General features: G+C 66.3%; 48 protein-coding genes and 1 pseudogene (2 of these 49 only partly in view). 20 read left to right on the plus strand and 29 right to left on the minus strand.

The window, feature by feature from the left end:
* Window positions 1-2028: the 3' portion of a transglutaminase TgpA family protein gene (locus tag LWC34_RS32360; RefSeq protein WP_233729083.1), read on the plus strand. It extends 531 nt beyond the left edge of the window; the window shows 2028 of its 2559 coding nt (coding positions 532-2559); its start codon lies off the left edge, out of view; it ends in the stop codon at window positions 2026-2028.
* 269 nt (window positions 2029-2297) lie between these two features.
* Here the strand turns inward: LWC34_RS32360 and LWC34_RS32365 are convergent, their stop codons facing one another.
* The gene (locus LWC34_RS32365; protein WP_233729084.1) at window positions 2298-2696 is read right to left on the minus strand and encodes an SCO2097 family morphological protein; all 399 of its coding nucleotides are present in this window, start codon (window positions 2694-2696) and stop codon (window positions 2298-2300) included.
* Window positions 2697-3118: 422 nt separating this feature from the next.
* Window positions 3119-3748, minus strand: coding sequence for a DUF742 domain-containing protein (locus LWC34_RS32370; protein WP_233729085.1), 630 nt, complete (start codon window positions 3746-3748; stop codon window positions 3119-3121).
* A gap of 310 nt (window positions 3749-4058) precedes the next feature.
* Between LWC34_RS32370 and LWC34_RS32375 the strand changes: the two genes are divergently transcribed.
* The gene (locus LWC34_RS32375) at window positions 4059-5375 is read left to right on the plus strand and encodes an ISL3 family transposase (protein WP_233724452.1); all 1317 of its coding nucleotides are present in this window, start codon (window positions 4059-4061) and stop codon (window positions 5373-5375) included.
* A 474-nt stretch (window positions 5376-5849) separates the two neighbouring features.
* Here the strand turns inward: LWC34_RS32375 and LWC34_RS32380 are convergent, their stop codons facing one another.
* From LWC34_RS32380 to LWC34_RS32415, 8 genes are all read right to left on the minus strand, one after another.
* Entirely contained in the window at window positions 5850-7427 is a 1578-nt protein-coding gene (locus LWC34_RS32380; RefSeq protein WP_233729086.1) for an IS1182 family transposase, read from the minus strand.
* Between the two features lie 62 nt (window positions 7428-7489).
* Entirely contained in the window at window positions 7490-9502 is a 2013-nt protein-coding gene (locus tag LWC34_RS32385; RefSeq protein ID WP_233729087.1) for a bifunctional copper resistance protein CopD/cytochrome c oxidase assembly protein, read from the minus strand.
* Window positions 9503-9518: 16 nt separating this feature from the next.
* Window positions 9519-10115, minus strand: coding sequence for an MFS transporter (locus tag LWC34_RS32390; protein ID WP_233729088.1), 597 nt, complete (start codon window positions 10113-10115; stop codon window positions 9519-9521).
* A 34-nt stretch (window positions 10116-10149) separates the two neighbouring features.
* Window positions 10150-10755: an IS630 family transposase gene (locus LWC34_RS32395; protein ID WP_233724349.1), complete on the minus strand. Its 606-nt coding sequence runs from the start codon at window positions 10753-10755 to the stop codon at window positions 10150-10152.
* Window positions 10734-11225 (minus strand): winged helix-turn-helix domain-containing protein, encoded by a 492-nt coding sequence (locus LWC34_RS32400; protein ID WP_233724673.1) that lies wholly within the window; start codon window positions 11223-11225, stop codon window positions 10734-10736. The genes LWC34_RS32395 and LWC34_RS32400 overlap by 22 nt, the downstream gene beginning before the upstream one ends.
* A 252-nt stretch (window positions 11226-11477) precedes the next feature.
* Window positions 11478-12935, minus strand: coding sequence for an IS1380 family transposase (locus tag LWC34_RS32405; RefSeq protein ID WP_233722402.1), 1458 nt, complete (start codon window positions 12933-12935; stop codon window positions 11478-11480).
* Between the two features lie 308 nt (window positions 12936-13243).
* Window positions 13244-13438, minus strand: coding sequence for a hypothetical protein (locus LWC34_RS32410; protein WP_233729089.1), 195 nt, complete (start codon window positions 13436-13438; stop codon window positions 13244-13246).
* A 711-nt stretch (window positions 13439-14149) separates the two neighbouring features.
* Window positions 14150-14983, minus strand: a complete 834-nt coding sequence (locus tag LWC34_RS32415) for a PP2C family protein-serine/threonine phosphatase (protein WP_233729090.1) — start codon at window positions 14981-14983, stop codon at window positions 14150-14152.
* A gap of 18 nt (window positions 14984-15001) precedes the next feature.
* Between LWC34_RS32415 and LWC34_RS32420 the strand changes: the two genes are divergently transcribed.
* Together LWC34_RS32420 and LWC34_RS32425 are read left to right on the plus strand one after the other, a co-directional pair.
* A complete protein-coding gene (locus tag LWC34_RS32420; RefSeq protein ID WP_233729091.1) occupies window positions 15002-15886 on the plus strand; it encodes a cyclase family protein in 885 nt (294 codons plus the stop codon).
* Between the two features lie 16 nt (window positions 15887-15902).
* The gene (locus tag LWC34_RS32425; RefSeq protein WP_233729092.1) at window positions 15903-16298 is read left to right on the plus strand and encodes an acyl-CoA thioesterase; all 396 of its coding nucleotides are present in this window, start codon (window positions 15903-15905) and stop codon (window positions 16296-16298) included.
* Between the two features lie 4 nt (window positions 16299-16302).
* On the opposite strand, the gene LWC34_RS32430 is transcribed toward LWC34_RS32425, so the two are convergent.
* The gene (locus tag LWC34_RS32430) at window positions 16303-16836 is read right to left on the minus strand and encodes a GNAT family N-acetyltransferase (protein WP_233729093.1); all 534 of its coding nucleotides are present in this window, start codon (window positions 16834-16836) and stop codon (window positions 16303-16305) included.
* Between the two features lie 117 nt (window positions 16837-16953).
* Here LWC34_RS32430 and LWC34_RS32435 point away from each other — a divergent pair, with 117 nt between their 5' ends.
* From LWC34_RS32435 to LWC34_RS32455, 5 genes and pseudogenes are all read left to right on the plus strand, one after another.
* Window positions 16954-18168, plus strand: coding sequence for a GNAT family N-acetyltransferase (locus LWC34_RS32435; RefSeq protein ID WP_233729094.1), 1215 nt, complete (start codon window positions 16954-16956; stop codon window positions 18166-18168).
* A gap of 73 nt (window positions 18169-18241) precedes the next feature.
* On the plus strand, window positions 18242-19036 hold the full coding sequence (locus tag LWC34_RS32440) for a hypothetical protein (protein WP_233729095.1): 795 nt from the start codon (window positions 18242-18244) through the stop codon (window positions 19034-19036).
* 407 nt (window positions 19037-19443) lie between these two features.
* Complete coding sequence (locus LWC34_RS32445) at window positions 19444-20274, plus strand: transposase family protein (protein WP_233729096.1); 831 nt, start codon at window positions 19444-19446, stop codon at window positions 20272-20274.
* A 226-nt stretch (window positions 20275-20500) separates the two neighbouring features.
* Window positions 20501-20734, plus strand: coding sequence for a hypothetical protein (locus LWC34_RS32450; protein ID WP_233729097.1), 234 nt, complete (start codon window positions 20501-20503; stop codon window positions 20732-20734).
* 44 nt (window positions 20735-20778) lie between these two features.
* Window positions 20779-21403: pseudogene (locus LWC34_RS32455) on the plus strand (HAD family hydrolase).
* On the opposite strand, the gene LWC34_RS32465 reads toward LWC34_RS32455, so the two are convergent.
* Window positions 21391-22200 (minus strand): Fpg/Nei family DNA glycosylase, encoded by an 810-nt coding sequence (locus LWC34_RS32465; RefSeq protein WP_233729098.1) that lies wholly within the window; start codon window positions 22198-22200, stop codon window positions 21391-21393. The pseudogene LWC34_RS32455 and the gene LWC34_RS32465 sit on opposite strands and share 13 nt — an antisense overlap.
* Before the next feature lie 12 nt (window positions 22201-22212).
* Window positions 22213-22680 (minus strand): ribose-5-phosphate isomerase, encoded by a 468-nt coding sequence (locus LWC34_RS32470; RefSeq protein ID WP_233729099.1) that lies wholly within the window; start codon window positions 22678-22680, stop codon window positions 22213-22215.
* A gap of 41 nt (window positions 22681-22721) precedes the next feature.
* Here LWC34_RS32470 and LWC34_RS32475 point away from each other — a divergent pair, with 41 nt between their 5' ends.
* Window positions 22722-23411, plus strand: a complete 690-nt coding sequence (locus LWC34_RS32475; protein WP_233729100.1) for a 2-phosphosulfolactate phosphatase — start codon at window positions 22722-22724, stop codon at window positions 23409-23411.
* Window positions 23408-24076, plus strand: a complete 669-nt coding sequence (locus LWC34_RS32480; protein WP_233729101.1) for an MBL fold metallo-hydrolase — start codon at window positions 23408-23410, stop codon at window positions 24074-24076. The genes LWC34_RS32475 and LWC34_RS32480 overlap by 4 nt, the downstream gene beginning before the upstream one ends.
* Here LWC34_RS32480 and LWC34_RS32485 read toward each other — a convergent pair.
* Window positions 24048-25478, minus strand: coding sequence for an aldehyde dehydrogenase family protein (locus LWC34_RS32485; RefSeq protein WP_233729102.1), 1431 nt, complete (start codon window positions 25476-25478; stop codon window positions 24048-24050). The two genes, LWC34_RS32480 and LWC34_RS32485, sit on opposite strands and share 29 nt — an antisense overlap.
* Before the next feature lie 56 nt (window positions 25479-25534).
* Window positions 25535-26164, minus strand: a complete 630-nt coding sequence (locus LWC34_RS32490; protein ID WP_233729103.1) for a DsbA family oxidoreductase — start codon at window positions 26162-26164, stop codon at window positions 25535-25537.
* A gap of 89 nt (window positions 26165-26253) precedes the next feature.
* On the opposite strand from LWC34_RS32490, the gene pepN reads away from it, so the two are divergent.
* Window positions 26254-28818 carry an aminopeptidase N gene (gene pepN, locus LWC34_RS32495; protein ID WP_233729104.1) on the plus strand — a complete coding sequence of 855 codons (2565 nt, stop codon included), beginning with the start codon at window positions 26254-26256 and terminating at the stop codon, window positions 28816-28818.
* Window positions 28819-28900: 82 nt separating this feature from the next.
* Here the strand turns inward: pepN and LWC34_RS32500 are convergent, their stop codons facing one another.
* From LWC34_RS32500 to LWC34_RS32515, 3 genes are all read right to left on the minus strand, one after another.
* On the minus strand, window positions 28901-29398 hold the full coding sequence (locus tag LWC34_RS32500; RefSeq protein ID WP_233729105.1) for a DUF5130 family protein: 498 nt from the start codon (window positions 29396-29398) through the stop codon (window positions 28901-28903).
* Complete coding sequence (gene ctaJ / locus LWC34_RS32505; protein WP_233729106.1) at window positions 29385-29636, minus strand: aa3-type cytochrome oxidase subunit CtaJ; 252 nt, start codon at window positions 29634-29636, stop codon at window positions 29385-29387. Before ctaJ ends, LWC34_RS32500 begins: the two co-directional genes overlap by 14 nt.
* 958 nt (window positions 29637-30594) lie before the next feature.
* Window positions 30595-31173, minus strand: a complete 579-nt coding sequence (locus tag LWC34_RS32515) for an HNH endonuclease (RefSeq protein ID WP_372496743.1) — start codon at window positions 31171-31173, stop codon at window positions 30595-30597.
* Between the two features lie 269 nt (window positions 31174-31442).
* Between LWC34_RS32515 and LWC34_RS32520 the strand changes: the two genes are divergently transcribed.
* The 3 genes from LWC34_RS32520 to LWC34_RS32530 all read left to right on the plus strand — a co-directional run bounded on the left by LWC34_RS32520 (window position 31443) and on the right by LWC34_RS32530 (window position 34418).
* Complete coding sequence (locus LWC34_RS32520; protein ID WP_233729108.1) at window positions 31443-32405, plus strand: mechanosensitive ion channel family protein; 963 nt, start codon at window positions 31443-31445, stop codon at window positions 32403-32405.
* 12 nt (window positions 32406-32417) lie between these two features.
* Window positions 32418-32801: a globin gene (locus LWC34_RS32525; protein ID WP_233729109.1), complete on the plus strand. Its 384-nt coding sequence runs from the start codon at window positions 32418-32420 to the stop codon at window positions 32799-32801.
* Window positions 32802-32873: 72 nt separating this feature from the next.
* Window positions 32874-34418, plus strand: a complete 1545-nt coding sequence (locus LWC34_RS32530; RefSeq protein ID WP_233729110.1) for a glycoside hydrolase family 13 protein — start codon at window positions 32874-32876, stop codon at window positions 34416-34418.
* On the opposite strand, the gene LWC34_RS32535 is transcribed toward LWC34_RS32530, so the two are convergent.
* The 10 genes from LWC34_RS32535 to LWC34_RS32580 form a co-directional block, all read right to left on the minus strand.
* Window positions 34415-34675 (minus strand): hypothetical protein, encoded by a 261-nt coding sequence (locus LWC34_RS32535; protein WP_233729111.1) that lies wholly within the window; start codon window positions 34673-34675, stop codon window positions 34415-34417. The genes LWC34_RS32530 and LWC34_RS32535 overlap by 4 nt on opposite strands.
* 59 nt (window positions 34676-34734) lie before the next feature.
* The gene (locus LWC34_RS32540) at window positions 34735-35385 is read right to left on the minus strand and encodes a DUF8010 domain-containing protein (RefSeq protein WP_233729112.1); all 651 of its coding nucleotides are present in this window, start codon (window positions 35383-35385) and stop codon (window positions 34735-34737) included.
* The gene (locus LWC34_RS32545; protein ID WP_233729113.1) at window positions 35386-35811 is read right to left on the minus strand and encodes an acyl-CoA thioesterase; all 426 of its coding nucleotides are present in this window, start codon (window positions 35809-35811) and stop codon (window positions 35386-35388) included.
* A 21-nt stretch (window positions 35812-35832) separates the two neighbouring features.
* Window positions 35833-40806, minus strand: coding sequence for an NAD-glutamate dehydrogenase (locus LWC34_RS32550; protein WP_233729114.1), 4974 nt, complete (start codon window positions 40804-40806; stop codon window positions 35833-35835).
* A 141-nt stretch (window positions 40807-40947) separates the two neighbouring features.
* Entirely contained in the window at window positions 40948-46812 is a 5865-nt protein-coding gene (locus tag LWC34_RS32555; RefSeq protein WP_233729115.1) for a diguanylate cyclase domain-containing protein, read from the minus strand.
* Between the two features lie 9 nt (window positions 46813-46821).
* Window positions 46822-48498 carry an energy-dependent translational throttle protein EttA gene (ettA, locus tag LWC34_RS32560; protein ID WP_233729116.1) on the minus strand — a complete coding sequence of 559 codons (1677 nt, stop codon included), beginning with the start codon at window positions 48496-48498 and terminating at the stop codon, window positions 46822-46824.
* Between the two features lie 75 nt (window positions 48499-48573).
* The gene (locus LWC34_RS32565; RefSeq protein ID WP_233729117.1) at window positions 48574-48975 is read right to left on the minus strand and encodes a single-stranded DNA-binding protein; all 402 of its coding nucleotides are present in this window, start codon (window positions 48973-48975) and stop codon (window positions 48574-48576) included.
* 181 nt (window positions 48976-49156) lie between these two features.
* On the minus strand, window positions 49157-50053 hold the full coding sequence (locus tag LWC34_RS32570; protein ID WP_233726357.1) for an IS5 family transposase: 897 nt from the start codon (window positions 50051-50053) through the stop codon (window positions 49157-49159).
* A 315-nt stretch (window positions 50054-50368) separates the two neighbouring features.
* Window positions 50369-51931, minus strand: a complete 1563-nt coding sequence (locus LWC34_RS32575; protein WP_233729118.1) for an IS1182 family transposase — start codon at window positions 51929-51931, stop codon at window positions 50369-50371.
* 212 nt (window positions 51932-52143) lie between these two features.
* A complete protein-coding gene (locus LWC34_RS32580) occupies window positions 52144-53427 on the minus strand; it encodes a DNA polymerase IV (protein WP_233729119.1) in 1284 nt (427 codons plus the stop codon).
* Between the two features lie 312 nt (window positions 53428-53739).
* On the opposite strand from LWC34_RS32580, the gene LWC34_RS32585 reads away from it, so the two are divergent.
* From LWC34_RS32585 to LWC34_RS32595, 3 genes are all read left to right on the plus strand, one after another.
* The gene (locus LWC34_RS32585) at window positions 53740-54093 is read left to right on the plus strand and encodes a YidH family protein (RefSeq protein ID WP_233729120.1); all 354 of its coding nucleotides are present in this window, start codon (window positions 53740-53742) and stop codon (window positions 54091-54093) included.
* Window positions 54090-54416, plus strand: coding sequence for a DUF202 domain-containing protein (locus LWC34_RS32590; protein ID WP_233729121.1), 327 nt, complete (start codon window positions 54090-54092; stop codon window positions 54414-54416). The genes LWC34_RS32585 and LWC34_RS32590 overlap by 4 nt, the downstream gene beginning before the upstream one ends.
* 218 nt (window positions 54417-54634) lie before the next feature.
* Entirely contained in the window at window positions 54635-55903 is a 1269-nt protein-coding gene (locus LWC34_RS32595) for an IS110 family RNA-guided transposase (RefSeq protein ID WP_233723845.1), read from the plus strand.
* Between the two features lie 76 nt (window positions 55904-55979).
* Here the strand turns inward: LWC34_RS32595 and LWC34_RS32600 are convergent, their stop codons facing one another.
* Window positions 55980-56699: a class I SAM-dependent methyltransferase gene (locus tag LWC34_RS32600; protein WP_233729122.1), complete on the minus strand. Its 720-nt coding sequence runs from the start codon at window positions 56697-56699 to the stop codon at window positions 55980-55982.
* 82 nt (window positions 56700-56781) lie between these two features.
* Between LWC34_RS32600 and LWC34_RS32605 the strand changes: the two genes are divergently transcribed.
* Both LWC34_RS32605 and LWC34_RS32610 read left to right on the plus strand, forming a co-directional pair.
* Window positions 56782-57627, plus strand: coding sequence for a ParA family protein (locus LWC34_RS32605; protein WP_233729123.1), 846 nt, complete (start codon window positions 56782-56784; stop codon window positions 57625-57627).
* Window positions 57620-57671, plus strand: partial view of a DNA-formamidopyrimidine glycosylase family protein gene (locus tag LWC34_RS32610; protein ID WP_233729124.1) — the 5' portion only. 773 nt of this gene lie beyond the right edge of the window; only the first 52 of its 825 coding nucleotides appear in the window; the start codon lies at window positions 57620-57622; its stop codon lies beyond the right edge, outside the window. Before LWC34_RS32605 ends, LWC34_RS32610 begins: the two co-directional genes overlap by 8 nt.

The raw sequence follows: 57671 nt of genomic DNA on the forward strand, positions 1-57671 counted from the left end.
TGCGTGTACGCGGTCCCAGCCTCGCTCGCCGACGACATGCTGCCGTGGTGGTCGTTCGTGCTCGGCGCCGGTTCGTACGCCGTGCTCCTCGCCGTTGACGGCACGCACCGCCACCAGGTCTGGCGAGGCCATTCACCGCGGTCAGGCAACAGCGGCGGCAACAACGCCAGCGCGCCCGTCGCGCTCGTATCGGTGGCTGTCGTGCTTGCGTTGATCGTCGGCGCGGTCTTCACACCCATCGGCACGGTCGGGCAACTGCCCGGAAATGTTGGTGCGGGCGGTCTCGCATCCGGCGGCTTCTCGCTGAAGGCGTTCACGAAGCTGCGCGGAATGCTGGACCAAAAAGGCAACCAGGAGATGTTCCGCATCAGGGGACTGACCGACAACCGGCAGTACCTGCGGGCGACGACGTTGAAGACGTACATCGCGAACCAAGGCTGGGACCTCGGGCCAGGCATGCCCAACGGCAGGCCGTTGAACACGGAACTGCCACTGGAACCAGGCAGAAGCCCGAGTAGCGAGACGACGAGAGTCGAGATCGAACCGATCAACTCGGAGGACAACTGGGCGCCGGTCTACCCATCGCCACGGTTGATCGAAGGCCTGCCGGGTGATGCTCGCTTCGACGAACTGAGCGGCGCGGTCTACACCCGAAAGCCCCGGAAGTTCAGCCCGTACGTCGAATTCGTCGACCTGAACCAGCCAACCTACGAGCAGCTGCGCCAGTCACCGAGCGCAGGAAACCAAGTCGGCACCCAGTACACGGAGTTGCCGCCGCTCGACCCACGAGTCACCGACCTCGCGCGCCAACTGACGGCGGACAAAACAAACCAGTGGGACAAAGTTCTGGCGTTGAAGAACTACTTCGGCCCGCAGAACAACTTCACGTACAAACTGCAGACGGCGGCGGCAAGCGACCAAGACGCGTTGGTCGACTTCCTGTTCAACGGCAGGGCGGGCTTCTGCGAGCAGTACGCGTCAGCGATGGCGGTGCTCACCCGCGCGGCAGGCATCCCAGCCCGCGTGGCGATCGGCTACACATCAGGTTTCCTGGCAGGAGACTACCGAACGATCTCAACGCAGGACGCCCACGCATGGGTCGAGGTCTTCTTCCCGCAGTATGGCTGGATCACGGTAGACCCCACGCCGCTGACCGACGGCCGCGGCTACATCCCGCCGTACATGAACGCCCAGGGAAGCTCCTCCTCCGGCCCATTGCCCAACGAGAGCAGCACCGCCCCCACGGCCCCAGAGGACTCGGAAAGCAGCGCGGCCCCCAGGGCCCCAAACGACGACCCGTCACAGCCGGACCAGGGCGTCACCGAGTCACAGGACTCACTGGCGTGGAACGGATACGCGAGCATGGCCGCGGCAGGCGGTGCGACAGTGTTGTCACTGCTGTTGCTCACCGGCCTAGGTGTCGCAGGGCTCGGTCTGACCGGAGCGTCCCTCACTGCCCGAAAACGTCGGCAGAGAACAATCCTCGCCACCATAGCTACAGTGCTGTGGCTGCTGGCCGCGGTATTCGCCGCAGCGCTCGTCAGCTGGTGGCTAGCCGTCCCGCTGTTCCTGATCGGCCTATCCACCTTCCCCGCGCTAACCAGATACTGGCGCCGAAGAGATCGCCTCCAGATGGTCTACGGCAGCACCTCGGAAGCACCTATGGCAGCGTGGGATGAGGTGATGGCGGAGTCGTGGGACCGTGGCGCGAGCGCGCCATCGACCGACACCGTCCGCATGACCGCCCGACGGTTGGTCCGTGAACACTCGTTGGACGACTCAGGCAAGGACGGACTACGCAAGATGGTCACCATCCTCGAACGCTCTTGGTACGGCGGAGGAGGTGCGCCGGATCCCGAACTGCCGGAGGCCGTCGAACAAGTGCGTGACAGTATGAAACGCAACGCGCCACTGTCCTTGCGCGCCAAGCTCTTCCCGCGATCGGTGATGAAACCCCGCAAGCCTCGAAAGAGCGGCCGCTCGGACGATCCGCCCGCGAAGGGTTTCGAGGCAGCACCGTCGACCTGACAATCGGGCCCCTGAGTTCGCCTCAGGGGCCCGACTTTGTGTGGACCACCTCAGGTCAGTTGATCTTCGACACGCGGACTTGTCGTACCCCGTCGGTACGCTGGATACCCGGGGGCCGAGGGCCGAGGGCCGCGCTCCGGCTGGCCGCAGAACCCATCCATGCCGGTTTCTGCCCAGTCGAGTGCCCGCTGCAATGCCCCTCAGCGCATGCGTAAGGGCCACCTGCAGGCGTGTTTCCGCCGCGCGGTGGCCCTCGGGACGCCGTGGGGTCAGTCTTGCTCGAAGCGCTTGCGGAAGCGCTCCTCCATTCGTTGTGAGAACGAGCTCCGGCCTGCGGGGCGACTCTTACCGTCGCCCTCGGCCTGAGCAGCTGCGCCATCGTTGCCCCGCCGGATGGCGGTCAACGTGATTAGCGCGCCGAAGAACATGACTAGGAAGCCGAGCAGGCTGACGGCTGGAAATCCTCCAAACCAGAACTCTTGCACGACGACACCCAGTACCAACAGGGCGACGCCAACCACGAACAGCGCTACGCCCTGGACCCGCCGCCTGCGCGACGGACGCCTCAGGCGCGCACCGCGCACAGTGGAAGCGAACTTGGGGTCTTCGGCATAGAGCGCGCGCTCGATCTGATCGAGCAGTCGCTGCTCGTGCTCGGAGAGTGGCATCTTTCCTCCTCCGGCACAGCTCTCACGGGCGCCGGGCGATTGCGGCCGCCGTACCCGGCGGGCGCCCCATCCCTGGGGCGTCACCTCAAGGATACGAGCCCCGCGCCTGCTCGACTACCCGATCCTGCACTCTCCCGCAGGGTCTTGCCAACACATCGCGACACAGACGAGGATGCCCGCCGGACAAGGACACGCAATCGGCGGAGTCAGCGGGGCGTTCGGGGACGCCAAAGCCGCCGTGTCCAGCGACGATGACGTTCGGTGACAGTCTGTGTCCAGCGGGTGGCCGGTCGCCATCGCTCGGGTGAACCTGTCAATTTCCTCAAGTGAGTCGCGGCACGCGGTTGGGCGTGTCGGACCAGGGACGCTTGGCCGCACTTGGGCGCGCGGCACCGCACCGGGTTTAGCCGGAATTGTTGCGTTCAGAGATTTCTGAGTCCCGTGAGGACTCTTTCCATCAAGCTCAGATCGGGCCGCTCGCCGTTCGCCGACTTGGGCCGGTGAACGACCACCATGCTGGCCGACGCCATATCACCCAAAACGACACGGGCGACTCCAAGCGGTAACGACAACAACGCGGCGACCTCCGCGACCGAACGCGCCGACAAGCAAAGATCCGCGACCGAACGATGGTCATGGGTCATTGTTGAACCAATTCGCGCGAGCGTTGTGCGATTTGTCGAGATCAACGCCTCAATCGGCAGGTCATACGCCGTTTCGGTACGTCCACCGGTCCACGCGTACGGCCGGACGATCGAGCGGGTCCGGTCGACCTCGGTCCACTCAGGCTCGGGTTCGGGCAGCCAGCCACCCTGTTGTTGCGGGATATCCGCAGGTGGCAGCGTTGGCAACGGTGGCGGCGGCGGTGCGTCAGCCCGCTGGAAACGCGCACCTGCCGGGCCTGTCCCTGGCTTCGCCGTGGGCACGGCGGGCTCACCCCACTCCTCCTCAGCGTGCCCGCCAACGGCAGGCACGTGGCCAAAGCGCGCCCCAGTGCGCCCGACCTCGTTCTTTCGCCGATCAGATCCAGCCACGTGTGTCACGTCCCCCATGCCGGATTCCCAATGTTCCATCTGAAGAGAAGGCCAAAACGTTAGCCAGAATGGGAACGCCAGGGGTAACGGCGCTGTTTCGCGGTCGTTTTATCCCAGTTACTGAAATCCCGAACTCCGCCATCCGGGTGATAAATACGATGGTGTACCACATGCGCCAGACGGGTATGTATCAGACGAAAGTGGCTCTTCGAACTTGGCCGGGGTTTGACTGGGTCGTGAGGTTTCTGCCCAGTGTGAGGGCCCGTGGCTCTGTGCGTGATCATTTCTGTTGTCTACGCAGGAAGATCACGACAGAAGAGCCACGGGCATGGTTAACGATACGACCCGTCTGCTGGGCCTGGCCGGCCTGGTTGTCGTTCGGGTCGATGAAGCAGCACACGGTGGGCCGGTGGTCCATCTGGTCACCGCAGACGAGCAGGCCCGTGCTTGCCCGGGATGCGGCGTGACAGCGACCAGGATCAAGGAGTGGGTGACCACACAGCCGAGGGATCTGCCGGTGGTTGGCAGACAGGTCGATCTGCGGTGGCGCAAACGTCGCTGGCACTGTGACCAGCAGGACTGCGGCAGGAAGACGTTCACCGAGGCGGTCGAGCAGGTTCCGGCGCGGGCCCGGGTGACCGGTCGGTTGCGGCGGGCGGCCGGTGCGGCGGTGGCCGATGGTGGGCGCACGATCGTGCAGTCCGCTCGGGATCACGGCTTGTCCTGGCCGGTGGTGTCGGCCGCGTTCACCGCCCACGCCGCCGCGGTGCTGCCGGACAGGCCAGACCCGGTGGCGGTGCTGGGGATCGACGAGATCCGCCGGGGCCGTCCGCAGTGGACCTGGAACGACGACCAGCAGTGCTGGGAGGTCACAGTGGATCGGTGGCATGTCGGGTTCGTGGACCTCGCGGGCGGGCAGGGCCTGCTCGGGCAGGTCGAGGGCCGCACCAGCGTGGCCGTGCGGGACTGGATCACCCAGTGGGACCAGGCCTGGCGCCAGGGCATCCGGGTCGTGGCGATCGACATGTGCACCGTCTTCGCCGCCGCGGTCCGCGCCGTGTTACCACAGGCCAGGCTGGTCGTGGACCACTTCCATCTCGTGCAGTTGGCCAACCAGGCCCTCACCGAGGTCCGTCGCCGGGTCACCCTGCAGGTGCGGGGCCGGCGAGGCCGCAAAGGCAACCGGGAGTGGGAACTGCGCAACCGGCTGACCCGCTCGGCCGCCCGGATACACGAGAAACACCTCGACCCGATGATCGACGACCTGCGGGCACTCCCGACGGGGATCGGCACACCGATCCTGACCGCGTGGAACGCCAAGGAAGACCTGCTCGACCTGCTCGACCTGGCGCGCACCCACCCGGACCGGGCCGTGATCTGGCCCCGGCTGTCGCGGTTCTACGAGCGGTGCGCCACAGCCGGCCTGCCCGAACTGGAGCGACTGGCCAGCACGGTCTCGGCCTGGTGGCCCGAAATCCTCGCCTTCCTCGACACCGGCATCACCAATGCAGGATCCGAGGGCACCAACCGGGTCATCAAAACCGTCGCCCGCGACGCCTACGGCTTCCGTAACCCGGTCAGTCAACGTCTGCGCACCCGCTGCGCCACCACCCGCAAAGGCCGAGGATGCCTCAACCCCGCATAACTTCGAAGAGCCACGAAAGTCCGGGTCAGATAGGCACGAGTTCGCCCGGAACCGGTTACGCGACCATGGGGTGCCGCCTCTGCGGCCAGACGGCCAGTGGCAGAAGCTCGCCGACCGGCGGCGACGGCCTTGACCGAGCCGCCAGATCGAGTTGTCGCTCGGTTTAACGGTCGGGGCAGCTAGTGGTGTGTCTCGGAGCGTTGCTGGGTTTATTCGGCGGATCCAGGTTTTCGCTGGGCGTGCCGGACGAAGGTGCCTGTACCGGGGGCGCCTTTGGCCAGTGCTGCCCAGAGGAAAATCTGGCTAGGAGGCCGCTGAATTAGGGTGGTTTGCGGGTTGGTTGTCACCGAGTGATGGCAGGCGAGGACCTGGGCCTTGCTGATTCATGGGTGATGCTGGGCGTTCAGGGAGCCCAGGGCGGTTGCTCGACGAGGTTCACAATCCCCAAGACTGGGGGTTGGGCCGTGGTTTCCCTCAGGTAGCCAGGGTCCAAGCGCCCGCCGTATGGGTCAGGCCGCGACCGATGAGGTTGCGGAGGTTCAAGGCTGCGGTGCGGCGTTTGAGCCAGGCGTTGTTCTTGCCGGTGCCTAGATATCGGAGTTTGAGACGTCGGCCACCGCGGCTGGCGATCTGGGAGATGACCCGTTCCACGTTGGGGCGGAACGTCCTGTAGCTCTCGCGCAGTTCGGGCTTGTCCGCCCAGTCGCGTCGGGCTTGGCGCAGCAGGTCATCTCGTGGGTGCAGAACGATTTTACGGCCGGTCTTGGACGTGGTGCACTGTGCACGCAGTGAGCAGGCACGACAGAGAGCGCCAAAGGTGGCGACCCGGGTCCGGCTGATCGGGCGGGTGATGTCGTTGGGGCAGGTGACCGTGCCCGCTTGCTCGTCCACGGTGAAGTCGTCCACGGTGAAGTCGTCCACGGTGAAGTCGCCCTCGACCGGAGCCCGCAGCGGCTTGGGCTTGATCACCGCCTCATGCCCGGCATCGTCGATCCCACCGCGTAGATCCCCTGTGCCATAGGCGGAATCGCCGTACCACGCGCGCTTGCCGTCCTCGGCGTCGAGGAACTCCTCGGCCACAGCGGGGTCGGAGTTCTCCGTGCCGGCGGCCGTGGTCACCTTCTCGTCGGTGACGATCCCGGTCTCGGGCTCGGCCGCCACGTGCGCCCGATACCCGTCCCGCCGGTTCTCCGGGGACTTGCGGGTATGCCGCGCATCCGGATCCACTGTGGACACCACCCGGTCCGGGGCGACCTTGCGGGCGATCCGCCACCGCCCATCAGTGCCGTCACTGCCCTCGGCGGGCTCGACATCCTGACCGGCGACCAACGCCAGCAACGCCAACGCGAACTCCGCGTCGCCTTCCAGTTCGGTATCGGCCAGCGCCGCCACCAGCGCGTTCGCATCGTTGACCAGCGCGGAGACCAGCGCGTCCCTGGCGGCCGGGTCGTCCCAGTCGATCCTCGGCTTGTCCGGCCGACTGTAGTCATGGCCGGTACACACCTTCGCGATCTGCCCCGCCGCGCCGGGCACCTGCCGATCCACCCGCCGGATCGCCGAGATCAGCTGGGTGATGGTGTCCTGGGTGGCGACCGCGTCGGCCAGGATCGTGGAATCCACCGCCCGCTTGCGGCGGCCACGCAGGATCCCGGTCTCCTCGACGACCGTGCGCACCGCGTCGTTGATCCGATGCGGCCGCCCCGAGGTGGCCAGTCGTTTGCGCCAGTACACCAGCGTCGAGGGGTCGAATCCCTTGTCGTCCAATGCCATCCCGGTCGCGACCTTCCACCGCAGGTCACACCGGGCCGCCTCAGCGGTCTCCCGATCCGAGAGATCATGCAGGGTCTGCAACACCAGGATGGAGGCCATCACCGACGCCGGGATCGAGGGCCGTCCCTTGCCCGAGGGGAACAGATCCTCGAACTCTCCATCGGGGAACAGATTCCGGCGATGCCCGGCCAGGAACGCGAACATGCTCCCCGCCGGGACCAGATGACCGACCAGCGCCTCCGCGTCCAGCAGCTCCCGATCACCACGCTCCACACCCTGCATGAAACGATTCTCCCAGCTCAAACCCACATCCTGGGGCGACACGCCGATTATTCAGCGGCCTCCTAGCCGCGCTTTCCGCCGTTCATCTTGTCGAGCATCGCGTTGTAGGCAGCCAGTTCCGCTTCTCCGTCGGCGTCCGCCTTGCGGTCGCGGCGGCGGGCTTCTTTCTCGTCCTGGCGGGCCCATTGGACCAGCAGCGCGACCAGCACGACGATCAGCGGCAACTCACCGGCCGCCCAGGCGATACCGCCACCCAGGCGCTGGTCGGACAGCAGGTCACTGGCCCAAGGCAGCGCCAGCGAACGATAGAACCGGTCGCCGATGATCTGCTGCATGCTCATCAGGATCACGCCGAAGAACGCGTGGAACGGCAGCGACGCGAAGACCATCGCCAGGCGCCCGACCGGCGGCAGGCGACGTGGCGCTGGGTCGATACCGATCACCGGCCAATAGAAGATGTAGCCGGTGATCACGAAGTGCGCGTTCATCGCCAAGTGCGCCCAATGCAGATCCAGCGCGCTGTCGAACAGGCCCGAGAAATACAGCATGTAATAGGAGCCGACGAACAACACCAGCGCCACGACGGGATGCGTCAGCAGGCGCGCCAGCGGCGAATGCACGAGCGCCACCAGCCATTCACGGGGCCCAGGCGGATTGTCCTTGCCCGCGGTTGGCAGCGCGCGCAGTGCCAGCGTGACCGCTCCGCCGAGGACCAAGAGGATCGGCGCGAGCATGTTCAGCATCATGTGGCTGATCATGTGAATGCTGAACATCGACGGTGAGTACCGGCCGATCCCGGACGATGTCGCCAGCAGGATCGTCGCGCAGCCGCAGAGCCAGGCGACCGTGCGGCCGACCGGCCAGGCGTCGCCGCGGGCCTTCAGCCGTCGCACACCGAGCAGGTAGAGCACCGCGAGCGCGATCGCCGCCGTGCCGTAGATCAGGTCGAAACGCCAGTCCACCAACGCTTTCAGGAACGTCGGCGCACCATCCAAGGTGTATCCGATGCGCAGTTCGACGTTGTTCGGCTGGGTGACGGCCTGCTGCGGTGGCGGGGTTCGGGCCAGCGCCGCCGCGATGCCGATAGTCATCATCATGACCAGCACTTCGAACGCGGCCAGCTTCACCAGCGCGCGTCCGGAACCCGTAGCGACAGCGGTCGCGACACCGCGTTCGCGCTGGAAGTACCCGAACACCCCGAGCGCGAGCAGCGCGACGATCTTGGCGACGACGAGCAGGCCGTAGTTGGTGCTGAACAGGTCGGCCACCGGCAGCCGCACCAGCGCGTTGATCACGCCAGACGCGGCCATCACGATCCAGCACGCCAGTGCGACCTTGGAGAATCGGCTCGCGGCCAGCCCGAGGTGTTCGCCCTTGCGCCTGCCGTGGGCCAGCAGCGCGACCAGCCCGCCAACCCACAGCGCGGCGGCGATCAGGTGCAGCAGCAGGCTGTTGGTCGCCAGGTCGTGCTGTCCACCGCTGGATGAGTGGCCGCTGACGCCCAGCGGGAGCAGACCTCCGACCGAGACGAAGAACAGAACCGTGGCCCAGCCCCACGTCAGCACAAGCCGTGTGCCGACCGCGACGAGGAACGCGATCGCCGCTGTGACGAGCCATGTGTTCGTCAGCTCCGCGGCGCCCGCCAGGTCGACAAGCGTCTGGATGTCGAACAGCTGCGACACCGGACGGCCGAACGTATCAGCGGTCGTGAACGGAATGGACAGCAGCGCGCTGACGCACCAGATGACCGACGCCCACCCGGCCATACGCACGGCCGCGTAACCGTCGGGCGCGAGCACACCGGACTGCTGTGGCGGGGCCATGAACGCGGCGAACAGCAGTGAACCGATCACGAGCACGGCACTGATCTCGGCCACCACACGCAGCGTGATCATGCCGTACGCGGTGAACGCGCCAGGGTTGGGAACACCTGCCAGATAACGGTCGCTGACGAGCGCGAACAGCGCCGCCGCAACGAGCACCGCGAGGACACCGCCGACCGCTAGCAACGGTCCGACACGAGCACGCGCTCGCTTCGTACCGGTCGCCTGCGGTGGAGAGTCGGTGGAGGTCACAAGCTGAGAGTAGTGGTCACGCGGTGGCGGTCTCGACGGCCTGTTGACGGGTTTGCTGTTCCCGTCGCCGTGCACGGTTCGCCAGCAGAGTCAGCGGCGCCATGGCCCACGCGATGACCGCGGCCACGCCCAGCGCTACGGGCAGGGATGTGACTGAGGCGATCCCGCCGATCATGGGCGGGCCGAGCAGGAAACCGCTGTATGCGATGGTCGTCACAAATCCGAGCTCGCGTTCGCCACCGCCGCCGTCAGCTCGTCGCCCGACCGCGCTCGCGAGTTCCAATGCGACTGGGAATCCGTACGCCAGGCCCATACCGGCCAACGCAAAACCGATGTACGTGAACGCCGGTACGGGTACGAGCACGGCGATGAACAACCCGAGTGCGCCAATGGTCGAGCCGCCGATCAGCATGCGCTGCGAACCCCAACGGGTCTCGGTGCGCTCGCCGAGCAGGCGCGCGATGGCCATGGATATGGAGAACCCGGCGTAGATCAATGCTGCTTGTGCTTCGCCTATCCCGCGCTCGTGCACGCCGAAGAACGCTGACCAGTCGACGCTCGCGCCCTCGGCGACCGACGAGCACAACGCGATGAAACCGAGCAGCCACAGCACTGGGCGCTTGATTACAGATCTTGAAAGGCCAGGATTACGGCGGTTGTGGTTCGAGGTTCAGTCTGGTGTGGGCGAAGAACGCGTCGATCAGCCCGGGTCGGTACTGGATGCGTTTGAGTCGGTTCTTCACGATGGCGGTGAGCTGGTCGATGCCGTGCACGATGAGGTTTCCGAGGTTGCGTTTGACGTGGGACCACACGTGCTCGGTCGGGTTGAGGTCCGGGGCGTAGGGCGGGAGTTGGATCACGTGTAGCCAGTCGCGGGCCGCGACCAGTTTGCGCATCGCGTGACTGGTGTGCGTGTTGAGGTTGTCCCAGATCAACACGATCGGGGCGCCGAGCTGCTGGTGTGCGGCGTCCAGCAGGGCGGCGTAGTCGGTTTCGGCGAAGCTGCGCCGTTCCCCCTTGCGGCCGCGGTGGGTCCGGACACGGTAGATCAACCGGGGCCGGTGCCCGGGCCGGACGCATACCAGCCCGGCGACCGATACCCGGCCCGAACCCTTGCCCGACACCGGGATCTGTGGTGTCTGGCCCCGGCGGCCCCAGGTGCGGGCTTTCGGCGGGCGCAGCGTTTGCCCGGCCTCGTCCTCGAAACACAGCCAAGCACCTTGCTGCGCCGCTACCGTTTTCCCGCCGGCCATACCTCCCGCCGCCAGGTGGCGATCGCCTGCTCGTCGCGCTCGATCGCGCGGTGGGCGGGTACTTGTGGCGAGAACCCCATGCGGTGCAGCAGATACGACACCCCGTGCAGCGTGTAGCGGGTGTGAAACAGCCGGGCGATCAGATCGGCGACCCGAGCCAGGGTCCAGCGCTGATCCTCGCCGAACCCATGCACGGCTGGGCCTTGTTCCACAGCCTGGGCCAGCCTGTCCAGTCGTGGCTGGTCCAGCCGGCAGGACGATCCGCCCGGTCCCTTCGACGCCAGCCCTGCCTCACCCTCGGCACGCCATCGACGCCGCCAGGTATAGACCGCGTTGGTGGATACCCGCAGTCTGCGGGCGATCTCGGCGGCCGGCACGTCCTGGGCGAACCATTGGGCCGCCTGCAACCGGACAGCTTCGCGTGTGGCCCTGCCCCGCTCGGAAAGGCCACCTCCATCCGCGTACCTCATCCATCCCTGCGTAGATCATGAATCGATCAGGATCCGGGAGGACACGCCGCCCAAGGACAAGATCAACCCTGGCCTTTCATGATCTGTAGCCTTGATCATTCACGTGGGTGACGTGTCCGCCTGTGCCGGTTCGGATGTTGATCTTGAGTTGGTTGCTGTGTGGTGATGGTCAGGGTTCGAGCCCGGCCGCCGGTGTTGGCTGGGCGCCGGGTTGGGGGGCGGGCCTTTCAGGTCGAGGGGCAGGGACAGGGGTCATCGAGTTGGTGGTGGCAGGGCCAGCGCTGCCCGGAGGCAGGCGGCGAGAGGGTCGGCCCAGGGCCAGGTTTCCGGGATTTTGATCTTGCGTTTGCGTTGGCCGCGGACGATGCGGGCGGCGGTGTGCAGTAGCCGGTAGCGCAGGGTTTTGGGTTCGGCTTTGGCGAGGGTGCCCTCAAGGCAGAGCAGGCGCAGCCAGGCGAGCAGGTCGATGGCGATGGTGGCGGCCAGACACCAGGCCCGGTTGATCTCGATCTTGGTGGAGGGCAGGTGACCGAGGCCGGTTTGCTTGCCGCAGCGGACGTGGTCCTCGACTCGGGCGTGCGGGCGGTGACGGGCTTCCAGGAACTGGACGGTGGCGCCCGAACCGCTGCCCGGGGTGTTGGTGGCCACCAGTTGGTAGCGCCAGCCGTCGGCTTCTTCGAACAGGGACAACTGTGCGCCGGGGTGGGGTTTCTCACGACGACAGATGATCCGCAGATCGGCCGGCCAGTTCTCCAGTTGGTCCCCGTCGGGGTGGTGACGTAGTAGCGCGGTCAGTTCCACCACGCCGGCTTTGTCCAGCGGCCGAGGATCGCCGTGGTGATCGAGCACTGCCTGCCATGCCTTCGCGGGGACACGGCCGATCGCGGCTCGTTCCCGCGCACCGAGTTCCCAGCCGACGCTGTAGTGCGCCTGCCTGCCTGGCTTGGCGTTCAGCGCGGTGATGTACTTGATGAGACCGTGGGAGGCGCCCGCGCCGTCCACGGTGACTAGAAGGTTCCTTCGATGTTTCGCCGGGATCTGGGCGATCGCGGCGTCGAGGACCTCGAGGTGATCAGCTGTCGTGTTGGATCCGGCGCTTCCTGTGCGCAGCAACAGGGCCAGCGATTCGCCGGTGTTGTCACACATGGCCAGCAGCGGATGATGACCGAAGCTGCCCTTGTAGGTTCCCGCGGCGAGTTGTTTGTCCGAGTGCGCGATCACCAGCGAACCATCCAACCGGACCACCACGGTCGTGCCCAGATCACGGTCGGCCACCCGCGACGGCGGAATCCGGCCGTGCCGTCGCTCGATCAACGACCACACATGCTCGCGGATCCGGGCACGCACACGGGCGATCTTGTTGCGCTGCACCTGACCGACCGCGTCCAACGTGCGCCACAACGTCGGATCTGAGGCGACCGGCCCGAACAGTTCGGCCTGATCGCGCAGGACAGCCAGATCCGACAGGACCCGCCCGCCGTCAGCGATCAACACCGCGGTGTCGGCGAACACCCGGCCACGGTCATGCACCGGCATGAACCCACGCCGCGCCATCGCCCGCGACAAGCCTTCCGTCAACCCGGTGCGGTCGGCCAGCAACCGCACCGCCGCGGTCCCGGCATGACTGACCACGCCACGCCCACCGACTTCTACCGCCAGATCCCGCGACCACCCAGTAACATCCACGTCGAAAGTGCTCCAGAGCTTCATGGGTAAGAACAGGCATTAGCAACCTCATCTTCCCAGCTCAGGAGCACTTTTCCCTGTTCCGACACGGCGCCCGAATCAAGATCGCCATGAATACTCAGGGCTAGAGGATCAAGGAGCGCCGCCGCTGGCGACGCGCGTACCGCACGCGGCGCGGGTGCCGTCCATCGCGACACGACCGGGCTCCCGCTTCGCTACACCCGGTCGGTCGCCCGGACAGGCCCGCGCCGCCGCGTAGGTTGGCGAAGCCAGTGGCGGCGCGCATTGAGCCATCGGCCAACCGTGTTGTGGCTTGTATGCCAAGCGCGACGTCAGCCTTGATCGTCTAGGCGCTTACGTTCCTTTTCGATCTCGTCCTGTTGCCTGTGAAGTCTGACCCGTTCGGATGGCATGTCGGTCTCAACGATCGGCTCGTCGAGAGGGAACTCTTCCAACCGCTGAGTGATTCCACGGCTCTGAGCTGCGAGTTCGCTGAGAGGCTTATGGTCACGGTCCTCATTGGTCATAGACGCGAGTGTGCGCCTGTCAGGGCCACAGAAGGGCTGCAGTTTGGGTTGCAGTTCGGCTTCGTTCAGGGGTCGTTCAGGCCAGATTACGCACCCCCTCTGACCTTGGACTGACGATTTCGGACTGTCCTGAATGGGTGTCTGGGGCAGCTCGTAATGCGTAGGTCACGGTATGCCGCCGCGTTGGTGAGCCGAGCATGCAGCCGAAGCAATTGGATCGGCTGAGCACTAGAGATCCCTCATTTCTAATCGTTTAGCACCGGGACACCGGCATCAAGGGCGCCTACGGCGTTGCTGCGCAATGGACGCAAGCGCCCACCCTTGACACCGGTGTCTCGGTGCTAACGGGCGGCAAGGGCGAGGGGAAGGGGTCGGGCAGGGACTGACCGAATCACCTTGATCGCGCCCGTGACGGAAGAGGCACCATGAGGAGCAATCGGCAGCCTGGACCCGGTCAGGCCGTCCTCTGGACGCACCACGAGCTGACGCAGGTCTACGCCAGGACAGGCCAGCGGAGCACGCGGCGAGTCGTGCCCCTCGCGTGCCCCATATGGCGGTCAACAGCGGTCAATCACGGTCCTTCAGGGCACCGATCGCCCGGGAACCCGCAGGTCAAGGGTTTGCCTGGTCGGTGCCAAGATCACGGCCCGATCTTCCAAGCTGGTCATGCGGGTTCGATTCCCGTCACCCGCTCCACCTCTTCCCCGCTGGTCAGGCCTTTGCGGTCTGTCCCATGGCCTGGGTACGCGCACCTTTCTCTTTCGCGCTTCGTCGTCCTGGCCATGGGATGACCATTGCCGTGATGTTGTCGTGGCCGCCGCAGTCCAGTGCGTGTTGGACGAGGGCCTGCACGGTTTGCTCTGGACTGTCGGCGATCTGGTGTCGGATGGACTCCGCGTCGGGTAGGTAGCGCCAGAGGCCGTCTGTGCACAGCACGAATGTTCCTGGGGTGGTTGGGTGGAGGCTGCGAATGTGCGGCGTGGATGCGGGGGCGTCGGCGCCAAGCCAATTGGATAGGGCGTCGAGGTCTCCTGTGTCGTCCTCGGTCAGCAGGATCGCGGGGCCTTCGGCTGGGATCCAGTAGGCGCGACTGTCGCCGATCCAACTGGTCCAGATTCCGGATTCTCCTGCTATTCCTGCGATGTACGTGCATGCGGGTGCTGATTCCGGTGTGCCTAAGGCGGATACGGCTTGGGATGCGCGTGCTGCCGCTTTTTCCAGTGCGGCTTCGGGGAGGGTGTTGGCTTCGAGTTCTGTTGCCAGGACTTGTGATGCTGTTGCGGCGGCGACTTGGGCGGCTCGCTCTGGGCGGGGTGACATTGAGACTCCGTCGCAGACGACGCCGATGGTCCATGGGTCCGCGTCGAGGAGGGCCATGGCGTCGGCGTTGATGCCTCTGCGCAGGCCGCGGTCTGTTACGGCGGCCGCGCCACTTTTCACTGCGAGCTCGATGTGTGCGCGGTAGCGGGGTTGGACCGCTCCGCATTCCCAGCAATGGCCGTCTGGTGCGACGACTCCGCCGCATTCGACACAGGCGGTGTGCATCGGATGAGAATATTGGTCATGAGCGAGTGGCGGGTGCAGTTCGACGCGAATGTGACCTTCAGCAACGGCGGGGCTTTGCAGGCTCAGGAGTTCCGGCTGGACATCCCTGGCGCGGACATCGATGACGCCGCGCTGGCCGAGCTGTTCGTCCGGCATCTCGGGTTGTTGATGGTCGGCGACGTCACCATCGCCAACAAGGCCTTCATTCAGGAGCCGCACAAGGGATCCCGGGGTGTCGAGGTTTCCGCGGCCAAGCGGCGGGTGTTCGACTTGAGTCATGTCATCGAGCACGGCATGACCACGCACACCGGTCTTCCCGGCCCGGAGATCAGCGACTGGTTGTCCTTTGCGGACTCACATCGGAATTATGGCGCTGGCACCGAGTTCCAGATCGGGAAGATCAGCATGGTCAGCAATACCGGCACCTATGTGGACAGTCCTGCGCATCGTTTTCGGGACGGCGCCGACCTTTCCGGGCTTGACATCGAACGTCTTGTCGACGTCGAAGGGATCACCGTGCGCACGGGCGAACGCGTGATCGACCGGAAACTGCTGCTGGCTTACCAAGTCACCGGCAAGGCTGTTCTCATCAACACCGGTTGGGATCGGCATTGGAGCACCGAGACGTACACCAACGGGCAGCATCCGTTCATTACCAAGGATGCCGCTGAGTGGCTCGTCGAACAACGGCCCGCGGTGGTGGGAATCGATTCGATGAACGTGGACGACACCGGCGATGGGACCCGGCCAGCACACACTGTTTTGCTGCGTGCGGGCATTCCGATTGTCGAGCACATGAACAACCTGGACGCGCTGCCGCCACACGGTTTCCGGTTCCACGCCGCTCCGCTGGCCATCAAGGGCATGGGCACTTTCTCTGTCCGCGCCTACGCGCTGACCTGATACGTAACAATGTGGCATGTTCGTTCATCGGATCAGGGTTCGCTACAGCGAGTGCGACCAGCAGGGCGTGATGTTCGTCGGGCACTACATGTTCTATTACGACGTCGCGTTGACCGAGCTGTGGCGCGCGCATGTCTGCAGGTATCAGGACATGGTCGAGAAGGGCGACGACATGATGGTCGCCGAGTCGCGCCTGCGGTACGTGCGTAGCGCCCGGTTCGACGACAATGTCGATATCGAGATTCCGATCCACCATCTGGGGACGACGAGCGTGATCACCCGTCCGGTCTTCCGGGTCGACGGCCAGGTCATCACCGAGGGCGAGGTTCGGCACGTGTTCATCGATCCGTCCGCGAATTCCAAGAAGCCGATTCCGGACTACGTCCGCACCGCTTTGTCCACAATGGAATAAGTTCTCAGTGCCGCAGGTGCCGGATGCTGCGGACGTACTCCAGTTCCAGCACCGGTCTGCCGTCGCCGTAGTCCCATTCCCGGCGGCGGCCGGAGTCGCGGAAGCCTTCCTTGCGGTAGAAGTGCCGCGCGCGATTCGCACCGGACAGTGTCCACGCCCTGATGTCGCGATGCCGTTGATCAGCAAGGGTTTCCTGGACACGAGCCAGCAATGTGGACGCCACACCCGCCCCCCACGCGGCCGGTCTGGCGTAACACGCGAAGATCTCGCCTTTGCCGTCGCCTTCCTCCGCCGGCCCGAAATGGCTGAACGCCATCACCCTGTGGCCGCGCTCGGCAACGAGCACGGTTCCGGGCGAGTCCGGATCGCTGAGCAGGTCCGCCCATTGGCCCCGGCGGACTTCCACCTGCGCGGCCAGGAACTTCGATTCGAACAGGTCGCGATACGCGACACGCCACGCCTCGGCGTGCACCTCACCGATGCTCGCCACGTCCTCGGTCCGTGCTTCACGCACCAGAGTCAGGGTGTCCAGGCGCATGGATCCCTACCCAGTCTCAAGTCAAGTCGTTCGCCCAGTTCGCCGCAAAGTGCGCACACCATACGTCCACCGGAAACTCAGTGGCAATGTTTCGCCAGTTCGAATAAGAAGACTGGCGTGTCAGAGCCGACGATCCGCCTCGCGACCGATGCTGACTTCAACGACGTACTGCACATGATCCGCGCCGCGTTCCTCGAGGAAATCGCGGACAAGGACGACGAGTGGTACCGCACGGAATGGGAGCCCGACCGGCTGCACCTGGTGCACGACGGCGACGAGCTGATCGGCACAGCGGCCGTCCTCACCCTCGACATGACGTTCCCAGGCGCGGGGCCGCGGCCGTTCGCGGCGGTCACCACCGTCGCAGTGAAACCTGGGCACCGCAGGCGTGGCGTGATGACGAAGTTGATGCACGCGCAACTGCACGGTCTGCACGAACAGAGCCGTGAGCCCGTCGCTGCGCTCTGGGCGTCCGAGGGCGGGATCTACAGCCGCTTCGGGTACGGGTTGGCGTCGCACTACCTGCGGGCGCACACGCCGAAAGGCGCCGCGTTCCGGCCTGGCGTGGACGTCGGCAAGGACCGTGTCCGCGTCGTGTCACGTGACGAGGCGATGCCGTTCGTGACCGAGCTGTACGACCGGGTCGCACCGCAACGGACCGGTTGGCTTTCGCGCAACGAGCGCGGCTGGACCCACTACCTGTGGGACACGCCGACGTTCCGCGACGGTGCCTCACAGCTGATATTCGCGATTCACCCGGACGGGTACGTGATTTTCCGGACGAAACGGAAATGGGGCGATCGCGGTCCGATCAGCGACCTGAACGTCTTGGAACTGGCAGCGTCGACTCCGGTCGGCACGGCAGCGATCTGGCGTTTCCTGCTCGATTTCGATCTTGTCGCCGAGGTCGAGGCGCCGATTCCGCAGGACGATCCCTTGGTCCATCTGCTGAAGGATCCGTACCAGGTCGTGCGTAAGCAGAAAGACTCGTTGTGGGTCCGAATCGTCGACGTGGATCGCGCGCTGGTCCAGCGCAGGTACTCCGCGCCACTGGACACGGTGTTCGAGGTGACCGACGAGCTTTGCCCGTGGAATCAAGGCAGGTGGCGGTTGGTCGTCGACTCGGCAGGCGCCGCGACGGTCGAGCGGACCGACGCGGACGCGGACCTGCTCGTGGACACAGCCGACCTGGGTTCGGTGTTTCTCGGCGGCGTCCAGTTGAGCACCTTGGCCGCGGTCGGCAGGGTCCGTGAACTCAGGCCCGGAACTCTCATTCCGGCGGCCCGGGCGTTTCTCGGCGACCAGCAACCGTATTGCCCGGAGGTGTTCTGACCCACAGGGCGGCGGGAACTGGCGAGGTGGCTTCCGGCGTTGTCCAATTTGAGGACTTTCGAATGGAGGCGCCGTGACCACTGGCATCGTGCTGGTTGTAGTGATTGTGGTTGTGGCCGGACTGATCTTCATGGCGGCCAACAAACGCGCGACAGCTCGGCGTAACGAGTTGGAGAACGCCAAGGCCGACGCGCGACGCTGGGTCGAGCGGCTCGGGGGTCAGGTGATGGCGCTGACCGGGACCGACGAGGCGTCCAAGCAGGCGCTCGCCGACGCGTCCGAGCGCTACACCGCGGCCGGGTCGCAGATGGACCAGGTGCGGACGGTCGAGCAGGCGAGGCTCGTGACCAAGACCGCGCTCGAGGGTCTGTACTACGTGCGCGCGGCGCGCGAGGCGATGGGCTTGGACCCCGGCCCTGCGCTGCCCGAGGACCGCGAGCAGATCGATGCGGGTCGCGTGACCGATGACCGTCGGGTGAACGTCGAGGGTCATGAGTACGCGGCGTCGGCGCGGCCGGGTTCCGGCACGCCGTACTACTACCCCGGTGGTCGCGTCGCGGGCCGTCCGGTGCCTCAGGGTTGGTACAGCGAGCCGTGGTGGAAGCCCGCGCTCATCGCTGGCGCTTGGGGCGTCGGTACGTTCTTGTTGTTCGACGCCATGTTCTCCGGCATGGTCGGCATTCCGGACGCTGCGGCTTGGGAATCCGGTTATGACGCCGGTCAGGCTGACGCCATGGCTGACACGGGTGGCGACGCTGGCGGTGACATGGGCGGTGACATGGGCGGCGGCGATATGGGCGGCGACTGGGGTGGCGGCGATGGCGGCGGCTGGGGTGACTTCGGCGGCGGCGATTTCGGCGATTTCTGATCAGTAGCCAGACAGGTGACAGCGGCCGGTTCGGGCCGCCCGCCGTGGCATTGGGTGAACTTTGCATGCTGCACTCTGAATACAGAGTTCAGGCTGAAGGCATGGGTGTGGACACGGGGCAGCGAGGCAGCGGACGACGCCCAGGCATGGCTGAACTTTGAACACTGCGCTCTACATTCTAAACTCTGAATACAGAGTTCAGACCGGGCAGACGTACCTGCTTAGAATGCTGATTCTGACGCACTGAGGTAATCTCACCAAGATTCTGGTTCGTTTGTTGAGCCGCGAAGCTGCTCGGACGAGCGCTGGTCGATGTGCTGGGGAGTGGTGAGACCCGGGGAAAGATGGGCGGGGAGCCCTTGGTAGAACTGGATTGCGAAGATCAAGTCCGGACCAGAAGGCTCCCCGTGATTGCGTATCGTGCCATGCTCGATGTCCCGCGTGAACTGGCCCTCTACCTCAGCCGGCTGCTGCACGCCGAACGCCGCCGACGCGGCACCCGCAAGAACAGCAGGGCGTTGACCTGCTTTCGCCACGCGGTGCTGGGCCTGCGCTGGTTCCGGCAGAACACCGACGTCCCCGCCCTGGCTCGCGATCACGGCATCTCCCGCGCCACCGGCTACCGCTACTTGGATGAGGTCGTCATCGTGCTCGCCGAGCAGGCGCCGGACCTGCATGAGGCCCTGCAGCGGGCCAAGGATGAGGGCACGGCCTACGTGATCCTCGATGGAAAGGTCTTCTCCGCCGATCGCTGTAGCGAGAAAACGTTGAGCGTGAAAGGCGAGCCGATCGACCTGTGGTACTCCGGCAAAGCCCGCGAGCACGGCGGCAACATCCAAGCGCTGTGCGCGCCGGACGGTTTTCCGTGGTGGGTCTCGGATGTCGAGCCCGGTTCACTCCATGACTTGACCGTGGCGCGCGAGCATGTGCTGGGTGCGCTGTACTGGGCCGCCTCGCACCTTGATCTGCCGACGCTGGCCGATGGCGGCTACGACGGTGCCGGCATCGGCGTGCACACCCCGGTCAAACAGCCTGCCGATGGCCAGGTCCTCGACGTGGACACCCGCACACGCAACGCTCTGCTGCGTGGCCTACGGTGTCTGGGCGAACGTGGTTTCGCCCTGCTCACCGAACGCTGGCGCAGCCTGCGGCATCTCACCGCCAACCCCAGCAAGATCGGCGACATCGTCAAAGCCGCCCTTGTCCTCACGCATTTCGAACACGGCAAGATCGCGTGAAAGTCGCTGAGATCACCTCACTGATGGCGATTGTCCGCATTGATATGCGTGACGTGAAGACGGCACGCGCTCATCAGCCTCGGTGTCATACCTGCATCCGGTGCTGGATCGACCCAATCTCGATATCAGGACGAAGGCGTGCACGTCGGCTATTGGCTGACGCACCCGCAACCAAGAAACCCGGTATTCCGGCGCGGCGGCCCCATTCCCCTGGTCCCCCGGCGCGGTGGACGAACCACTCATGCCCTATCGCGCGGAGGATTACGCGGTTACCCACCACGTCCTTGACAGCTCGATCGTGATCGGCCGCGCGCCTTACCCATTGCAGGTACAGGCGTCGAAAGTGGCGCACTACTACAACAACGCTTTTGAGAAAGTCGCCGACAACATCGACGCGATTCTCGCCATGCCGTTCACGTCGCCACGCTTCATTCCGTCCCCCGCCCTCTCCGATCTCTGACTGGAGTCAGCGCCTTGCCGCAACCCGCTGCAGTTTTCTTTGACATGGACGGAACAATCGTCAGCACCGAGCGACAGGGGCACGAGGCACGTACCGCCCTTGCGGCCCATCTCGGCGGCACCATCACGATGCCCAGCTGCGAGCAGGCGGTCGGGGTGAGCGACTATCAAATAATCCGCCGTGCGCTGACTGACCGAAACCCGCTCGTGACGACGGCCGAAATCGACGATGCGTTCAGCTGGTTCACCGATTACACCGCGAAGCTGCTGACGGAAAAGCTGGAGACGTTACCCGGTGCGCTTGAGCTGATCGAACAGCTGCACTCGGCCGGTATAGCGCTCGGACTGGTCACCACCACCAGGCAAGGTCTGGTGTCGATCGTGCTCAACCAGATCGGCCGTGACTATTGGGACACGGTGGTGTGGCGACGACGTCGGCGATCAGACCAAGCCACACCCGCGGCCCTACCTGCTCGCCGCTGAACGGCTTGGTGTCGATCCCGCTGACTGCGTGGCCATCGAGGACTCCCCGGATGGGGTCACGTCGGCCGAGGTCGCGGGATTCCGTCGGGTGATCGTCGTGCCAAGCGACGTTCCCGTGCCCACCGGGCCCATCCGGCTCTTCCGTGGATCGCTCACGCAGGTCAGCACAGCCGATTACTCAGGCTGACAGGCCGGGCACCAGAAGAGGTTGCGACCGGCGAGGTCCGCCTTCAGGACCTCGGTTCCGCAGACGTAGCACGGCAAACCGGCTCGCCGGTACACGTAAACCTCGCCGCCGTGTGCGTCCTTGCGAGGTTCGCGGCCCATCACCTCGGGCATGTGCTCAGGCCGGACCGTGTCGATCTGCCCGGCCTTCACCCCGTGGTTCATCAGCGCGACCAGGTCGACCCACATCTCCTTGAACAGGATCGGGTCCACCTCTTTGCCCGGCAGCATCGGCGGAACACCGTGCCGGAACAGGATTTCCGCACGGTAGACGTTCCCGACCCCGGAGATCACCGCCTGGTCCATCAGCAACGCTGCCAACGGGACCTTGGAGCGGGAGATCCGGTGAAAGGCCTTGTCCGGGTCGGCGTCACGGCGCAGCGGATCGGGACCCAGCCGGGCCCGCAACGCCAGCACCTGGTCTTCTGTCCACAGTTCGCAGGCGTTCGGGCCACGTAGGTCTGTCCAATGTGTACGGCCCACGACGCGCATCCGGACCTGGCCGACCGGGTCGAGCAACGGCAGTTTGTGCTCGTCGAAGATCCCGAGCAGGCCAAGGTGGATGTGCACGATCGCGTCAGGGCCGTACACGTGGAACAGGTGCTTGCCATGCGCCTCCGCGCGCACGAGCTTCCGGCCGTCCAGAATGGACGCTTGGGCGGCGAACCGGCCCTGCGGGCTGGAAACCGCGACCGGATGTCCGGCGTAGCGACGGTGGTGCATCCGGGCATGCCGGTGCAGCGTATGACCTTCAGGCATTTGCCAGAAAGTCTACTCCGGCAATGCGGGCGGGTTGCCGGTGCGCTCGTAGTCCGAGATCAGGTCGATCCGGCGCTGGTGCCTGCCGCCTTCGAACTCGGTCGCCAGGAACGCGTCGACGATCGTCGCCGCCTCTTCCTGCGAGTGCATCCGCGCCCCGACTCCGACGACCTGGGCGTTGTTGTGCTGACGCGCCAGTTGCGCCGTTTCCACGTTGTAGGCCAGCGCGGCGCGGCAGCCTTCGACTTTGTTCGCCGCGATCTGCTCGCCGTTGCCTGAGCCGCCGATGACGATGCCGAGCGAGCCTTCGTCCGCCACCACACGCCGGGCCGCCTCGATGCAGAAGGGCGGATAGTCGTCCTGCGCGTCGTAGACGTGCGGCCCGACGTCGATCACCTCGTGACCGGCTTGCTTGAGGTGGTCGACCAGATATGTCTTCAGCTCGTAACCGGCATGGTCACTTCCGAGATACACACGCACGCGCCGAAGTGTGCCATGGACGCGACTGGCAGGCTTGCCGCATGTTCACTCAGGACGGCTTCGGCGTACGGATGGAATGGGGCATGGCGGGCGTCGAGGCGCTTGCCCCGCACTGCACGGTCCTCATCATCGTGGACGTGTTGAGTTTCACCACCTCGGTCGATCTGGCCGTCAGCCAGGGGGCCCGCGTCGTGGTCAAGGCTCCGGACGAGCAATCGACCGGGTTGAAACGTCCAAGTGAACTCAAGTCCGTCCAAGCGGGCACCGAGCTCACGTTCACCTCGCCGAACGGCGGCAGGCTCAGTGAATTCGCCGCGCAGCGGACCCGCGTGATGGCCGGGTGCCTACGCAATGCCGCCGCGGTCGCCGACAGGGCGATCGATTTGGCTGACCGTGGCCCGATCGGCGTGATCCCAGCAGGTGAGCAGTGGGGCGTGAACTTCTACGAGCGTCAGAAGTCCGGCGCGATGCGGGTGGCGATGGAGGACTACCTTGGCGCGGGCGCGATCGTGTCCGCGTTACTGGCGGAGGGCTACAGCCCGGCATCGCCCGAGGCTGCGTTCGCGGCGACGTCGTATCGCACGGCCGAGCCGTACTTGGCGGAATTGCTGGGCGGGTGTGGCTCTGGTCTCGAACTGGGTGAGAAGGGACTGTCCGAGGACATCGCGCTCGCGGGCCAGGTGAATGTCAGCAAGGCCACACCGACCTTGGTCAACGGCGTCTTCCAGTGATCGCCGCCGGTGTCCATGCCTTCCGGCACGAGGAGCTCGATCTCACCACCGGTCTGGTGATCGGCGACGACACGTGCCTGGTGATCGACACGCCCGTGCACGGCGAGGAACTCAGGCGCCAGATCAGGAAGATCACCGCGAAGCCGTGGCAGGTCGTGTACACGCACAACCATTTCGACCATTGCTACGGCACGAGCGCCTTCCTGCCGTGTGACGTGTGGGCGCACGAAAACTTCCGGTTCGACCAGGAAGAACAAGCCGTCTGGGCTCGGCGATACCGGGACGAAGGCAAGCCGGAGATGGCCACGGCCGTCGAGGAGTCCGAACTGGTCGCGCCGACGAAGACCTTCGCCGAACGCGCTGAGATCGATCTCGGTGGCCGCACGGTCGTGCTACACCACTTCGGGCCTGGGCATTCGTTCTGCGACACCGTGATCGAGGTTCCGGACACCGCGACGGTGTTCGCGGGCGACCTGGTCGAGCACCCGGCGTTCATCGAAGAGTCCTTCGGGGACGGCGACATCACGCAGTGGCCAGCGGCGCTGGAACGCCTGTTGGCACTGAATCCTGACGTCGTCGTCCCCGGGCACGGATCCCCAACAGACAAAGACTTCGTCGCGCGGGCGCGCGAAGTCCTTATCGCTGGATGGACTTCAACTCCGTGAATTCCTCGATGCCGTATTTGCCGAGTTCACGGCCGTTGCCGGATTGCCGGTAGCCGCCGAACGGCGCCAGCGGGTTGAACGAGCCGCCGTTGATGCTGACCTGACCGGTACGCATCCGCTTGGCCACAGCCAAGCCGCGCTCCGGGTCGCCGGAGAACACCGAGCCCGACAGGCCGTAGATAGTCGAGTTCGCGATCTCGACGGCCTCGTCCTCGTCGCCGTATGGCAGCACAGCGAGCACCGGGCCGAAGATTTCCTCCTGCGCGATGGTCATATCGGGCCGCACGTTCGCGAACACGGTCGGCGGCACGTACGCACCGGTCGTCGGCAGGCCGGAGGTGTCCGCGCCGCCGTACGCCACAGTCGCGCCCTCGTCAATGCCCTTGTTGATGTAGCCCAACACGCGGTTACGTTGCGCGGTCGAGGACATCGGCCCAATGCGGGTGCTCTCGGAGTTCGGGTCACCGACGGTGTACTTCGCGGCCGCGGCGGCGACCATCTCGACGATCTCGTCGTGCCGTGACGCGGGCACAAGCATGCGCGTCCACGCGGTACACGTCTGGCCGCCGTTGATGTACGCGTTGGCAACGCCCTTCTTCACCGCGGCGGTCATGTCGGCATCGTCGAGGATCACGTTGGCGGACTTGCCACCCAGCTCAAGCGACACGCGCTTCACCGTTCCCGCGGCGGCGGTCGTGACCAGCTTGCCCGCGCGGGTCGACCCGGTGAACGAAATCATGTCCACGCCCGGGTGCGCCGAAAGCGCCTCTCCCACAACGGGTCCCGTACCGTGTACGAGATTCACCACGCCCGCGGGCGCACCAGCGGACTCAAGGACCGCCATGAACAACCCAGCGGTCAGTGGGCTGATCTCACTGGGCTTGACGACAACAGTGTTCCCGGCGGCCAACGCGGGAATGATCTTGGCGACGATCTGGTGCAGCGGGTAGTTCCACGGCGTGATGCAGCCGACCACACCGATCGGCTCACGCAACACCAGCGAGTTGCCGATCTCCTCGGCGAACGAGAACTCGCCATCCAGCAGGTCCGCCACACCGTTGGTCACCGCGATCGGCAGCGACGCCTGCACGTTGAGCGAGAACGAGATCGGCGAACCCATCTCAGCGGTGACGGTCGCCGCCACCTCTTCACGCCGCGTACCCAGTTCGGCAGCAATACGCCGGATCACCGCGACTCGGTCGGCGACTGAGGTCTGCGACCACGTCACAAAGGCTTTCCCAGCCGCTTGCACCGCAGCGTCCACATCAGCGGCGGCGCCTGCCGGGACGGTCGCGATGACCTCGTCGGTGGCGGGGTTCACCACGTCGATGGTCTCTCCCCCGCCGTCCAGCTGCTGGCCGTCGATGACGTGACCGGTGCGGGTTGTGACAGGGGCCGCCATTGGCACTCCCTTGAAAGTTCGGTGGTATCGGAAGGGACACCACCGACCTTAGAACGTCAGTCGAACTTCAGCTCACCCGTGCGGGTGCGCTTGAGCTCGAAGAAGTCCGGGTAGCTGGCCAGCAGCTTGGCGCCGTCGAACACGTCGAGGGCCTGCTGGCCACGTGGGATGCTCGTGAGCACGGGGCCGAAGAACGCGACGCCGTCGATGTGGATCGTGGGCGTGCCGACGTCCATCCCGACCGGGTCCATGCCCTCGTGGTGGCTCTTGCGCAGCGCCTCGTCGTAGTCGGTGCTGTGCGCCGCCTTCGCGAGCTCCGCTGGCAGGCCCAGCTCCTCCAGCGCCTCGACAATGACCTGGTCGTAGTCCTTGTTGCCCTGGTTGTGGATCCTGGTGCCAAGCGCGGTGTACAGGTCGCGCAGCACCTCTTCACCCTTGAGCTGGGCCGCTGCGATGGCGACCCGGACCGGGCCCCAGGCCTTGTCCAGGAACTCGCGGTACTCCTGCGGCAGGTCGCGTCCGTCGTTCAGCACGGCAAGGCTCATCACGCGGAACCTGAGGTCGAGATCCCGTTGCTTCTCCACCTCGAGGATCCAGCGGGAGGAGATCCAGGCGAACGGGCACGTCGGGTCGAAGTAGAAGTCGACCTTCGTCTTGGCTGCAGGGGTGTCTGCTGGGGCGCTCATGTTCTGCACAACCGGATCGGCCGTCTACATCTTCCCGCAAGGCGTGATTGGATACCGTTGTCAACTACCAGCCGAACCTGAGGTGATCAGTGGCCGCCCCCAACCTGACCCGTGCCCAAGCCCAGCAGCGCGCCGAGCTGGTCGAGGTCGACTCCTACGCGATAGCGGTGGACCTGACCGACGGGTCGGGGCAGCCTGGGGAGAACACCTTCACCTCGCAGACGACCGTGAAGTTCCGCAGCCGCAAGGCAGGCGCGGACACGTGGATCGACATCGTCGCCGAGTCGGTCCAGCGCGCCGTGCTCAACGGCGTCGAACTGGACGTATCAGACTATGACGAGGCAAACGGGATAAAGCTGCCGAACCTGGCGGAGACCAACGAGCTCGTCGTCGAGGCGCAGTGCAGATACATGAACACCGGCGAGGGCCTGCACCGGTTCGTCGACCCGGTCGACAACGGTGTCTACCTGTACACGCAGTTCGAGACCGCGGACGCCAAGCGCGTGTTCACGTGCTTCGACCAGCCCGACATCAAGTCGGTGTACCAGATGACGGTCACCGCGCCCGCGGACTGGAAGATCGTCTCCAACTCGGCCATCGAGGCCACCGAGGAGATTTCGACCGGCGCGGTGACGCGGATCTTCGAGACCACGAAACCGATGTCCACCTACCTGGTGGCGCTGGTCGCGGGCCCGTACGCGGAATGGCGTGACGCCTACAGCGAGCCGGGCCAGCCGGACATCCCCCTGGGCTTGTACTGCCGCGCGTCGCTGGCCGAGCACCTGGACGTCGAGCGGCTGTTCGAGGAGACCAAGCAGGGTTTTGCCTTCTACCACAAGAACTTCGGCGTCCGGTACCCGTTCGGCAAGTACGACCAGGCGTTCGTGCCGGAGTTCAACGCGGGCGCGATGGAGAACGCGGGCTGCGTGACCTTCCTTGAGGACTACGTCTTCCGTAGCCGCGTCACCCGCTACCTCTACGAGCGTCGCAACGAGACGCTGCTGCACGAGATGGCGCACATGTGGTTCGGCGACCTGGTGACCATGCGCTGGTGGGACGACCTGTGGCTGAACGAGTCGTTCGCGACCTTCGCCTCGGTGTTCGCTCAGGCACAGGCGACCGAGTACAAGCACGCGTGGACCAGCTTCGCCAACATCGAGAAGTCCTGGGCCTACCGGCAGGACCAGCTGCCGTCCACGCACCCGGTCGCCGCGGACATCGCCGACGTCGAAGCGGTCGAGGTCAACTTCGACGGCATCACGTACGCCAAGGGCGCGTCGGTGCTCAAGCAGCTCGTCGCGTACGTCGGCGAGGACAACTTCCTGTCCGGCCTGCGGGTCTACTTCGACAAGCACGCGTGGGGCAACGCGACCCTCGCGGACTTGTTGGGCGCGTTGGAAGAGGCGTCCGGGCGTGACCTGTCGTGGTGGAGCGCCCAGTGGCTGGAGACGACCGGCCTGAACTCGCTCAGCCCGTCGTTCTCCCTCGACGCGGACGGCAAGTTCACCGAGTTCGCGATCACACAGGGCGGCGCGAAGCCAGGCGCGGGCGAACTGCGCACGCACCGGGTCGCGATCGGCGTGTACGACGACGTGGACGGCAAGATCGTGCGGACAAAGCGGGTCGAGGTCGACGTGGACGGCCCGCGTACCGAGATCCCCGAGCTCGCCGGGGTCCCGCGCGGCAAGCTGGTGCTGGTCAACGACGACGACCTGAGCTACTGCACGATGCGGCTCGACCCAGGCTCGCTGGAAACCCTGATCGACCGGATCGCCGACATCGCCGAGCCGCTGCCGCGCACGCTGTGCTGGTCCGCGGCGTGGGAGATGACGCGTGAGGCCGAGCTGAAGGCCCGTGACTTCGTCCAGCTGGTGGTCAGCGGAGTGGCCGCGGAGACCGAGATCGGTGTCGTGCAACGGCTTCTGCTGCAGGCTCAGACCGCTTTGTCCTCGTACGCCGACCCGGCTTGGGCGCCGCAGGGATGGCAGCTGTTCACCGACCGCCTGGTCGAGCTGGTGCGCTCGGCCGAGCCGGGTTCGGACTACCAGCTCGGGTTTGTCGCCGCCCTGGCTTCTTCGGTGCTGGACGACTCGAAGGTCGCGTTGATCCGTGGCTGGCTCGATGGATCGGCACCGTTGCCGGGCTTGGTCGTGGACACCGACCAGCGCTGGCGGCTGCTGACCACTTTGGTCGCCCACGGTGCCGCGGGCGCGGACGAGGTGGCGTCCGAGCTGGAGCGTGACTCGACCGCCACCGGCAAGCGGCACGCGGAGCGCGCGCTGGCATTGCGGCCGACCGCGGAGTCCAAAGAGGAGGCCTGGCAGCGGGCCGTGCACGACGACGACCTGCCGAACGCGATCAACGAGGCGATCATCTCCGGGTTCTCGCACCCCGGCCAGAAGCAGCTGATCGCGTCCTATGCCGAGAAGTACTTCGAGGACGTGGCCAGCGTGTGGGACCGGCGCTCCAGCGAACGGGCGCAGTCCATGGTGCTCGGCCTGTTCCCGGCGTGGAAGGTCGACCGCAGCACGGTCGAGGCCGCAGACGCGTGGCTGGCGCAGGAGCGTCCGCCCGCATTGCGGCGCCTGGTGTCCGAGGGCCGCGCGGGCATCGTGCGTGCCCTGGCCGCACGGGAATTCGACCAGCAGGCATGAGAAAAGCTTCAGGGCCGCCCGTGGGCGGCCCTGAAGCTTTCGCAGAAGTTCCTCAGCGGACTGGGATGCCCGCCTGGTCGGTTTAGTGGGCTGGGGTGCCCGCCTGGTCGGCCAGCATCCGCAGGCCACTGACCAGACCGCCGACCAGGTCGCCTTCCTTGAAAGACGCGACAAGGGCCATCACGACCAGCTTGAGGCCACGGTCAGGCAGGCGCCGGGACGCTTCCTCACCGGTCACGATCTCGACCACACGCTGCGCGGGCGACACGGCGATCAGCGCGGCGTGGTTGGGGTCCTGCGTGGACGCGTGCAGCCGCTCGGCTTCGCCACGGGTGTCCGCGATCTTGCCCTCGCCAAGCGGTCCGAGGTAGACGCTGAAGGACAGGCCGCTGGCACGGGAGGCCAGGGTCAGCGCTTCGTCCAACCGGGACAGTTGGGCCGGCGTGAACGGCAACGAGGGCGTCGCCAGTTCGTAGGCCTTGGCCGCGGAGATCCGGCCGGTGGCGGTGACCACCGTGCCCTCCGGAAGCTGCGACTCGTCGATGACCGGTCCGGCCTTGACGACCTCACCAGCTGCCACGGGCACCTCCCCAAGCGGTCCGCGCGTGCTGCGCGGTGTCTTCCTCGTCCGTCGAGTGCGCTGGCTGCGCCGCGCCTGCCGGGTTGGCCGTCCACCAGACAGCTGGGTAGTCCCAGTCCTGTCCTGGGCGGTACCTCGGGGTCTTTGCGGCACGCTCGCGCAACGTCAGCAATGCCACGACGCCATAGATGGCCGCCGGGATCACGACGAAGACGAGAACTGTCTCGACCGGGCTCACGCGCTAAAGGTATCTGACCTTGCTCCACAAGGGCGCGTTGGGCCCGGTAGTCCAGCAAGGCCCGGCCCGATGGTCCAGCAAGGACACGCTGGGCCCGCCAGTCCAGGACCGTCGCCGCGATCGCTCGCAGCGCCGCCCCCACACGCCTTCCGAATTCGGCAACGAGCATCGCGGTCAGTCGGTTCCCAGGTGACACGACCGTGTGAGGCGAGATGGCTGCGTGTCACGCATCGGACCTCAGGTGACACGACCAGCCGACGCGGGACGAGCATGTGTCACTCATTGGGAGCGTTCCGACTTCGGACAGTCGCCTGTCCTGCGGCCTTGGTAAGGCTTATGCGCCATGTGACTGCCGAGTATGTCCCGCGCCCGGCGGAGTCTGTGGTGGCGAACGGCCGCATCGAGTCCAAACCGAACGGTTGGACTCTCTTGACGGCTTGCAACTTTTTCGGCCGACCCATAACTTTCACCTGTACGGACCTTGCGGACCCCGCTCGAAGCACTACTTCTCACGTTTGAGTCACGAGGAGGCCCCGACATGACCACGATGCCGACCCCCGATCAGGCGACAGTCGACGCTCTTTTCGCTGCACTGTGTGACGGCTTCGCCGAGGGAACTCGAGTCACGGCAGGTACGAGGGTCACTCGCGGCACGCGGGTCACCCGCGGAACCAGGGTGACCGCCTGCTCGGAAGCAGAAGGTACGCGGGTCACCTGTGGCACCAGGGTCACCCGGGGCACGCGTGTGACGCGCGGCACACGCGTGACGTCAGGCACTCGCGTGACCCGTGAAGGAACCCGGGTGACGCGTGAAGGCACCCGCGTCACAGCCGGAACCCGAGTGACGCGCCAAGGAACGCGCGTCACGAGCGGCACCCGAGTTACCCGGGGCACTCGCGTAACCCGCGGGACTCGTGTCACCGCGGGTACGCGCGTTACGTCCTGAGACTTCCCGCTGCTAAGCGGCGGGCTCGCCCAGGTAGGGCAGCCATAGCGGATCGGCGTCGGCAACCCCGGCCAACAGGCGCCAGTGCGGTCCGCGTGGCGCCGCGGGTACTACCCGCAGGCGCCACCCCAGCTCGCTGAGCAGCTTGTCGGCCTTTTTGTGATTGCACTTCGCGCAGCTGGCCACACAGTTCTGCCATGTGTGGGGACCTCCACGGCTGCGCGGCACAACATGATCTATAGTTTCCGCCCGACCGCCACAGTAAGCGCACCTGTAGCGGTCACGGTGCATCAAGCCTGCTCTTGTCAACGGCACGCGTCCTCGATAGGGCACGCGCACGTAGTTGCTGAGCCTGATCACCGACGGGATCTCCACGCTGGACGTGGCGGAATGCATCACGATTCCGGTTGGATCACCGTGCACGACCTCAGCTTTGCCACAGACGACGAGCACCACGGCTCGCCGTAGTGGCAGGGCCGTGAGCGGCTCGAACGTGGCATTGAGTAACAGGACCCTGCGACGGCCCCAAACCGGGACCGTGGGCGCAGGTGGCCCTGTGGCTACTGTCGACGCCGAATGCTGCTCCGCCACTGGCAGTTGCGTAGGCAGCACTGTCAGCGACGCGCTCCCGGTGCCGGGTGCACCGAGTTTCGCGTCGCTTATCGGAGTCGGTTTTCGGTCGGGCACGCGACCACCTCCACCGGGGTGCAAGGCATAGTCGACCACAAACCACACCCCTCGCGCACGTGTGTTGACATACGTGTCACGTCCCGGTTCGTCAAAACCCCCGTGAACGAGCGTTGAACGCGGCCGCCTTAGCCTTGCGGCGTGCCCTCGTCCCCCATCACAAGATCGGACCGATGAACACACTCGGCTTACAGCCTCCTACCTGCGTGAACAACGTCGGCACGCTGTGTCGTACGGTGTTTGACATGACCGGGAACGTCTGGCTTTCCGGCGCGGTGGACTGGCTGGCCAAGGCACCTCTGCGCATCCTGATCATCCTGGTCGTGGCGTTCGTCATCCGTTTTGTGGCGCGGCGCACAATCGACCGGCTGGCCCGTGGTGCTGGCAACGGAAAGACCCCGCGCCTGCTGAAGCCGCTCAAGGAGCGTGCGCCCCAGGCAGTCGGCGCGCTGGTGTCCGAGCGGCGCCAGCAGCGGGCGCAGACCATCGGCTCGGTGATGAAGTCGCTGGTGTCGTTCCTGGTGTACGGCCTGGCGTTCATCTTGATCTTGGGTGAGATCGGGATCAACCTCGGGCCGATCATCGCCTCGGCGGGCATCGTCGGTGTCGCGATCGGTTTCGGCGCGCAGAACCTGGTCAAGGACTTCCTGTCCGGCGTGTTCATGATGCTCGAGGACCAGTACGGCGTCGGCGACATCGTGGATGTCGGGCCTGCCACCGGAACCATTGAGTCCGTTGGCTTGCGTGTCACCACGTTGCGTGACGTGAACGGCACGGTCTGGTACGTCCGCAACGGCGAGATCCTCCGGGTCGGCAACTCCAGCCAGGGTTTCGCGGTCGCCGTCGTCGACATCCCGCTGGCCTACAGCACCGACATCGAGGCCGCGACCGACGTGATCAAGCGGATCGTGGACGACGAGGTCGCGGGTGAACCGGTGTCCGATGACGTGCTGGAACCACCGGAGCTTCTTGGTGTGGACAAAGTCACACCGGAGAGCATCACCGTGCGACTGACGGTGAAAGTCCGTGCCGGTCGGCAGTGGGCCGTGCAGCGCGCGTTGCGCGCCCGGATCATTCCAGCGTTGGAAGAGGCAGGGATCGAGCCTCCCCTTGGCCGCCTCTATCCACAGAAGTAGGACAATGGTGGCGTGACGCAGGCGCAGAGTTTTTATCAGGCCGTCGGCGGCGAAGAGACCTTCCATCGGATCGTCGCGAGGTTCTACGCCGAGGTGGCCAAGGACGAGATCCTCCGGCCGCTCTATCCGGAGGAGGACCTCGGCCCGGCCGAGGAGCGGCTGCGGTTGTTCCTGATGCAGTACTGGGGCGGACCGCACACGTATTCGGAGAACCGCGGTCACCCGCGGTTGCGGATGCGGCACGCGCCGTTCCAGGTCGGCCCGTTGCAGCGAGACGCGTGGTTGCGGTGCATGCGAATCGCGGTCGATGAGGCAGGGTTGTCCGAGGAACACCGCAAGCAACTGTGGGACTACCTGGAAATGGCCGCGAACAGTCTGCTCAACAGCTGGGTCTGAAACTCAAGCCCAGCCGAACGGATAGCCGTTTCCAGCCCAGACCACCCCACCACGATGGCAGGATGACCCACCGTGCCAACAAACGCCGACGGACCCTGGTGGCAGCACGCCGTTTTCTACCAGGTCTACGTCAGATCGTTCGCCGATTCCGATGGCGACGGGGTCGGTGATCTCGACGGGGTCCGGTCGCGGCTTGGCTATCTCGAACTGCTCGGTGTCGACGCGTTGTGGCTGACCCCGTTCTTCACCTCGCCGATGGCCGATCACGGCTACGACGTGGCCAATCCGCGTGACGTCGACCCGGTTTTCGGTGATCTGGAGAAGTTCGACCTGCTGGTGGCCGAGGCACACGAGCGCGGCATCCGGGTGACGATCGACCTGGTACCCAACCACACCAGCGATCAGCACCCGTGGTTCGTCGCGGCGGTCGAGGCAGGGCCGGGTTCGCCGGAGCGCGACCGCTACTGGTTCCGCCAAGGCGCGTATCCGCCGAACAACTGGACGAGCATCTTCGGTGGGTCGGCGTGGAGCCAATTACCGGACGGTGACTGGTATCTGCACCTGTTCGCCCCAGAACAGCCGGACCTGAACTGGGCCAACCCCGAGGTCTCCGCGGACCTTGAGCGCACCCTGCGGTTCTGGCTCGACCGCGGGATCGACGGGTTCCGCATCGACGTGGCGCACGGCATGGCCAAGCCGGAGTCGTTGCCCGACATGGCTCCGCGGGAAGAGGGCACCGGGCTGCACGACAACGCGGTCGACCCTCGGTTCGACAACGACGGCGTGCACGAAGTCCACCGGATGATCCGCAAGGTCCTCGACGGCTACCCGAACACGATGGCCATCGGCGAGATCTGGGTGAAGGGCGACGAACGGTTCGCCCACTATCTGCGGCCGGACGAGCTACACCTCGGCTTCAACTTCCGTCTGGTGGAAGCAGATTTCGACGCCGACGCCGTGCGGCTGGCCATCGAGTCCTCGTTGCACGCGGCCGCGGACAGCACGCCCACTTGGACGCTGTCCAACCATGACGTCGTTCGCCACGTGACGCGTTATGGCGACGGTGAACTCGGGTTGCGGCGCGCGCGGGCGATGACGTTGGTCGAGTTCGCTTTGCCGGGAGCCTTGTACATCTACAACGGCGAAGAGCTTGGGCTGCCGACCGTCGAGTTGCCTGAGTGGGCGTTGCAGGACCCGGTATGGAAGCGGTCCGGGCACACCAGGCGTGGCCGCGACGGGAGCCGCATTCCCGTTCCGTGGGAAGGCACAGAGCCGCCGTACGGGTTCTCCACAACCGCGAACACGTGGCTGCCGATGCCGTTGGAGTGGGCGTCGTTGACGGTCGAGGCTCAGCTGGAGGACGAGGACTCGACGCTGTCGCTGTACCGGCACGCGATCGAGCTCCGCAAGTCCCATCCGGCGTTCGGCGGGGCAGTGGTCGAGTGGTACGGCGCGCCCGCCGGGTGCTTCGCGTTCCGCCGCAAGGGCGGCGGGTTGATCTGCGCGTTGAACACCTCGTCGGCGCCGGTGCCGATTCCTCCGGGCGAGCTGCTGCTGGCCAGCGAGCCTCTCGTGGACGGCCAGTTGCCGCCCGACGCCGCTGTATGGCTGGTTTAGGACGCGCTGAAGTCGCCGCCGATGTCGGGGGCGTCGGATGAGTCGTCGGTGACGGCGTCGTAGACGTACAAGCCTGCCGCGAGCGCCGCTGCGCCGCGCAGGCCGTCACCGAACCTGGAGTGCTTGTTCTGCACGACGTACGGCTGCTGTTCCGGAGCGGCCGGGCGCGGCTCTGGCCACGGCTCGGGCTCTGGGAACGTCTCCGCGAGCCATTCCTTGGCTAACGCGTCCTCAGCAGGCTTGTCGTCTTCGCTCATATCGACAGCATGCACCCTGAGCGACCCGGATGCTCCTTACAAGAGTCAAACGAGCTGTATCAAACCAAGAGTGGCAGCAGCGCGTGACGCCGTCGCACTACGGCTCCGAAGCGGGCGTCAATGCGCAGCCATGAGTCGGTCGCGGTCACGCGGACGCGGTCGTCGGGTCCTTCATTGCCGAGGAAGCCCATGCCGGACATGGCGAACAGGCACCGCAACGGCACCTTGATCTCCATGCCGTCGCTGCTGACCGTCAGCACGGTCTGGTCCAACAGCGACGCGGGTGGCGTGCCGTGCGGGCCAGGGTTCTCGCGCGCCACCGTGAGGCCACGGTCCGCGAGCGAGGACACGACCTCGGCGGGCAACTGGTCGATGACCTGCCAGCCCTGCCCGGGCGGCAGGGCCGAACGCCACATCAGATCACGCGGCAGGCCAGGGTCGACCGTGTCGCCGCGCACGATCGCCAAGGCGGCCAGCAGGTCGTTGGCCGAGACGGTCACGTCGTCCGGCTTCATCTGCCCACGGACAGTGCGTGTGGCGAGCACGTCGAACGGCGTCGCCACCCAGGCGTCGATCAGGTCTTCACCAGTGGTGCCGCTAGTTCGGGCTTTCAGTCGCACAACCGAGTCGGCGTCAAGCCGGACCGCCCTTGCGACGAACGCGCCAAGGTCGTCCCGCTCGTGCGAGTCACCGAAAGTCAGCTCGGACACCTAGTCTCCCCCGGACCGCCAGCCAGCAAGGAAATCCCGTTCGGCGTCGGTCAGGCGCCGGGGCCTCTCGTTTTCTAGATCGTACGGCGCCAGGGTGACGTCGGCGACGACGCCCACCTTGTCGTCCTCCGATGGTCCACAGTGGACTTCCTGGTGGATGGTGAAGTCCGCGACCCGCATCCGCGTGATCGACAGGGCTACGCGGAACGGGTTGCCGTTGACGAAAAGCGGTGCGTGGTACACCGCTTCCAGCCGTGCCACGACCAGCCCGCCGTCGACCATGCCCGCGCCGTGCCGCGCGCCCTCGCCGTACAGCAGCTGGAGCCTGGCCTCCTCGAGCAGCGTGATCGTCTGCGCGTGGTTGACGTGCCGGTAGGAGTCCATATCGGACCACCTCGGCCAGACCGTCGCGTAGTACACACCCACCGCGGAACCTCCCGAACGAACTCAGCGAATCATGCTGCGGATCTGGCGTGCGGCGACCGACAGCATCGCGAGGTCCATCCGGCCGGCCCAGTGCCGCAGTTCGTCGAGCGCCGTACGGGCCCGCGCCAGCCGCGACGCGTTCGCCTTCTCCCAGTTCTCGATCTTCTGCTGCGCGCTCTGGCCCGGGTCGCTGTGCTGCAAGGCGTCCAGCGTGATCGAGCGCAACGACGAGTACACGTCGTCCCGCAACGCCAGTCGTGCCAAAGCATGCCAGCGGTTGCCGCGTTCGAGGCCGCTGATGAACGTCAGCACTTGGTCGACGTCCAGGTGGTCGGCCATGGCGTAGTACAGCTCCGCAGTCTCGAGCGGGCTGCGTTCCATGTCCATCCCGGCCTCGCGCTCGGCGAGCTCGGCCACCTCGATCACGTCCAGCAGGCCGTACGCGTCCAGCAGGGCGGCGATCCGCCCAGCCAACGCCTCGGGCACGCCGTGCTTGACCAGCTCAGCGGTGTCGTGCTCGACCGCTTGCTTGGCCTGGCCACGCAGCAAGTCGCCGACCTTGGGCGCGATCACCTTGACCACCCGGGAGAACCGGTTGATCTCCGCGCCGACCGCGAGCGGCTGCGGCCGGTTGGACAGCAGCCAGCGTGAGGCCCGGTCGAGCAGCCGCCGAGTCTCCAGGACCATCTTGTCGGCGATCTCGGTCGGGATCTGGTTGTCCAGCGCGTCGATCTCCCGCCAGATCGACGGCAGGTCGTACACGCGGGTCACCACCGTGAACGCACGGACCGCGTCGGTCGCGGACGCGTGGATCTCCTCGGCGAGCCGGAACGGGTACGTGATCCCGGCGCCATCGATGACCTCGTTGGCCAGCACGGTCGTGGTGATCTCACGGCTGAGCGGGTGCGCCGCGATCGCGTCACCGAACCGTTCACGCAGCTGACTCGGGAAGTAGTCGGTCAACCGGCTGGCGAACACGCCCTGGCTGGGCAGTTCGCTGGCCAGCAGCTCTTCCTTGAGGCTGAGCTTGACGTGCGCGAGCAGCGTGGCCAGTTCCGGCGAAGTCAGACCGAGGCCCGCCTTCTCCATCTCCTTGAACCTTTGGGCGGTCGGCAGCGCCTCAAGCTCCCGGTCCAGCCCGTGGTGCTCAGCGAACTCAGCGACCAGACGGGCGTGCACCGACAGCATCGGCGTGGCGTGCGCCCGGCTGACACCCATCACGGCGTTCTGGCGGTAGTTGTCGGCCAGGACCAGGTCACCGACCTCGTCGGTCATTTCAGCGAGCAGGTCGTTGCGCTGCTGCTCGGTCAGCTTCCCGCTGGTGACCAGATGGTCGAGCATGATCTTGATGTTGACCTCGTGGTCGGAGCAATCCACCCCGGCCGAGTTGTCCAGCGCGTCGGTATTGACTTTGCCGCCGGAGCGCGCGAACTCGATCCGGCCGCGCTGGGTCAGGCCGAGGTTGCCGCCCTCACCGACGACCTTCACGCGCAGGTCGGCGCCGTTGACGCGGATCGCGTCGTTGGCCTTGTCGCCGACGTCGCCGTGCGACTCGGTGGCGGCCTTGACGTACGTGCCGATGCCGCCGTTCCACAGCAGGTCCACCGGTGCCAGCAGGATCGCCTTCATCAGCTCGAAGGGCGTGAGCTTCGCCGTGCCCTCGGGCAGGCCGAGCACCTCGACGATCTCCGCGCTGAGCGGGATCGACTTGACGCTGCGCGGCCAGATCCCGCCGCCCTTGCTGATCAACGACCGGTCGTAGTCGTCCCACGAGGACCGCGGCAGGTCGAACATCCGGCGGCGCTCGGCGAACGACGTGGCCGCGTCCGGGTTCGGGTCGATGAAGATGTGCCGGTGGTCGAACGCGGCGACCAGGCGGATGTGCTCGGACAGCAGCATCCCGTTGCCGAACACGTCGCCGGACATGTCGCCGACACCGACGACCGTGAAGTCCTGGGTCTGCGTGTCCACGCCCAGCTCACGGAAGTTGCGCTTGACGCTCTCCCACGCGCCGCGCGCGGTGATGCCCATGGCCTTGTGGTCGTAGCCGACCGAGCCGCCGGAGGCGAACGCGTCGCCGAGCCAGAAGCCGTAGTCCTTGGCGACCTCGTTGGCGATGTCGGAGAACGTCGCCGTGCCCTTGTCCGCCGCGACCACGAGGTAGCTGTCGTCGCTGTCGTAGCGCGCGACCTGCGGCGCCGGGATCGTCTTGCCCGCTTCGAGGTTGTCGGTCAGGTCCAGCAACCCGGAGATGAACATGCGGTAGCACGCGATGCCCTCGTTGAGCTGCGCCTGACGGTCCAAGCCCGGGTCACCGGAGGCGGCAGGTGGCCGCTTGACCACGAACCCGCCCTTCGCGCCGACCGGCACGATCACGGCGTTCTTCACGGCCTGTGCCTTGACCAGGCCGAGGATCTCGGTCCGGAAGTCCTCGCGGCGGTCGGACCAACGCAGGCCGCCTCGGGCGACCGGCCCGAACCGCAGATGCACGCCCTCGACGCGCGGCGAGTACACGAAGATCTCGAACCGCGGCCGTGGCTGCGGCAGCTCGGGCACCGCACGCGGGTCCATCTTCAACGCCAGGTACGGCCGCGCGTTGCCGTCAGCGTCGGTGACCATGTAGTTCGTGCGCAGGGTCGCGTTGATCAGCATGAGCAGACTGCGCAGGATGCGGTCCTCGTCGAGGCTGGTGACCTCGTCGATCATCTGGGTGATCTCGTCGACCTGGGTCTTCAGGCTCGCGAGCCTGGTCTGCTCGTCGGTCGTGACGTCGAACCGGCATTCGAACAGCTTGACCAGGGCCGTCGCGACATCGGTGTGCCGCAGGACGGTGTCCTCGATGTAGTCCTGGCTGAACGGCGTGCTGGCCTGCCGCAGATAACGCGAGTACGCCCGCAGGATCGTCGCCTGCCGCCAGCTGACGCCCGCGCGCAGCACCAGCGAGTTGAACCGGTCGACCTCGGCCTCGCCGCGCCAAGCAGCCGCGAAGGCGTCCTGGAACTGGGTCCTGGCCAGCTCAAGGTCCTCGTCGGTCCGGTCGGCCAGCATCGACGGATCCAGTCGCAGGCCGAAGTCGTAGATCCACCAGGCCATGCCGCCGTCGTTGCGCAGCTCGTACGGCCGTTCGTCGATCACCTCGACGCCCATGGCCGTCAACACCGGCAGCACCTGCGACAAGGTCACGCCCTCGCCGCACAGGTACAGCTTCAGGCGCCGCTCCCCCGGCTCCGCATGCTCGGGGACATAGAACCGGATGTCCATGTCGCCCTCGTTCTCGAGGGCCTGGAGCCTGCGCAGGTCGTGCAACGCCTCCGAAGCGCTGAAGTCCTCCTTGTACGCCTCGGGGAAGACGCCCGCGAGGCGCTGGCCCTGCTGCGAAGCGGACTCGGTGCCGATCGACACCACGCCGGTGGCGCCGTTGCCGGTCTTCTCCCGCTGCTCGGCGACCACGGCCTCGGCCATCCGGTCTTCCCAGCTGCGGATGGCCGCGGTGAGCTTCTCCTGGATACGCGGCACGTCCGGCTCGATCTGCTGCTGGTGCTGCGGATCAGTGTGCACGGTGAAGTAGACCTGGGCGAGGGAGAACTCGCCGATGCGCGCGTTGTACTCCAGGTTCGAGCCGTTCAGCTCGGCCAGCAGGACTTCCTGCATGGCCAGCCGGGTCGTCGTGGTGTACCGGTCACGCGGTAGGAACACAAAGCACGAGAAGAAGCGGCCGTACGGGTCGCGGCGGAGAAACAGCCGCAGCCTGCGTCTGTCAGCGAGCGCGATAACGCCGGTCGCGGTGGCGTACAACGATTCCGCGGTGGACGAGAACAGCTCGGCACGCGGCCAGTTCTGGATGACTTCGAGCATCCGCTGACCGGAGTACGACTCCAACGGGAACCCGGCCTCGTGGATCACCTCACGCACGCGGCGCTCGACCACAGGGATGTCCAGCACGTTCTCGTGCAACGCGGCCGTGGTGAACACACCGAGGAACCGGTGCTCGCCAGTGACCTGGCCGTCCGCGTCGAACGTCTTCACGCCGACGTAGTACGGATATACCGAACGGTGCACAGTGGACGGAGCACTCGCCTCGGTGAGCACAAGCAGCTTCGGCGCCAACGCGGACGCGACAATCGAGTCAGGTCCCGCGGTCAGGCTGCGTGCCGCGAGACTGTCTTGCCTCAGGACTCCGAGACCGGTCGCGAGCACTGCCTTCAGCGCGGGGTCACCGTCGCCCTGGACCAGCTCGTACTGCCGGTAACCAAGGAACGTGAAATGACCTTGGGACAGCCAGCGCAGCAACGAGATCCCGTCGCTGACGTCGGTGTCCTCCAGCGGCGGCGGGTCGGCTTCCAGTTGGTCCGCGAGGTGGCGCGCCTGCCCAGCCATCTTGGCGGCGTCTTCGACGACCTCACGCACATCGTTGAGCACCGAGTACAGCCCGGTGGCGATCGCACGGCCGCGATCCGGGTCCGTGACCAGGTCGATCTCGATGTACATCCACGATTCGACCAGCGCGTCCGCGGGCGGCTCGCCCGGGTCGGCGGTCGGCAGGACCTCGCGCAGGGTGCCCGCGACATCCCTGCGCACCACGACGATGGGGTGCACGACACGCTGAACCTGCACGCCACTGCGAACCAGCTCGGCGCTGACAGATTCGACGAGGTACGGCATGTCGTCGGTGACAATCTGGATGACGGTCGAAGTGGTTGACCAGCCATCCGTCTCAGCCGTCGGGTTGATCGGCCGGATCACCGGACGCCCAGGCACCCGCTTCGCCGCGAGGTCAAGGTGCGCGCGAACGGCACCGACCAGGTCGCCGGGAGCGAAGTCGATGACTTCCTCCGGTGGCACATAGCGGTAGTAGAGCCGGATCAAGTCGGCGATCTCGGGGGCCGATCCCGCGGCCTGCGCCACCAGCTCGTCCCTGATCTGCTCAGGGCTGGCCATGGCGGCTGCCCTTGCCGCGACGGTGTTCGGATGGGACTGGACTCCAGTCGAGGTCATGTTCTCCAGGCTCCGCGCTCGTCGGCACCGTGTGCGGCACGTCGTTGTGCCAGTTGTTGTGCCAGCTGCGACCTAACCCTAGTTGGCCGCGCATCCAACCCATGCAACCACCAGTGGGACTTGATGATGATTTAGGGGGCTTCAATAGCCGGTTTCACCGCGGTGGCGGTCGGTGTCCTCACCGGTTGCCGCCTCAAGCCCCTCATATGCGGACAGAACGTCCTCATCAGGGGCATCAGAAGTCGACGACTGGTACGCCACAAGGGCTTCAGCGAGCAAATCGGCCAACTTCAAATCGGTCCGTTCACGGCGCCGAAGGCGGCTGGGCCGGTCATCACCAGCCTCATCAGCGGCCCGTTCGGTACGCCGCCTCGGCCTTTCCGGACGTCCCTCGGTCAGTCGCCGCTTGGACAATTCGTCGACACCTGAAGAAGAAAGCCGACGTGCCATGGAAGATTCGTCCGGCTGAATCGTTTTCTCGACCGGTTCAGTGTTCTTGCTGACACCCGATTCGGTGACAGCGTCTTCGCCCGTAGCTTTCTCAGTGCCGATGGCTTTTTCACTACCTGTAGCTTTTTGGGTGCCTGTGGCTTTTTCGGTGCCAGCGTCCGAGGCCACCCCGGTGGCAGCTCCCGAAGGAGAGGGGCGCCGCGACAAACCCTCGGGCCCCAAAGAGAAAACCGCGGGGCGCGCGACGTCGACAGGACCAGACTGCTCAGGAGGCAAAGCAGCGGCAGAAGGCACCGCGGCGGCAGGCTGTTGTCGCTGCGGCGGCGGAGCGGGAGCGGCGGTATCTGGCTCCGACGCCCGACGGCGCCCCGGCCGAGTCTCCTCTCCAACACGATCCACAGAGGACTCACCAGAACCCGCCAACCCCAGAATGGCATCTCGCACAGAGGAGGCGTCGGACCGGCCGCGAGATATGCGTGTGGTGGGCGCGTTCCTGGCGGTGTCCTCGCCGAGAATCGCTTCGAGCCCAAGCGATTCACGCACAAGCTCATTCGAGACCGTTTCCGGCCCAGCGAATCGACCGCCAGTGTCTACCTGTTGGTCGGCCTCAAGGTCGCCTCGGCGGCCGCGATCGGTCTGGGCCCGGGGCGCACCACTCGACGTCGCATCCATGCCGGGCGACTCGGCAGACCGCTCGTGGCTTATGTCCGGACCATGCGTCCGCCTGCCAGCTACCTCATCCGAAACCGATTCCGCACCGGGGTATCCGGGGTGCGAGCGTTGGGCACGTGTCCCCCAAGCATCCGGTGAGCCGAAACTCGTCTCACCGAGGATCGCGTCCAGGCCAAGGGATTCGGAAATGTTCGGCCGAGTTTTCTCGCCGATGGCGCGTGATTCAGGCGGCCGCGATCCAGTCGGCTCCTCCTCGCCGCCTTGTGGCTGCGGCATCCTTCGACGACCAGCGGACTCGCTGTGCGGCGGGATCTCGCGACGCCCAGCTGTATCGCCCGAGGACAGCATCTCCAGGCCACCAACGGGATCGCCCACCGACGACACTTCCCAGCCACCAACAGTGCCACTCGGCCCCGACACTTCCCGGCCACCAGCAGTGTCGCTTGGCAGCGGCATCTCGCGGCGGTCTACGGCTCCGCTTGACGCCTGGTCTGGCATCCCGCGGCGACGCGGCATTTCATGGTCACCCGGCACATCGAGCGAGCCACCTTGCGAGCGAAGCGATTCCGGCATCCGTCGGCGGCCCGTGGACGCCTCCGGGAACGCGTTACCCGAGGGTCCACTGTGTCCTTCGGATTCACCCGGACCGCTTGGCTCCGTTGGTTTCCAGCGAAGACCGAAGTCAGCCACGTCCTCCGCGTCAGGCTTCCGCCGACGGCCGCCGTCGGACGGGGCCTCCGCGTCAGATTTCCGGCGACCACCGAGAGCAGCCAAGTCATCCAAATCGGACTTTCCCCGGCCAGCTAGGTCATCCGGGTCGGGCTTCCGCCGACCACCAAAGCCAACCGCGTCATCCGCGTCAGACTTCCGCCGACCACCAAAGCCAGCCACGTCCTTCACATCGGGGCCACCCCGACCACCGAGGCCAGCCAGGTCTTCTGGATCGGGCTTGCCCCGGCCACTAACGCCGGCCAGGTCCCGCAGATCCGAATTCCGCCGACTACCCAGGTCACCTAGGTCTTCCGAGGCGGGCTTCCGGCCGACGCCTAGGCCAGCCAGATCTGCCACATCGGGGTTCCGGCGACTGCCGGGGTCACCTGGATCCTGCGCGTCGGGCTTCCAGCGGCGGCCTGTTCGCTCTGGGGCGCTTGGCGTTTCGCGTCCGACAGACTCTTTTTCCGGTTCTTTTTCCGGCAATGGTTCTGGCTTGCGTCGCCGCCCAGGCTCCGGTTCTTGTTCGGGCATGCGTCGACGGCCTGTTGGCTCTGGCTCGGTCGGCCATATGTCTGGCATGCGCCGACGACCCGTCGATTCTCCTTGCGCCCTCCGACTTTCGGGGTTTTCGGGTTCGCTTTCGCTTTCGTTTGGCCACTCTGGCATCCGGCGGCGGCCGGTGGTTTGGCCGACTTCCGGCTTCGGGGCTTCGATCCTGGTGGAGAGCTCGGGTTCCTCGAAGGGTTCCGGCATGCGCCGTCGGCCCGTCGACTCGCCTGGCCTCGTGCTGGCTGCCGGGGTTTCTGTTTCGTTCGCGTCCGGCATTCGGCGGCGGCCGGTTGTTTCCGGATTGTCGTCCGGTTCTGTCGCGCGACGGGATGGGTCGCGTGGCAGGGCGCGGCGACGGGCCCTGGGGTTCTCCGGATCCAGCTCCGATGTCCATCTGCGGCGCTGTGGGTCTGGGTCGGCGTCTGGGTCGTCCGGGGCGGGGATGTCCGGTCCGATTGGAAACCGTGGGCGTGGGTTTGGCCTGTGCTCCGGGTCTTCGGCTGGCTCGTCCGGTTCTGTCGGGCGCCTGCGACGGCCAGGCTGGGGTTCCACGTCCGGGTCGGGCGGGATCGGAACCTCTGGACTGTCCGGTGGGGTGGGGATCTCGTCCGGGTCGGGCGGCTGTGGGATGGAGGCGCGCTCGCCTTCCTCCGCCGCGGCCAGGATCTCGTCGCCGGTGCTGCTGTAAGTCTTCATTGGTTGGTCGATCGCGTACTGGTCGTATTCGGATAGCTGGTCCGCTTTGAACGCGTCCGGCGCGCGTCGACGGCCGCCGCTGCCGCGACTGATATCCAGCCTATCGAGCACTGAACGGCCGCCTTCGGCGTCAACGCTGTCGTCCTGTGGCATTCCTCGTTCATCGGCAGCCGGCCACTGGCTGCCGTAGTCCGGTAACGGGAAGCCAGCCAGGTACTCGGCCATCTCCGGGTCCGCGACGTCACTCGACAGCCCGGCGTACTCCTGGATGAACGTGTAGCCACTGTCTTCTGGCGGAAGGTCGTAGAGCGGCTCGACGGACTGCCAGTCCGGCTGGTCGTGTTCCTGCTCGTTATGGGTCAGGGCCTCACGTGCGGCGCTCAGCAACGCGTCCTCGCTCGTGCCTTCCTGGTATTGCGCCACGCCGGTGCTGACGTTGACGCCCCGCGCGGGATCCTCGACATCCCAGTCCGAAGTGGACACCGTCTCGCGCAGGGTGGCAGCGAACTGCTCGGCTTCATCCCGTGTCGTATCGGGCAACAGCACTGCGAGCTCACCTTCCTCCGGCCTGGCCAGTTCGGCATCGCGCGGCGCCATGTCGCGGACATGATCGGCCAGCGAGGTCAGCACGTCCGGATCGATCTCCGGCGGTATCCGGCCGACGCCCGCGGTGTCGATGGCCTTGATTAGGGCCGCGCTGAACCGGTCTGTGCTGTCGGGGTCTTTCCTGCGCGGCTCAGGTTCAGGTTCGTCCCCGCTCGGCTCGAGCCGGACCAGCGTGAGCGCGGTCGGCCGGGCCTGTCGACGGGCCGCGGCCAGCCTGCGCCGCAAACCCTGCCGGTTGAGCAGGCCGGTTTCCTCGTCACGCTCGTTCTGCGACGCGTCCGGCCACTTCGGTTTGTCCGAGTCAGCGGCCCGCCTGCCCTTCGGGCGGCTGGACTGCTCACTGGTGCTTCCGGCGACGGCGGTGGCGGCCCACTCCGATTCGGACTCGACTGTCTCCGCCATGTCAACGGGCTCGGAGTCCTCGGCGTGCATGTCCACGGCCGCGCGGTCGACGGCAGCACGTCCGACGACGCGGTCGACGGCAGCCGGATCGGCACCGGCCCACTCGGGCGCGGCGCGGTCGGCGTCGACGAGGTCGGATCCGGCGCGGGTCTGCCCAGCGAGGTCCATGGCTGCCCTTTCCCTGGCAACCATCTCCCATCCGGCAAGCTCCCGCCCGAGAAGGTCGTGGGTACCGCTGCGCCCCATGCTGCTGCCGCCCGACCCGCTGGCGGCCAACCCAGAGGTTCCAGGGGCCCCGCCCCCGCCCCCCTCCCCTCCCCCTCCCGCTATCCCTGCCCCACTCCCGAATCCCACGCCCGCACCCGTGCCCGTGCCCGCGGTCTCGCCCGTGCTCGCGATCGAGCGTCCGCGTCGGCCCGCGGTGCCGCTGTCCGCGTCGTCGTTCAGGCCGAGGCTGGCTGCCAGGTCGTAGCCAGCTGTTGTGGTCAGAGTTGGGTAGCCCTCCAGGTCGTAGGTCACGCTGTAGCCCTGGGAGGCCAGTCCGTAGCCCTCGCTGGCTGACTGGCTTGCCGCCGCGTCGTAGTCCTGGCTCGCGGTGGCGGCCGCGTCGTAGCCTTCTGTGCCTTGGCCTGTGCGTTCGTAGCCGACACTGTCGTAGGTACCCGCGCCCCGGGTTGGACGGGGTCGTGGGCCTGGGCCGATTCCTCGGCCGGCGAGTTCCCTGCCGGACATTTCGCGGCTGGCGGCCTCGCGGGCGCTCAGCTCTGTTCCTGCCGCTTCCGGGATGGACCTGGCCGGGGTCCGCACCACGCGGCGGAGCAGGGACTCTGTGTCGTCGGGCAGCCTTGTGCCCGCACCGAGTTCCTCGAGGACGATCAGGCGAGCCAAGGTGTCGGCCCGGAGCCTGCGTTGTTCAGCTGCCCGTGCTGAACGCAGCGAGTTCAGGGCGTCGGTCAGGTCTCCGTCGGCTTCCTGGGCGTGTGCAAGCGATGTCAGGACATCGGCGAGCAGTCCGTCCAGTTCGTGTCTGCGTGCGACGCGCACTATCTCCGCGAGCAGCGCGTGTGCTTCCCTGGCTCGTCCGGCTGGGAAATGCACGCGCGTGGCGAGGATGAGCATCAGCCGCCCGATCGCAGCAGCTGACGTCGCCCGCACCGGCTGGGACAACGTCTGATCGGCTTGGCCGACCGCGGCGGCCTCCTCACCGGCGTCCAGCAGCGCGCTGACCATCTCAAGGCCCAGCTCTGCCCGCGCCTGCCCGGAATCCGTTCCCGGATCGGACAAGCCGTCGAGCAGGGTCAAGCCTTCCGTGGCCGCCGCGACCGCTCCGGTGGCGTTGCCCCACCGGCGGCGGAATGACGCGATCCGTGCGTACAGCAGGGCTCGCATGATCCGCCGGACGTCGCCACTCAGCATCTCGTCGGCGGCGTACAGACGGTCGGCTTCCGAAAGCACCTCGTCGATGACGTCGAGCCGCCCGGCTTGCGCGAGGCCACCGACGATCTCGGCGAGCGCACCTGCCCGCACCGCGGGGCGGGTATCACTTCCTTCCAGCATGGGACGGACTAGGACAAAAGCACTTCCGGTCAGCCCGACCGCGCGGGTACTGGCCGCAAGGTCGACCCGGACCGACCCGGCGAGGTCACGATCACCGGCGGTCTCGGCTTCGCGCAGGGCGGCGACAGCAGGCTCAACGGCCTCGGCGTGTTTGCCGAGGCGCACCAGGGCAGCGACCATCAGGGCATTGGCGCGCAACGCAAGCGAGCGGTCCTTGGCCTCGTCGGCATGCGTCGCCGCCTGCCGTGCGAAGACCAAGGTGAGCTCGGGTGCGCGCCACCTCAACCGGTCGGCGGTTCCGGCGAGCAGTTCGCCGTCCGTTCCGCCGTCCGACCAAGTTCCCTTTCTGCCCGCTGTCACCGATGCGACCTAGTCCCGGGTCAGCTTGCGGTACGTGACCCGGTGTGGCCTGGCCGCTTCCGCGCCAAGCCGGTCGATCTTGTTCTTCTCGTAGCCTTCGAAGTTGCCTTCGAACCAGAACCACTTGCTCGGGTCCTTGTCGGTGCCCTCCCACGCCAGGATGTGGGTGGCCACGCGGTCGAGGAACCACCGGTCGTGGGAGATGACCACGGCGCAGCCGGGGAACTGCTCAAGCGCGTTCTCCAGCGAACCGAGGGTCTCCACGTCCAGGTCGTTCGTCGGCTCGTCGAGCAGGATCAGGTTGCCACCCAGCTTGAGGGTCAGCGCGAGGTTGAGCCGGTTGCGCTCGCCACCGGACAGCACGCCCGCGGGCTTCTGCTGGTCCGCTCCCTTGAACCCGAACGCACTGACGTACGCGCGGGACGGCATCTCGACCTGGCCGACGTGGATGTAGTCCAGCCCGCCAGACACGACCTCCCACACGTTCTTCTTGGGGTCGATGCCGGCTCGGTTCTGGTCCACGTAGGACAGTTTCACGGTCTCGCCGATCTTGACGGTACCGCTGTCCGGCTGCTCAAGGCCGACAATGGTCTTGAACAGCGTGGTCTTGCCGACGCCGTTCGGGCCGATCACGCCGACGATGCCGTTGCGCGGCAGGTCGAACGTGAGACCGTCGATCAGGGTGCGGTCGCCGAAGCCCTTCTTGAGGTCGTTGACCTGGACCACCACACTGCCCAGACGCGGGCCAGGCGGGATCTGGATCTCCTCGAAGTCGAGCTTGCGGGTCTTCTCAGCCTCGGCCGCCATCTCCTCGTACCGCTCGAGACGGGCCTTGGACTTGGTCTGCCGCGCCTTGGCGTTGGAGCGAACCCACGCGAGCTCCTCCTTGAGGCGCTTCTGCAGCTTCGCGTCCTTCTTGCCTTGCACGGCAAGCCGTTCAGCCTTCTTCTCCAGGTACGCGGAGTAGTTGCCCTCGTAACCGTGGGTGCGGCCACGGTCCAGCTCGAGAATCCACTGCGCGACGTTGTCGAGGAAATACCGGTCGTGGGTCACGGCGAGGATCGCGCCCGCGTAGGAGGCGAGGTGCTGCTCGAGCCACAGCACGCTCTCGGCGTCCAGGTGGTTGGTTGGCTCGTCGAGCAGCAGCAGGTCGGGCTTGGACAGCAGCAGCTTGCAGAGCGCGACTCGCCTGCGCTCGCCACCGGAGAGCACCTTGACGTCGGCGTCCGGCGGCGGGCAGCGCAGGGCGTCCATCGCCTGCTCCAGCTGCGAGTCCAGGTCCCACGCGTCCGCGTGGTCCAGGGCCTCCTGCAGCTTGCCCATCTCCTCCATCAGCTCGTCGGAGTAGTCCGTCGCCATCAGCTCGGCGATCTCGTTGAAGCGGTCCAGCTGCTGCTTGACCTCGCCGAGGCCCTCCTGGACGTTGCCAAGAACGGTCTTGTCCTCGTTGAGCGGGGGCTCCTGCTGCAGCATGCCGACCGAGTAGCCCGGCGAGAGAATGGCATCGCCGTTGTTCGGCTGGTCCAGTCCCGCCATGATCCGCAGGACGGTCGACTTGCCTGCCCCGTTCGGACCGACCACGCCGATCTTGGCACCCGGGTAGAACGAGATGCTCGCGTCTTCCAGGATGACCTTGTCCCCGTGCGCCTTGCGCACCTTCCTCATGGTGTAGATGAACTCCGCCATGCCCGCGATCGTAGAGCGGTCCGTACACGCCGATTACCGCGACTGCCGTGTACGGGGCTGAAGTGACGATCAGTGTCATGCCGCCACCGTCTCGATCGGCATGCCGGACCGCTCGTCGCGGAGCAACACGATCTTGCAAAAGGTCAGGTCCGGGCCCATCGCGCTGGCTTCCATCTCCAGCTCCGAGCGGGTCTGGCCGTCCTTCTCCCACTTGTTCGTGTACAGCTTTCCGGTCACCACGACGGGGTCACCCTTGACAAAGGTCGCCGCGACGGATCCAGCTAGTCGCCGGAAGCATTTGACCTTCATGAACAGCTCGCGGCCGCGCACCCACGCGTTGGTTTCCTTGTCGAACTTACGTTCGTTGGTCGCGACGCTGAAGACAGCGAACACCCGCTCCTCGTCGTCGGCGTTGTACACCCGCACGTCGGTGCAGATCCGGCCGGTCAACGTCGCCTTGGTTTCGTTCCACGCCATCGGATTTCTCCTTGTTCACGCTGGTTTTTGGGCGTGATGCCAGCTTGCCTTCGCGGGGGTTTGGGCGACAGGGGTTGGCTGGCTTGGCTGTGGACTGGTCGCGGATGTGGATAGGTGGGGGTTGGGGAGCTTCTTTTTTGGGGGATTGTCGGCCGGGTGTGGTAGGGGGCTAGGCCGTGTTTCATAAGTGCGGTCGTAGCCAGATGTTGATCGCAGCGATGTGGATGGTCGCTTCGTAGCGCACGGCCAGCTTGTCGTAGCGCGTGGCCACGGCCCGGTGCTGTTTGAGTTGGCTGATGCCGCACTCCACGGCATGCCGCCGCTTGTAGGCCTGTGGGTCGAATGCCGGTGGCCGCCCACCTCGCGAGCCCTTCTTGCGGCGGTGGGCGGCCTGGTCGTCCTTGACCGGGATGACTGCGGTGATCCCACGTCGCCGCAGATAGGCCCGATTGCCCTTCGAGCTGTAGGCCTTGTCCGCCAGCACCCGGTCGGGGCGGGTGCGCGCCCGTCCCGGACCCAGACGGGGTACCCGGATCCGGCCGAGCACCGCCATGAACTGCGGGCTGTCGCCACGCTGGCCCGCGGTGACCACCAATGACAGCAGCTTGCGGCCCTGCTCACAGGCCAGGTGCACCTTGGTGGTCCACCCACCTCGTGAGCGGCCCAGCCCGTGATCGTCCGGCTCGGCGCCACCGGTCTCGGTGCTCGGCGGTTCGGCCTGCAGATCGCCTCTTGTCCGCGCACCTGCAGCATGCTGATGCGCCCGCGCGACCGTGGAATCGACGCTCACATCCCAGACGATCTCGCCCTCGGCGTCCGCGATGGCCTGCAACGCGGTCAGGATGCGCTGCCACACTCCGGCGCGCTGCCAACGCCGGAACAACCCGTACACGGTCTGCCACGAGCCATACGCCGGTGGCACATCCCGCCACGGTGCACCAACCCGGATCCGCCACCGAATCCCGTCGATGAGCTGTCGTTTCGTCCATTTCGGCGGGCGACCAGGCTTACGTCCAACGGGCAACAGCACTGCCAGCACGGCCCACTGAGCGTCAGTCAAGTCCGCTCGCCCCGTCACCGCTAGGGTGGCCACGAGGTCTCCGGTGTCATCGATTGTCTTGGTCGAGAATCGATCTACCCCGAGACCTCGCCTATTCGATCAACGACACGCCGCGACAGCGATCACCCAGCAACGCACCAGCTCCCAGCTTTGAAACACGGCCTAGGAGGCCGCTGAATTAGGGTGGTTTGCGGGTTGGTTGTCACCGAGTGATGGCAGGCGAGGACCTGGGCCTTGCTGATTCATGGGTGATGCTGGGCGTTCAGGGAGCCCAGGGCGGTTGCTCGACGAGGTTCACAATCCCCAAGACTGGGGGTTGGGCCGTGGTTTCCCTCAGGTAGCCAGGGTCCAAGCGCCCGCCGTATGGGTCAGGCCGCGACCGATGAGGTTGCGGAGGTTCAAGGCTGCGGTGCGGCGTTTGAGCCAGGCGTTGTTCTTGCCGGTGCCTAGATATCGGAGTTTGAGACGTCGGCCACCGCGGCTGGCGATCTGGGAGATGACCCGTTCCACGTTGGGGCGGAACGTCCTGTAGCTCTCGCGCAGTTCGGGCTTGTCCGCCCAGTCGCGTCGGGCTTGGCGCAGCAGGTCATCTCGTGGGTGCAGAACGATTTTACGGCCGGTCTTGGACGTGGTGCACTGTGCACGCAGTGAGCAGGCACGACAGAGAGCGCCAAAGGTGGCGACCCGGGTCCGGCTGATCGGGCGGGTGATGTCGTTGGGGCAGGTGACCGTGCCCGCTTGCTCGTCCACGGTGAAGTCGTCCACGGTGAATCCGCCCTCGACCGGAGCCCGCAGCGGCTTGGGCTTGATCACCGCCTCATGCCCGGCATCGTCGATCCCACCGCGTAGATCCCCTGTGCCATAGGCGGAATCGCCGTACCACGCGCGCTTGCCGTCCTCGGCGTCGAGGAACTCCTCGGCCACAGCGGGGTCGGAGTTCTCCGTGCCGGCGGCCGTGGTCACCTTCTCGTCGGTGACGATCCCGGTCTCGGGCTCGGCCGCCACGTGCGCCCGATACCCGTCCCGCCGGTTCTCCGGGGACTTGCGGGTATGCCGCGCATCCGGATCCACTGTGGACACCACCCGGTCCGGGGCGACCTTGCGGGCGATCCGCCACCGCCCATCAGTGCCGTCACTGCCCTCGGCGGGCTCGGCATCCTGACCGGCGACCAACGCCAGCAACGCCAACGCGAACTCCGCGTCGCCTTCCAGTTCGGTATCGGCCAGCGCCGCCACCAGCGCGTTCGCATCGTTGACCAGCGCGGAGACCAGCGCGTCCCTGGCGGCCGGGTCGTCCCAGTCGATCCTCGGCTTGTCCGGCCGACTGTAGTCATGGCCGGTACACACCTTCGCGATCTGCTCCGCCGCGCCGGGCACCTGCCGATCCACCCGCCGGATCGCCGAGATCAGCTGGGTGATGGTGTCCTGGGTGGCGACCGCGTCGGCCAGGATCGTGGAATCCACCGCCCGCTTGCGGCGGCCACGCAGGATCCCGGTCTCCTCGACGACCGTGCGCACCGCGTCGTTGATCCGATGCGGCCGCCCCGAGGTGGCCAGTCGTTTGCGCCAGTACACCAGCGTCGAGGGGTCGAATCCCTTGTCGTCCAATGCCATCCCGGTCGCGACCTTCCACCGCAGGTCACACCGGGCCGCCTCAGCGGTCTCCCGATCCGAGAGATCATGCAGGGTCTGCAACACCAGGATGGAGGCCATCACCGACGCCGGGATCGAGGGCCGTCCCTTGCCCGAGGGGAACAGATCCTCGAACTCTCCATCGGGGAACAGATTCCGGCGATGCCCGGCCAGGAACGCGAACATGCTCCCCGCCGGGACCAGATGACCGACCAGCGCCTCCGCGTCCAGCAGCTCCCGATCACCACGCTCCACACCCTGCATGAAACGATTCTCCCAGCTCAAACCCACATCCTGGGGCGACACGCCGATTATTCAGCGGCCTCCTAGCGGGAAGCTGGGCCGTCGAGAAACCCGGCGAACGTTTCGAGACGCGCCACTAGGTCTAGCGGCAGGCCCTCCAAGTCAGCCAAGACAGCCACATCGGATAACGGTGTAGCGGGCAGCCAGCTGAGAAATGGGCGGGGCTTGGCCAATCAGGTCGGAGTGCGGTCGGGGCGGGGTTCGGTCGCTCCTGACCTGTCTGGGCCTTCGCCCAACAAGGATGCGGGCCGGATCGCGCCGAGGCCGAACTTGGCGCGGGCTTTGTCAGCGGCTTGATCGGCTTCGCGCCAGCCGCTTTCTGGGGCGTCGAGCAACAACTGCTCGCCGCCTTCCGTTGTCAGCTGCTCCATTCGGACTCCGATCAGTCGGACCGCGCCCGGGGGCGTCTGCTCGACAAGCAGTTGGCAGGCGACCTTGAAGATCTCCTGTGTCACGTCCGTTGGCACGAGCAGCGTTCGAGACCGGCTGATCGTGGTGAAGTCGGAGAATCGCACCTTGATCGACACTGTCCGGCCACGCAGTTCGCGGCGGCGCAGCGCCACCGCTGTCTTCTCCGACAGGCGCAGGAGTTCACGTTTGAGCAGTTCGCGGTCCCAGTGGTCGACCTCGAACGTCTCCTCCGCACCCACTGACTTGTCGACCGATTCTGGTTCGACGCTGCGGTCGTCGTATCCGTGCGCGAGGGGGTGCAGGTGTTCGGCGAGCGCGTTGCCGATGATCCGGCGTAGGCGGGGCAAGGGTGCAGCAGCTACGTCCGCGACGCGTTCGAGGCCGACGTCGGCCAGGCGCTCAGCTGTCTTCTTGCCGACGCCCCACAACGCCGAGACTGGCAATGGGTGCAGGAACTCGAGCACGGATTTTTTGGGCACGACGAGCATGCCATCGGGCTTGCAGAGTCCCGACGACAGCTTTGCCACGAACTTGGTCGGCGCCACTCCGACCGAGCACGTGATCCCGTGTTCCTCCTCGACCCGGGCACGGATCAGCTGGCCGATCTGCCCTGAGGTCATCCCCATCCGCCGAAGCGCGCCGGAGACGTCAAGGAACGCCTCGTCCAGGCTCAATGGCTCGACCAAGGGCGTGATGTCCCGGAAGATGCCAAGCACGCCCCTTGACACCTCCTGGTACAGCCCGAAGGTCGGCGACACGTACACCGCATGCGGGCACAACCGCCGCGCCCGGCTGGTTGGCATCGCCGAGCGCACGCCGTACTTGCGCGCGATGTAGTTGGCCGACGACACGACACCCCGGTTGCCGATCCCGCCGACGACGACCGGTTTGTCCCTCAGCTCCGGTCGCTCGCGGATTTCGACCGATGCGTAGAAGGCGTCCATGTCGACGTGCAGGATCGGGCAGCCCGTGTCGTCCGGCCAGACGCCGTCGCGCGCCACGAACCGATCGACCAGCCCTTGCGGTAAGTCACCGCTTCTTCCCATGGATCACCTGCTTTTTCGCCTGCTCCGACACGCTAGCCCCACCCACCGACAGTGTTGGATTGCCCTCGCTTCGCTCGGGCGGGCTTTGTCGCCAAAGCCGGACTGTTTACATTCCGACCCCCTGCGGGGGCCGCCCACCCCCAACCGCGGGTCCACCCCGCCCCACGCAGCCAACGCCGCTCGGTGCTTGCTCGCCGCCGTGGGCCGGGCGGCGTCGGGCGTGTTGCGTGGCGTAAATGACCAGCGCGACAAAGCCGAGGTCGTAAATGGGCGGCGCGGCCGAGGTGGCGATCACTGGTTACCGTCTGGTCCATGTCCAGGTGGCCACGCAGTGTGTACGGGGTCGGCGAGGAGCCGGATCCCAGGTTTTCCATGGCCAACGAGCGCACCTTCCTTGCCTGGTTGCGGACGTCGATCGCGCTGATGGCGGCCGGGGTCGGCTTCGCGGCGCTCGGACCGGCGGGCAACGTCCTGGACCTTGCCGTGGCCTGTGCGCTGCTGGTGACCGGGATCGCGTGCAGCCTGAGCGCCTTCCAGCACTGGGTGGCGTGCGAAAGATCCCTCCGATTGGGTGAACCTCTGCCTTCGCCATGGATGGCCGCGGTCCTCGGCATCGGCCTTGCAGTCACTGGTGTGCTCGCCGGAATCTTGGTTCTCACCCGATGAGGCGACAACCATGGGACCCCGGCCTGCAGGTCGAACGGACCGCGCTGGCGTGGATGCGGACGTGCCTGTCGCTGATCGTGGTCGCCTTGATCGCGTTCCGCTTCGCGGCCCCGAAGAGCCTGGCGCTGGCGCTCGGGCTCGGCGCGGTCGTCGTGCCATTAGCGTTGCTCGCGTTGTGGCTGGCGTGGCGTCGCTACAAAACAAACGCCGCCAACCTGGCCGAAGGCAAGCGTTTGCCGGGCGCGTTGCTGCCGGTCACGATGACGGTCGTGACCGCGCTGACGGGCGTGCTCGGATTCGTCTACGTCGTATTGGAGCGTTAGTCAGTCTGTCCTCTGGTGAAGACGCCCGTTGAGGGGTGAAAATCGGTGTTGGCTGCCCGCTGACGTCGTTGTCTCTATGGTCTGTGAAGGCCGTGCGTTAGTCGGACGCTGGGAGCCCTTGGTGGGCCCTTGATTGTTGCTTCGAGCACGCGGATCAGATTCGTTGTTGCCTGGGCTCCCGCGGGTAGCCGCCCCGCCGGACGCTCGGGGAGAGGCCGATGTTGGAGCAGACACAGGACAACGAGGAGATCATCGCGCGGGTGGCCGCGTTGGATATCGGTAAGGCCGAGGTGATGTGTTGTGTCCGGGTGCCCGATGAGGCGCGTCCGGGTAAGCGGCTGCAGGAGGTCCGGCCGTACTCGACGATGACCCGGTCGTTGCTGGTGCTGGCTGATCGGCTGGCCGGGCTGGGCGTGACCCGGGTGGTCATGGAGTCCACATCGGACTATTGGAAGCCGGTGTTCTACCTGTTGGAGGCGCACGGGTTCGAGACCTGGCTGGTCAACGCCCGCGATGTCAAGCATCTGCCCGGCCGGCCGAAGACGGATCGATTGGACGCGGTGTGGTTGTGCAAGGTCGCCGAGCGGCAGATGATCCGGCCCAGTTTTGTCCCGCCGTCACCGATCCGCCGGCTACGGGATCTGACCCGGTATCGGCGTGACCTGGTCGAGGTCTGCACCGCGGAGAAGCAGCGGGTGGAAAAGCTCCTGGAAGATGCCCAGATCAAGCTCTCGGTGGTGGTCTCGGACATCTTCGGGGTGTCCGGCCGGGCCATGCTGGCCGCGCTGGTCGCCGGGCAGCGGGACCCGAAGGTACTCGCGCAGCTGGCCCGCACCTCGATGCGGCGCAAGATCGGCAGGCTGGAAGAGGCGTTCACCGGGTTTTTCACCGATCATCACGCGTTCCTGTTGTCGACCATGCTGGCCCGGGTGGATGCCGGGATCGCTGACGTCGCCCGAGTGGATGCCGCGATCGAGGAGTTGATCGCCCCTTTCGCCACAGCGGTCGACCAGCTTGATGAGATCACCGGCGTCGGGCGCACCGCCGCCCAGGTAGCCATCGCCGAGATCGGGCTGGACATGGCACGCTTCCCAACTCCGGGCCACCTGTGTTCCTGGGCCAAGTTCGCTCCCGGGGTGTCGGAGTCGGCCGGCAAGAAGAAAGGCAAAGCTGCCACCGGGCACGGCAACCCTTACCTGGCCCGAATCCTGGGCGAGGCCGCAGTGTCCGCCAGCAGGACCAACACTTTTCTCGGCGAACGCTACCGGCGCATCGCTCGCCGCAGTGGCGCCAAGAAGGCCATCGTCGCGGTCGGCCGTTCCATTCTCGTGATCATGTGGCACCTGTTATCCGACCCCAACGCCCGGTTCCGTGACCTCGGCGCCGACTACTTCGTCCAGCACACCAACACTCAACGCAAGGTCCGCAACCACATCAGCCAACTGGCCGCTCTGGGCTATCGCGTCACCCTCGAACCCGCGGCCTGACAACCCAACTACCAACCCGGCTCCGCTGCGCTACGCCGGGTGCCTTCGGCCTGCCCACTCACCATCGATTTTCGGATCAGCGACGGCCGAGAGCGTGCAGCCGTGCGGCGACGTCCAGCAGCGGTGACGTGGTCGAAGCGGCGAGCTCCAGCTGTGCGAGTGCCTCAGCGGCGCCAGGGTTGCTCTCCAGTACCGAGCCCGGCACGAGGTCGGAGACGACGCCGTGGCCCTGGACCAGCTCAACCGAGAGACCGCCGTCGACCAGCAGCTGCTTCAGACCAGCGATGTCGTACCGGCGGGACAGCGTCTCCTCGGCCAACTGCCCAGCCGGGTCGTCCAGCAACCTGCGGGCTTCAACCAAGCGGCCGGTGATCGCGCGGTGCAGGACCGCCGCGTAGCGGTTGGCGACAAGGACCGACACCAGCCCGCCTGGGGCGGTGGCTTCGGCCATCGCGGAGATCGTGGTCTTCGGGTCGTCGACGACCTCGAGCAGGCCATGCCCGAGGACCAGGTCGACCGACCCGGCTGGGACGAGCTGGGCGAGCGCGTCGCTGTCGCCCTGGTACGCGGTGATCGAGTCGACCACACCGGCTTCCTGCGCGCGCCGGTGCAGCGTGGCCAGCGCGTTCGGGCTCGGGTCGACCACGGTCACGGCACAGCCCGCGGCGGCGAGCGGGACGGCCCACACGCCGCTGCCGCCACCGACGTCCAGCACTCGCGGTGGCTCGCCCGCGCGGCGGTCACGCACTGCAGCCAGCTCGGCGTAGAGCACGCGGCGCACGGCATCTGGTCGCATGTTCGAAACCCTAAACGGTGGTCATGGCATTGGTGGACGGGACCCGAGACGGAGACGGTCTGTAGACCGTAGGCTTCTCCGAGTGCAGACGGTCGCAGTACTGAGCCTCAAGGGCGGAGTCGGCAAAACGACGGTAGTGCTCGGCCTGGCGTCGGCCGCTTTGCGGCGCGGCGCACGGACCCTGGTTGTCGACCTTGACCCGCAGTGCAACGCCACCGCGACGCTTGATCCCGAAGACACCGAGACGACTCTGGCCGACGTGCTGGAGAGCCCCCGGTTGCCGGTGGTCAAGTCAGCAATCGCGGCAAGCGCGTGGGGTGAGGGGGTGGACATACTTGTTGGCTCCGAGGAAACCGAGGAGCTCAACCATCCCAACCCGGGAGCACGCCGCCTCGGCAACCTCAGTCGCGCGCTGCAAGAGGTCAACAAGTACATCGAGGAGGGTGAGCTGCCGTACGAGCTCGTGCTCCTCGACTGCCCGCCGTCGCTCGGACGGCTGACCCGTTCCGCACTCGTGGCCGCAGGCGGCGCCCTGTTGGTCACCGAACCAACGTTGTACGCCGTGTCAGGCGCGCAGCGTGCGTTCGACGCCATCGCTGAGACACGTGAGCAGTACAACCCCGAGCTGACGACCTTGGGTGTCGTGGTCAACCGCGTGCGGCCACGGTCGTACGAGCACCAGTTCCGCATCCAGGAGCTGCGCGAGCACTTCGGCTCGCTTGTACTGCCCGTAGCCCTGCCGGACCGGCTCGCTGTGCAACAGGCGCAGGGCGCGTGCATGCCCATCCACCAATGGGGCACGCCCGGCGCGCGCGAGGTCGCGTTGGCGTTCAACCTCGTGCTTGCGCGTGTGCTGCGGTCAGGGCGACGCGCGCGGCACGAGTTCGCGTGGCCCGAGAGCGACGGCGACGAAGCGGCTGATGTCTGAGGGCGACACGGTCTGCCAGGCTGGCCACAGGCTGAGGCAAGCGC

This window comes from Kibdelosporangium philippinense (assembly GCF_021390435.2).
GTDB classification, from domain to species: domain Bacteria; phylum Actinomycetota; class Actinomycetes; order Mycobacteriales; family Pseudonocardiaceae; genus Kibdelosporangium; species Kibdelosporangium philippinense.

Excerpts from the sequence above, each read along its gene's own strand:
- LWC34_RS32365 (WP_233729084.1), bottom strand. The coding sequence starts at position 2,696 with ATGCCACTCTCCGAGCACGAGCAGCGACTGCTCGATCAGATCGAGCGC.
- LWC34_RS32370 (WP_233729085.1), bottom strand. The coding sequence starts at position 3,748 with ATGGGGGACGTGACACACGTGGCTGGATCTGATCGGCGAAAGAACGAG.
- LWC34_RS32375 (WP_233724452.1), top strand. The coding sequence starts at position 4,059 with ATGGTTAACGATACGACCCGTCTGCTGGGCCTGGCCGGCCTGGTTGTC.
- LWC34_RS32380 (WP_233729086.1), bottom strand. The coding sequence starts at position 7,427 with ATGCAGGGTGTGGAGCGTGGTGATCGGGAGCTGCTGGACGCGGAGGCG.
- LWC34_RS32395 (WP_233724349.1), bottom strand. The coding sequence starts at position 10,755 with ATGGCCGGCGGGAAAACGGTAGCGGCGCAGCAAGGTGCTTGGCTGTGT.
- LWC34_RS32400 (WP_233724673.1), bottom strand. The coding sequence starts at position 11,225 with ATGAGGTACGCGGATGGAGGTGGCCTTTCCGAGCGGGGCAGGGCCACA.
- LWC34_RS32405 (WP_233722402.1), bottom strand. The coding sequence starts at position 12,935 with ATGAAGCTCTGGAGCACTTTCGACGTGGATGTTACTGGGTGGTCGCGG.
- LWC34_RS32410 (WP_233729089.1), bottom strand. The coding sequence starts at position 13,438 with ATGACCAATGAGGACCGTGACCATAAGCCTCTCAGCGAACTCGCAGCT.
- LWC34_RS32415 (WP_233729090.1), bottom strand. The coding sequence starts at position 14,983 with ATGCACACCGCCTGTGTCGAATGCGGCGGAGTCGTCGCACCAGACGGC.
- LWC34_RS32420 (WP_233729091.1), top strand. The coding sequence starts at position 15,002 with ATGAGCGAGTGGCGGGTGCAGTTCGACGCGAATGTGACCTTCAGCAAC.
- LWC34_RS32425 (WP_233729092.1), top strand. The coding sequence starts at position 15,903 with ATGTTCGTTCATCGGATCAGGGTTCGCTACAGCGAGTGCGACCAGCAG.
- LWC34_RS32430 (WP_233729093.1), bottom strand. The coding sequence starts at position 16,836 with ATGCGCCTGGACACCCTGACTCTGGTGCGTGAAGCACGGACCGAGGAC.
- LWC34_RS32465 (WP_233729098.1), bottom strand. The coding sequence starts at position 22,200 with ATGCCTGAAGGTCATACGCTGCACCGGCATGCCCGGATGCACCACCGT.
- LWC34_RS32475 (WP_233729100.1), top strand. The coding sequence starts at position 22,722 with ATGTTCACTCAGGACGGCTTCGGCGTACGGATGGAATGGGGCATGGCG.
- LWC34_RS32485 (WP_233729102.1), bottom strand. The coding sequence starts at position 25,478 with ATGGCGGCCCCTGTCACAACCCGCACCGGTCACGTCATCGACGGCCAG.
- LWC34_RS32490 (WP_233729103.1), bottom strand. The coding sequence starts at position 26,164 with ATGAGCGCCCCAGCAGACACCCCTGCAGCCAAGACGAAGGTCGACTTC.
- LWC34_RS32520 (WP_233729108.1), top strand. The coding sequence starts at position 31,443 with ATGAACACACTCGGCTTACAGCCTCCTACCTGCGTGAACAACGTCGGC.
- LWC34_RS32535 (WP_233729111.1), bottom strand. The coding sequence starts at position 34,675 with ATGAGCGAAGACGACAAGCCTGCTGAGGACGCGTTAGCCAAGGAATGG.
- LWC34_RS32550 (WP_233729114.1), bottom strand. The coding sequence starts at position 40,806 with ATGACCTCGACTGGAGTCCAGTCCCATCCGAACACCGTCGCGGCAAGG.
- ettA (WP_233729116.1), bottom strand. The coding sequence starts at position 48,498 with ATGGCGGAGTTCATCTACACCATGAGGAAGGTGCGCAAGGCGCACGGG.
- LWC34_RS32565 (WP_233729117.1), bottom strand. The coding sequence starts at position 48,975 with ATGGCGTGGAACGAAACCAAGGCGACGTTGACCGGCCGGATCTGCACC.
- LWC34_RS32575 (WP_233729118.1), bottom strand. The coding sequence starts at position 51,931 with ATGCAGGGTGTGGAGCGTGGTGATCGGGAGCTGCTGGACGCGGAGGCG.
- LWC34_RS32580 (WP_233729119.1), bottom strand. The coding sequence starts at position 53,427 with ATGGGAAGAAGCGGTGACTTACCGCAAGGGCTGGTCGATCGGTTCGTG.
- LWC34_RS32585 (WP_233729120.1), top strand. The coding sequence starts at position 53,740 with ATGTCCAGGTGGCCACGCAGTGTGTACGGGGTCGGCGAGGAGCCGGAT.
- LWC34_RS32590 (WP_233729121.1), top strand. The coding sequence starts at position 54,090 with ATGAGGCGACAACCATGGGACCCCGGCCTGCAGGTCGAACGGACCGCG.
- LWC34_RS32595 (WP_233723845.1), top strand. The coding sequence starts at position 54,635 with ATGTTGGAGCAGACACAGGACAACGAGGAGATCATCGCGCGGGTGGCC.
- LWC34_RS32600 (WP_233729122.1), bottom strand. The coding sequence starts at position 56,699 with ATGCGACCAGATGCCGTGCGCCGCGTGCTCTACGCCGAGCTGGCTGCA.